The following is a 57129-nucleotide window of genomic DNA, read 5'->3' on the forward strand; positions in this document are numbered from 1 at the left end:
GCCTCGCCGACGTCCGCCCGCCAGGTGTCCACGCTGATCACCACGTCCGGGTGGCGCCGCCGCACCTCGGCCACGAAACCGACCGTGCGCCGCGCCTCCTCCTCGGCCGTGACCTCCTCGCCGGGACCCGCCTTCACCCCGCCGATGTCGATGATCGCCGCGCCCTCGGCCACCGCCTGCTCGACCCGGGCCAGCGCCGGCTCGTCCCGGAAGGTGGCCCCCTGGTCGTAGAAGGAGTCCGGGGTCCGGTTCACGATCGCCATGATCACCGGCTCGTGCGGCCCGAATTCACGCCGTCCCAAGCGGAGCATCCCTTTTTGTCCTCCCTCGCGGACCTCGCCTGCATCGTCTGCGACCCTAACCGTCGGTGGCGCATGGCACGATCGGCACCGGACGTTTTCCACGCGGGGAAACACGCTCGGGAGAGGCGCGCAGGTGTTCTGGTTTCTGCTGATCACGATGGTCGTGGTCGTCGCGGCGGTCACCCTGGCGGTGGTCGGCGGCGGCGACAGCGAGGTGCTGCCCGACGTGGCGCCCCAGCAGCTGGTCGATCCGCTGCCCGCGAGCCGCCCGGCCGGCCAGGCCGACGTCGAGGCGCTGCGCCTGCCCGTCGCGCCCCGCGGCTACCGGATGGCGGACGTGGACGACGTCCTCGGCCGGCTCGGCGCCGAGCTCGCCGAGCGCGACGCCCGGATCGCCGAGCGGGACGCCCGCATCGCCCGGCTCGAAGCGGCCCTGGCCGGCGGCCGGGCCGACGGCGACGAGGCGGAGGACGCGTGAGCGGGGGCAGGGCGGTCCCGGGGCCCGACGGCCTGCTGCGCTGCCCCTGGGGCCTGTCCACCGAGGACTACGTGGCCTACCACGACGAGGAGTGGGGCCGCCCGGTGCACGGCGACGACGCGCTCTTCGAGCGCCTGTGCCTGGAGGCCTTCCAGTCCGGCCTTTCGTGGATCACGATCCTGCGCCGCCGGGAGGGCTTCCGGAAGGCCTTCGCGGGCTTCCGGATCGCCGAGGTGGCGCGGTTCACCGACACCGACCGGGAGCGGCTGCTCGCCGACGAGGGCATCATCCGCAACCGCGCCAAGATCGACGCCACCCTGGCCAACGCCAAGCTGCTGGCCGGCTGGGAGCCGGGCGAGCTCGACACGCTGATCTGGTCGCACGCGCCGGACCCGGCGACCCGCCCGGTCCCGGCCACGACCGCCGACGTCCCGGCGGTCACGGACGAGTCCACGGCCCTGTCCAAGGCACTGAAGAAGCGCGGCCTGCGCTTCGTCGGCCCGACCACGGCCTACGCGCTGATGCAGGCCTGCGGCCTGGTCGACGACCACGTCCAGGGCTGCACCGCCCGCGGCGCCGGCCGCCCGGCCGCGGCCGAGAAGGCCAAGAAGGCCGAGAAGACCGGGCCGGCCGGGAAGCCCCGCGGGGTCGTGGACTAGCGGCCGAGGTACGTCGGCTTCTCCTTCGCGATGAAGGCCTGCACCGCGATGGTGTGGTCCGCCGAGGCGCCCGCCCGGGTCTGGAGCTCGTCCTCCTTCTCCAGGGCCTCGGCGAGCGAGTGGTCGGCGCCGTAGGCCAGGGACTCCTTCAGGGCCGCGTAGGCGACCGTCGGGCCCTCGGCCAGCGTGCGGGCCACCTTCGCGGCCTCCTCCGCGAGCGCCTCCGGGGCGACCAGGCGGTTCACGATGCCCAGCTCGTACGCCTCCTGGGCGCTGATCGAGCGCGGGAAGAGCAGCAGGTCGGCGGCCCGGCTCGGGCCGATCAGCCGGGGCAGCGTCCAGGACATGCCCGAGTCGGCGGTGAGCGCCACGCCGGCGAAGGCGGTGTTGAAGGAGGCGGTGTCCGCGACCACCCGGTAGTCCGCCGCGAGCGCGAAGCCGAAGCCCGCGCCGGCCGCGACCCCGTTCACGGCCGCGACCACCGGCTTCGCCATCCCGGTGAGCGCCCGCACGATCGGGTTGTAGTGGTCCCGGACCGTGTTCATGGTGTTCCGGGTGCCGGACTCCTGGTCCTGGAGGAGCAGGCCCACGTGCTCCTTGAGGTCCTGGCCCACGCAGAACGCGCGCTCCCCGGCCGCGGTGAGCAGCACCGCCCGGACGGCCCCGTCGGCGGCCGCCGCCTCGGCCGCGTCGCGCAGCGCCACCTTGGCCGCCACGTTCATCGCGTTCATCGCCTCGGGGCGGTTGATCGTGATGGTGGCGAGCCCGTCGCTCACCTCGTACAGCACGGTGTCGGCCATCGGGATCCCTTCGCGTCTTCGCGTCTCTGACGCAGCTCAGCATGGCGGAGATCACGTGGCGCCCGCCCGGTCCGGGCGTGTGAGCTGCGTCAAAGAATCGTCCCTCGGGCGCCGACCGGCGGCGGCGAAGTATCGCAGGTGGACCGCCGAAATATGTGGCTTTGTGAAAGCGCGTTGCGGAAGCGATGCCACCTGATGTTGGTCATCGGGTCCTCTGATGCGGGATAATGACCGGGAAGCAATCGTGTTCGATGCTTGCGATGAGCTGGTTTCAGGAAGGGGAACGAGCATGGCGGCCATGAAGCCGCGGACGGGTGACGGCCCGCTCGAGGTGACCAAGGAGGGGCGGGGCATCGTCATGCGCGTTCCGCTCGAAGGCGGCGGCCGGCTCGTCGTCGAGCTGACCCCGGACGAGGCGAAGGCTCTCGGTGACGCCCTGAAGGACGTCGTCGGCTGACGCCCCCGTAGCGTTTTTCCCGCTTCTGCCCCGGTACGGTACCCACCGCACCGGGGCAGCGGTGTACCGGGGGTCGGTACGAGCCGGGCGGGGGCGCGGACCGGGTGGCGGGCACCCCGGGAGCGGGCCCCGGGCGCGGCGGCTCAGGCGCCGCGGCGGACCGCGCACAGCAGGCCGTCGCCCACCGGCAGCAGGGTCGGCAGCAGCTCGCGGCTCTCGCGCACGGTCCGCAGCAGCTCCCGTATCCGCTGCACCTCGGCCGGCTGGGCCGCCGAGTCCACCGTGCGCCCGTCGGCGAAGACGCCCTCGAAGCAGACCAGACCGCCCGGGCGCAGCAGGCGCAACGATTCAGCGAGGTAGTCCAGCAGCTCCAGTCGGTCGCCGTCGCAGAAGACGAGGTCGTATCCGCCGTCCGCGAGTCGCGGCAGCACGTCCAGCGCGCGGCCGGGGATGAACCGCGCCCGGTTGCCGGCGAAGCCCGCCGCGCGGAACGCCGCCTTCGCGTGCGCCTGCCGCTCCGGCTCCACGTCCACCGTGGTCAGCACCCCGTCCGGACGCATCCCGAGGAGCAGGTAGATCCCGGAGACCCCGGTGCCCGTGCCGATCTCCGCCACCGCCTTGGCGTCCGCCGTCGCGGCCAGCAGGCGCAGGGCGGCGCCGGTGCCCGAAGACACCGAGGGCAGCCCTGCCTCCCGGGCCCGGTCACGGGCCCAGCGCAGTGCTTCGTCCTCGGCGACATAGGCGTCGGCGAACGCCAAACTCGTCTGCCGGTTGGCGGTAATGGCCCTCTCCTGTCCCCGTCTTGGACGCCGTAGTCGACGATGGCGTCGACTGTATCCGCTGTGTGCGGGAACCCGCAGATGGGACCGCGCGTTCCTCCTGACGGGAAGCACGCGGGACGGCGACACGAGCCCGCCCCAAATTCGCGTAAAGATTCTTATCCGGAGCTAACGGGCGAGGTGGCTATGGTAGGGGCTCCACTGGACACCACCAGAGCCGACAGGGGAGGTGCGGCTGCGCCTGTGGATCGGAGAGGGGTGCTGCGGCGCCTCCTCGGGTCGGCGGGTGAGCCGAAATCCGTGACCGACACCGCTGACCGTTCCCGCACCGCCGACTCCGCACCCACCACCGCGACCTTCGCCCCGGATGCGGAATCGCAGGCGTGGACTCCGCCCTCCTGGGAGGAGATCGTCAGCACGCACAGCGCACGGGTCTACCGCCTCGCCTACCGTCTGACCGGCAATCAGCACGACGCCGAGGACCTCACGCAGGAGGTCTTCGTCCGGGTCTTCCGCTCCCTGTCCTCCTACACGCCGGGGACCTTCGAGGGCTGGCTGCACCGGATCACCACCAACCTCTTCCTGGACATGGTCCGCCGCAAGCAGCGGATCCGCTTCGACGCGCTCGCCGACGACGCCGCCGAGCGGCTGCCGAGCCGCGAGCCGTCCCCGCAGCAGGCGTTCAACGACACGCACTTCGACGCCGACGTGCAGCAGGCCCTGGACACCCTCGCGCCCGAGTTCCGCGCCGCCGTCGTGCTGTGCGACATCGAGGGCCTGTCGTACGAGGAGATCGCCGCGACCCTCGGCGTGAAGCTCGGCACCGTCCGCAGCCGCATCCACCGCGGCCGCAGCCACCTGCGCAAGGCGCTCAAGCACCGCTCGCCCGAGGCGCGCCAGGAGCGTGCCCTGGCCTCGGTCGGCTGGGAGGGCGGAACAGCGTGAGCGGCACCGGTCCGTCCGCGACCCCCGAGGAACAGCGACTCGCGGAACACCATCTCGGGGACCGGCTCGCCGCGCTCGTCGACGGCGAGCTCGGTCATGACGCCCGGGAGCGGGTCCTCGCCCACCTCGCCACCTGCGCGCGCTGCAAGGCCGAGGCCGACGCCCAGCGCTCCCTGAAGAACGTCTTCGCCTCCTCCGCGCCCCCGGCCCCCTCCGAGGGGCTGCTCGCGCGGCTCCAGGGGCTGCCGGGGGGGCCGCCTGACCAGGGGGGACCCTTCGACGAGCTGTTGCGGGGCGGCGGCGTCCGCGCCGACGGCTTCGCGACCGCCCGGCCGCTCGCCGTCGACACCGGATTCCCCATCCACCAGGTCGGCGACCGCACCGCGGGACGGGGCCGGCGCTTCGCCTTCGCGGCGGCCAGCGCGGTCTCCTTCGCGGCCATCGCGCTGAGCAGCACCCTGTCGATCGACGCCCCGCGCGGCGGCCAGGGCACCGGCAGCAACGTCACGCCGCTGCGGGCGCCCGCGACCTTCGCGTCCGGCTCGCGCCGCGAGGAGGCGACCCCGGAGGCCGCGCCCCCGACGGTCATCCCGGCCCGGCTCGAACTGGCCCCGTTCGTCCGCCCGATGAGCCCGGCGCTCCGGCTCTCCTACGCCCCGGCCGTGCCCGGCGCCTCCCCGTCGCCGACCCCGGCCCCCGGGCCCTCCCATCCCTGACCCGCGACCTGGTTGAATCCAACCTGGTTGAATCCAGGGGCAGGGGCGCGCCGCCCGGCGACACGGGCGGCGCGGACAGGGATCCGTTGCGGGGAGAGCATGAAGAACGGGAAGCCGACGTGGTGGAGCCGGCCGTCGACGAGCACGCCGACGGACCCCGTCGCACCGCCCGGGGCAGCGGACGACGCCGACTTCACCCTCGCCGCCCCGGCGGCCCCGCCCGCCGAACCGGCCCCCGCTCCGGAGCCGGCCCCGCCTGCTGAGCCCGTGCCCGCACCTGCCCAGGACGCCCCGCCGGTCCCGGAGCCGGCGCCCGCACCGGAGCCTGTGGCCCCCGCGACCGCGCCCGAGCCGGCCGCCGCCGCGCCCGTGGCGGCCGCCCCGGAACCCGCACCGGTCCCGGCGCCCGCGCCCGAGCCCGTACCGCATCAGGCGCCGCAGCAGCCGCTGCACGCCCCCGACCCGTACCGGACGCCGCCCTACGGCGAGCCGGGCCCCTGGGCGCCCGCGCCCCCGGTCCAGCCGCCCGCGCCCGTGGGGGTGCCCCTGGCCGCCCCGGCCCCCGCTCCGGTCCCGGCCCCAGGGCCGGCCCCGCTGCCCGCGTACGACCCCTGGAGCGCCCAGCCGCTCGCCGTCGAGGACAAGGCGCCCCGCAGGCCCCGGCGCGGTCTCGCGCTGCTCGGCGCGCTCGCCTTCGCGCTGGTCACCGGCGTGGTCGGCGGCGGCGTCGGCGCGTACGTCGAGCGCAACGGCGGCCTCGGCACCGTCGAGCTGCCGCAGGCCGCCCCCGGCGACACCGGCCGCGCGCCCGGCAGCGTCGCCGGGATCGCCGCCAGCGCCCTGCCCAGCGTCGTCACCATCCACGTCAGCGGCGGCGGCTCCTCCGGCACCGGCACCGGCTTCGTCCTCGACACCCGCGGGCACATCCTCACCAACAACCACGTGGTGGACGCGGCGGCCTCCTCCGGCGAGATCTCCGTCACCTTCAGCAACGGCGAGTCGGCCCGCGCCAAGCTGATCGGCCGCGACACCGGCTACGACCTGGCCGTGATCCAGGTGCGCGGGGTCTCCGGCCTCAAGCCGCTCGCGCTCGGCAACTCCGACAGCGTCCGGGTCGGCGACCCGGTCGTCGCCATCGGCGCCCCCTTCGACCTGTCCAACACGGTCACCTCCGGCATCATCAGCGCCAAGGAGCGGCCCATCACCGCCGGCGGCGAGAAGGGCGACGGCAGCGACGTCAGCTACGTCGACGCCCTGCAGACCGACGCGCCGATAAACCCCGGCAACTCCGGCGGCCCGCTGGTCGACTCCAGCGGCCGGGTCATCGGCATCAACAGCGCCATCCGCGCCGCGGGCAACGGCTCCGGCGGCGAGGGCGGCGGCCAGTCCGGCTCCATCGGCCTCGGCTTCGCCATCCCCATCAACCAGGGCAAGCGGGTCGCCGAGGAGCTCATCAACACCGGCAAGGCCACCCACCCCGTGATCGGCGTCAGCCTCGACATGGCCTTCGCGGGCGACGGCGCCCGGGTCGGCGACAAGGGCAAGGGCGGCACCGCCTCGGTCACCGCCGGCGGCCCCGCCGACCGGGCCGGCATCCGCCCCGGCGACATCATCACCAAGGTCGACGGCCAGCGCGTCCACAGCGGCGAGGAACTCATCGTGAAGATCCGTTCCCACCGCCCCGGCGACACGCTGCGGCTGACCCTGACCCGCGACGGCAAAGAGCAGACAAAGACCTTGACCCTGGGCTCCTCCACGGGCACCTGACGGGCCGCCCCGTCGCCATGTGGAGGACACCGCCCGGTACCCGCCGGACAGTTTCGGCGGGTACCGTGGAGCGGGCCGCCCGGGACCGGCGAGAAGGAGCTACAGGGTGTTCAGCGACATAGGCGCACTCGAGCTGGTGACGCTCGTGGTGCTCGCCGTGCTCATCTTCGGGCCCGACAAGCTGCCCAAGGTGATCCAGGACGTCTCGCGCTTCATCCGCAAGGTCCGCGAGTTCTCGGACAGCGCCAAGGCCGACATCCGCAGCGAGCTGGGCCCGGAGTTCAAGGACTTCGAGTTCGAGGACCTCAACCCCAAGACCTTCATCCGCAAGCAGCTCGCGGAGAACGAGGACCTCAAGGAGCTCCAGGAGCTCCGCTCGACCTTCGACCTCAAGAAGGAGATGAACGAGGTCGCGGACGCCGTCCACGGCCGCGAGTCCGCTCCCGCCGCGGTCAACGGCAGCAAGCCCGACCTGCTCAAGAAGCAGGACAAGCCGGACGGTCCCGAGCGTCCTCCGTACGACTACGACGCCACCTGACCGGAGCTGACGCGCCGTTCCCACCGGCCGTGACGACGCCCTGTCACCGGACCGGTGCGTCCCGGTGGCTATCCTCCCTCTGTTGACAGAACGAGGAGGCGGCCGAGATGAAGACGACGAGTCGGGTGGAAGCCGACGGCTTTCTGCGCGCACCCTTCGCCTGGTACGGGCTCGACGAGGCGTTCACCGGACCGCGCCGGCTGATGCAGATCGGCACGGCGGCGGACGGCACCGTGCAGCACGGCTCCCTGGGCCACGGCGACGAGCCGTCGATAAAGTCCGAGGCCGGTGGCGCGGAGAAGGAGCGCTTCGCGGTCGTCGTGACCGTCGCCGCCCACCCCGTGCGCCGCACCGGCGACGGCACCGGCGTCCTGGACGCCACCACGGTCTCCTCGGCGGCCTGGCTGGCCGGCTCCGGCCTGCTCGCCCACACCTGGCCCGCCCAGTTGGACCACGCGCTGCGCGACAACTGGCTGGACCAGCAGACGGAGACCGCCTTCGAGCTCGCCGACGACCTCGAAGGACCCGCCTGGGCCACCCTCTCGCTGCCCGTGGACGGCGTCCCGGTGCCCTTCCACTACCGCGAGTCCGAGTTCGGCTGGGTGCTCGCCGGCTCGGCGGAGGGCGTCCACATCGGCGCGTACGGGCGGGGCATGAGCGCCTACGGGCTCGGCTTCGCGCGGGTCAAGGACCTGGGCGCGTACGCCTGACGGAGCCGTACGCCGGGGCCGAGACGGATACGACGCCCAGGCTGGTACGACGAAGGGCGCCCCGCGGCTCGCGGGGCGCCCTTCCCGGTGTCCTGGCGCGGGACCCGGGGGTCAGAACTTGTTGCGCGGGGTGATGCCCAGGCTCATGCCGGACAGGCCGCGCTGCCGGCCGCCCAGCTTGCCCGCGATGGTGCGCAGGGCCGAGCCGGCCGGGGAGTCCGGGTCGGCCAGGACGACCGGCTTGCCGTCGTCGCCGCCCTCGCGCAGGCGCACGTCGATCGGGATCGAGCCGAGCACCGGGACGGTCGCGCCGGTGGTCTTGGTCAGGCCGTCGGCGACCAGCTGGCCGCCGCCCGTGCCGAACACGTCGACCATCTCGTCGCAGTGCGGACACGGCAGGCCCGCCATGTTCTCGACCACGCCGACGATCTTCTGGTGGGTCTGCACGGCGATCGCGCCGGCCCGCTCGGCGACCTCGGCCGCCGCCTGCTGCGGGGTGGTGACGACCAGGATCTCCGCGTTCGGCACCAGCTGGGCCACGGAGATCGCGATGTCGCCGGTGCCCGGCGGCAGGTCGAGCAGCAGGACGTCCAGGTCGCCCCAGTACACGTCCGCGAGGAACTGCTGGAGCGCGCGGTGCAGCATCGGGCCGCGCCACACCACCGGCGCGTTGCCCGGGGTGAACATGCCGATCGAGATGACCTTCACGCCGTTCGCCGACGGCGGCATGATCATGTTCTCGACCTGGGTCGGGCTGCCGTCCACGCCCAGCATGCGGGGCACGCTGTGGCCGTAGATGTCGGCGTCCACGACACCGACCTTGAGCCCGTCGGCGGCCATCGCCGCGGCCAGGTTGACCGTCACCGAGGACTTGCCGACGCCGCCCTTGCCGGACGCCACCGCGTAGACCCGGGTCAGCGAGCCCGGCTTGGCGAACGGGACCTCGCGCTCGGCCGTCGTGCCGCGCAGCGCCGCCGCCAGCTCCTTGCGCTGGGCGTCGCTCATCACGTCCAGGGAGACGTCGACGCCGCTGACGCCTTCGACCCGGGAGACCGCGTCCGTGACGCGCTGGACGATCGTCTCGCGCATCGGGCAGCCGGAGACGGTGAGGTAGACCGTGACGGCGACCCTGCCGTCCGCACCGATCTCCACCGACTTGACCATGCCGAGCTCAGTGATCGGCTTGTTGATCTCCGGGTCGTTCACCGTCGCCAGTGCTTCGCGCACCGCGTCTTCCGTAGCCATAGAAGAGATGGTACGGCGCCGACCACCGGCTCATGAAAGGCCTGTCAACGGTCGGGAACGTCACTTCCCCGCGGGCCGCCGTCCGGGAATAGATCGCGCCGCTCCCCGTCCCGGTGCTCCAGCTCCTTCAGCAGGTCCTGGAGCTCCGAGCGCATCCAGTCGCGGGTGGCGACCTCGCCGAGGCCCATCCGCAGCGCCGCGATCTCCCGGGTCAGGTACTCGGTGTCGGCGATCGAGCGCTCGTTCTGCTTGCGGTCCTGCTCCAGGTTGACCCGGTCCCGGTCGTCCTGCCGGTTCTGCGCGAGCAGGATCAGCGGCGCCGCGTACGAGGCCTGCAGCGACAGCATCAGGGTGAGGAAGATGAACGGGTACTTGTCGAAGCGCAGCCCCTCCGGCGCCGACACGTTCCACACCACCCAAGCGATGATGATCACCGTCATCCAGACGATGAACCGCCCCGTCCCCAGGAACCGCGCGATCCGCTCCGACAGGCGCCCGAAGGCCTCGGGGTCGTACTCCGGAAGCAGCCGGGCGCGCCGCAGCCGCGGCTGGTCGAGCCGGATCCGGGGCAGCGCCCGCTCCCGGTCCCGGTCCCGCTCGCGGTCCCGCTCCTGCGCGCGGTCAGCCACCGGACACCCCCTCCTCGTGGAACTCGGTCTCCCGCCAGTCGTCCGGCAGCAGGTGGTCGAGCACGTCGTCCACGGTCACCGCGCCGAGCAGCGAGCCGCTCTCGTCCACCACCGGCGCGGCCACCAGGTTGTACGCGGCGAAGTAGCTGGTCATCGCGGGCAGCTGGGTGTCCGGGCCGAGCGGCGGCAGGTCGCTGTCCACCAGCGAGCCGACCAGCGTGAACGGCGGGTCCCGCAGCAGCCGCTGGAAGTGCACGGTGCCCAGGTACTTGCCGGTCGGGGTCTCGTCCGGCGGCCGGCACACGTACACCTGCGCGGCGAGCGCGGGGGAGAGGTCCTGCTGGCGCACCCGGGCGAGCGCGTCGGCGACCGTCGCGTCCGGCCGCAGCACGATCGGCTCGGTGGTCATCAGACCGCCCGCGGTCCGCTCCTCGTACGCCATCAGCCGGCGCACGTCCGCGGCGTCGTCCGGCTGCATCAGGGTGAGCAGGCGTTCCTTCTCGTCCTCCGGCAGCTCGTTGAGCAGGTCGGCCGCGTCGTCCGGGTCCATCGCCTCCAGGACGTCGGCGGCCCGCTCGTCCTTCAGCTTGCCCAGGATCTCGATCTGGTCGTCCTCCGGCAGCTCCTCCAGGACGTCGGCGAGCCGGTCGTCGTCGAGCGCCGCGGCCACCTCGGCGCGCCGCTTGGGGGAGAGGTGGTGCAGCGCGTTGGCGAGGTCGGCGGGGCGCAGCTTCTCGAAGGTGGCGACCAGGTTCTCGGCGCCCTGTCCGTGCTCCTCCAGGGAGAAGCCGGTGACCGCGGACCAGTCGAGGGTGAGCGTCTCGCCCCTGCGGCGCAGCGCCCCGCCCTTGCCGCGGCGCACGAAGACCTTGTCGATCTCCCAGTCTCGGCGGGCCGGCAGCTGCTGGATCGCCACGTCGAGGACGGTGACCTCCTCGCCGGTCTCCACCAGCGTCACCCGCCGGTCGAGCAGCTCGCCGAGGACCAGGCGCTCGGTGGGCCGCTGCTCGAAGCGCCGCATGTTGACCACGCCGGTGGTGATGACCTGACCGGACTCGACGCCGGTGATCCGGGTCATCGGCACGAAGACCCGGCGCCGGGACAGCACCTCGACGACCATGCCGAGCAGCCGGGGCGGCCGGCGGCCCACCCGCAGCATCGCCACCAGATCGCTGACCCGCCCCACCTGGTCGCCCACGGGGTCGAAGACCGGGACTCCGGCCAGATGGGAGACGAAGACCCGGGGGGCGCCTGCCGCCATGCCACGCGCCTCCTCGGTGCCGCACGATTCGGGTCGGTCCGTGACCGCTCGTCCCGCTTGCCGGGTTCAGGCTAGCCCGTGCCGGACGGTGCCGCTTCGGCAGGGCGGCCGTCCGGCTGCCTGCGGGGCGGGTGCCCGGCCCGGGTACGCTGCGGGTCTGCCGTCCCCACCGGCTCCGGATCCCACCGCCCGTCCCCCACCCTCACGAGAGGTGCCCAGGTGACCGTGCTCCGTCCGACCTCGCGCGTCCGCGGGGCCGCCCTTCCGCTCGCGCTCTCCGTGGGCCTGATGACGGCGCTCGGCGCCTGCGCGGCCGACCCGGACGAGGGCACCAACGGCGTCGGGCGGCTCGACGCCACGGCGATCGAGCAGAAGGCCCGGACGGCGGCCGACGGGGCCAGGGCGGTGCGCCTGTCCGGCACGCTGGTGAGCAAGGGCGGCACGTACAAGCTGAACATGCGCCTCAAGCAGAACGGCGCGACCGGCTCGGTGACCACGAAGAACAGCACCTTCGAGCTGCTGCGGGTCGGCGACGCGCTCTATCTGAAGGCGGACGCCGGCTTCTGGGAGCACGAGGACGACGGGGAGGGCGGCAAGGACGGCGCCTCCTCCGCCCCGTCGGGCTCCGGGGACGACGCCGGTTCGGAGGCCGCCGACACGCTTGAGGACAAGTACGTGAAGGTGCCCGAGGACGACCCCTCGTACAAGCAGCTGCGCGGCTTCACCGACATGAACCTGCTGCTCGACGGTCTGATCGGGCTGCACGGCGAGCTCGTCAAGGGCGACCACGACAAGATCGGCGGCACGCGCACCATCAACGTGCGCGGCGGCGAGGACGCCGTGGGCGGCTCCCTCGACGTGTCCCTGGAGGGCACCCCGTTCCCGCTGCGCTTCGCCCGCGGCGGCGGCGCGGGCGTGGTGATCCTCTCCGAATGGGACAAGGACTTCCCGCTGGCCGAACCGGAGAAGGGCCAGACCCTCGACTACGGCAAGCAGCTGCCCCGCACCTAGCCGGGACTGCCCGGACGGTCAGGCCCGGCGGCGCTTGCGCTTCAGGAGCAGCTTCGGCAGGCCCGCCGGGACCGGCCGGCGGGTGATGCCCGGGGACGGCAGCGGTACGGCGGCCAGCGAGCCGTCCGGCAGCTCGGTGGTCGCGGTGCACGGTTCGAGCCGGACCACCCGGCACTCGCGGGCCCAGCGCTCCGGCATCGCCTCGCCGTCGGGCGCGTTCAGGCGCTTGCCCTTCAGCTCGGCGACGGCCGCGTCCCACTCCTCCGTACCGGCCGGCAGCTCGCGCACGGCGGCGGTCCAGGCGACGATCCGGCCGCCCTTGTCCTTGCTGCGCACGGTGACCTCGGCGGTGCCGCCGTCGGCCAGGCCCGGCAGCGGCTGCTCGCCCGGCCCGTCGCCGACGACGAGCGCGGCGCCCTCGTGCCACACGTGCCACAGCGCGCGGGCCGCCGGGGCCGCGCCCCGCACCCAGACGAGGCCGGACTTCTTGGTGGCCTCCTCGACGAGGAACAACTCTTCGGTCATGGGCCGAAGCCTATCGAGCGGCCGGACGGCTACAGCCAGCCGTTCCGCTTGAGGGTGCGGTGGATGGCGAAGCAGATGACGGCGATGCCGCCGAGCACCATCGGGTAGCCGTACCTCCAGTGCAGCTCCGGCATGTGGTCGAAGTTCATGCCGTAGACCCCGCAGACCGCCGTCGGGACGGCGACGATCGCCGCCCACGAGGTGATCTTGCGCATGTCCTCGTTCTGCGCGACGGTCGCCTGCGCCAGATTGGCCTGGAGGATCGAGTTGAGCAGCTCGTCGAAGCCGACGACCTGCTCCTGGACCCGGGCCAGGTGGTCGGCCACGTCCCGGAAGTACTTCTGGATGTCGGGGTCCACGAGCCGCATCGGGCGCTCGCTCAGCAGCTGCAGCGGGCGCAGCAGCGGGGTGACGGCCCGCTTGAACTCCAGCACCTCGCGCTTGAGCTGGTAGATCCGCCCGGTGTCGGCGCCCCGGGTGGAGCCCTTGGCGGCCGGCGAGAAGACGTCGATCTCCAGCTGGTCGATGTCCAGCTCGACGGCGTCGGCGACCGCGATGTAGCCGTCGACCACGTGGTCGGCGATGGCGTGCAGCACCGAGGACGGGCCCTTGGCGAGCAGCTCCGGCTCGCCCTGGAGGCGGTGCCGGAGGTTGCGCAGGGAGCCCTGGCCGCCGTGCCGGACGGTGATGACGAAGTCGGGGCCGGTGAAGACCATCACCTCGCCGGTCTCCACGACCTCGCTGGTGGCGGTGAGTTCGGCGTGCTCGACGTAGTGGATCGTCTTGAAGACGGTGAAGAGCGTGTCGTCGTACCGCTCCAGCTTGGGCCGCTGGTGGGCGTGCACGGCGTCCTCGACGGCCAGCGGGTGCAGCCCGAACTCCGCGGCGATACCGGCGAATTCGGCCTCGGTCGGCTCGTGCAGGCCGATCCACGCGAAGCCGCCGCTCTCCCGCACCTGGCGCATCGCGCCGCGCGGGGTGAGGCAGTCGCTGTCGTCGATCCGCCGCCCCTCGCGGTAGACGGCGCAGTCCACGACGGCGCTCGCGGCCGTGGGGTCGCGCGTGGCGTCGTAGTTGGCGTACGGCGATGCGGTGGCCGTGGCGGTCTTGCGCAGCGGGTGCAGCAGGGACGGACGGACGGCGGCGCGCAGGTCACGGATCATCGACATGGGCGTGCTCCTTCACGGAGAGGCCGTCGGCGAACGTGGCACAGCCCGGAATGAGGACGTGGAGCTACGTCGTCCACAAAGCGGGCGGCACCGGCGGATCGCGGTGACGGCGTTCGCTACAGACAGGGAGGCAAGGGGTGCTCTTCCGTCGTGCGCGCTGCCGGAGAGGAGGGATCCGTCACGGCCGGGAGGCTCGGAGGGATCCGTGGGTCACCGGGAGGAGGACCGCACCGGGCGGGGGTGCGGGGCGGCGGAAGAGCGGCTGGTACTGCCCGATCGACTTCGGTCCATCGCAGTCCCACCTCCTCCGGCCGGTCCCTCGTGAGGGATGACGTGTGACGAGCAGTCGGGTCATCAAGCCCGACCAGTGGTCAACACTATCAGCCGACCGAGGGTCAATCCCTTACTTTGCCCGTTCCATACGCGCTTTATGCTCGCGGCATGTCAGAAATTCTCGTTCTGGTCGAGGCCCGGTTGCGCACCGCCCTCGGTGAGCCGGACGCGCGGGCGGCGATCACCTTCCTCGGCACCGACCGGATCGAGGTGCTCCGGTTCATCGACGCCGAGGCGGGACTGGTCCGTTACGCGACCCTCGGCATGTCCGCCCAGCCGATGACCGACCCCACCTCCGCGCTCGCCGACCCGGTGAAGGGCCCGCGCGCCGAACTGCTGCTCACCGTGCGCGCCGGCCGCGCCGACACCGACCAGGTGCTCCGCCCGCTCGCGGTGCTCGCTGCCACCCCGCAGGTCGAGGGCGTCGTCGTGGCCCCCGGCGCCTCGCTCGACGTGGGCGACCCGCTGTGGCCCGGTGCGCCCTTCAGCTCGGTCCTGGTCGGCGAGTCGGGCGGCCTGGTCGAGGACCTGGTGCTCGACGCCCCGCTCGACCCGGTGCGCTTCCTGCCGCTGCTGCCGATGACCTCGAACGAGGCCGCCTGGAAGCGGGTGCACGGCGCGCAGGCCCTGGAGGAGCGCTGGCTGGCCGAGGGCACCGACCTGCGCGACCCGCAGCGCCGGTCCGTGCGCCTGGACTGACGCCGTCCGCGTGCCCGGACCGACGCCGGTCCGCGCGCCCGGACCGGCCCCCGGGTGAAGCGCTCCGGCCGGACGGGTGATCATCGGTGATCGTCCTTGACGCGGGGCCGCGACGGTAGGACCGTTGAGCCCTATGAGGGGCGAACCCAGTTGCCCGAAGTGCGGTGGCCGGGTCAGGGCGCCCGGTCTCTTCGCCGACTCCTGGCAGTGCGACGTGCACGGCTCGGTGCACCCGCTACAGCCCGTGATCCCGCCCAGCGTCGAGGGCCTCGGTGTGGTCGTGCACCGGGCCCAGGTGCCGGTGTGGATGCCGTGGCCCCTGCCCGTCGGATGGCTCTTCACCGGGGTGGCGTACGCCGGTGACGACCGCAGCGGCGGACGCGCGACCGCCGTGGCCTGCTCAGGACCCGGACCGCTCGGCGGCATCGGCGAGCTGCTGCTGGTCGCGGAGGAGCTCGGCGTCGGGCTCGGCGCCCGGTTCGCGGGCGTGGACGGACCCGATCCCGGCCCCGGCATGGCCATCGACAAGGCGCCCCCCGTCAAGGTGCTCGCCGCCGGCCGGCCCACCCCGCTCTGGCACGTGAACGGCACCCCGCACGACCGGGCCGTCTTCGCCGGCGAGGCGCGCGGCCTGTGGCTGTGGGCGATCGTCTGGCCCGAGCAGTCCGGCCTGCTGATGTACGACGAGCTGGTCCTCACCGACCTGCGCGACGCCGGCTCCGAGGTCGAGCTGCTGCCCTGCGGGGCGCTCACGCCGAGACTGCTCACCTGACAGCGGGCCGCCGGGTCCGGGGCGGGGTGCGGCGAAGGGGCGGGGTGTGACGAAGTAAGGGGTGGCGGCTTCGGTGGATCCGTACCGGGCCGCTTGATTCGCCCGTTATGCTGGAGCGGTCCCTTCAGTCCGCCCCGAGCCCCCGGAGTCCCGCGTCGTGCGCATCGACCTGCACACCCACTCCACGGCCTCGGACGGCACGGACACCCCCGCCGAACTGGTGCGCAAGGCCGCCGCCGCGGGGCTCGACGTGGTCGCGCTGACCGACCACGACACCACCCGGGGTTACAGAGAGGCCATCGCGGCCCTGCCCGAGGGGCTCACCCTCGTCACCGGCGCCGAACTCTCCTGCCGCTACGGGGGCGTGAGCCTGCACATGCTCGCGTACCTCTTCGACCCCGAGGAGCCCGCCCTGCTCGCCGAGCGCGAGCTGGTCCGGGACGACCGGGTGCCGCGCGCCCGCGCCATGGTCACCAAGCTCCAGGAGCTCGGCGTGCCCGTCACCTGGGAGCAGGTCGCCCGGATCGCCGGCGACGGCTCCGTGGGCCGCCCGCACGTGGCCGAGGCCCTGGTCGAGCTCGGCGTCGTGCCCGACGTCTCCGGCGCCTTCACGCCCGAGTGGATCGCCGACGGCGGCCGGGCCCACGTGCAGAAGCACGAGCTCGACCCGATCGACGCGATCCGGCTGGTCAAGGCGGCCGGCGGCGTCACCGTCTTCGCCCACCCGCTGGCCGTCAAGCGCGGCGAGTGCGTGCCCGAGTCCGCCATCGCCGAGCTCGCCGAGGCCGGTCTCGACGGCATCGAGGTGGACCACATGGACCACGACGAGCCGACCCGCGCCCGGCTGCGCGGCCTCGCCAAGGAGCTGGGCCTGCTGACCACCGGCTCCAGCGACTACCACGGCAGCCGCAAGACCGTCGGCCTCGGCGAGTTCACCACCGACCCGGAGATCTACGGCGAGATCACCCGCCGCGCCGCCGGTGCCTTCCCGGTGCCGGGCGCGGGCGGACGCCCGTAACCCCTCCGCCACCGCCACACCCCTCCGACCGCTCGCCGGCCGGCCGCCCCGCGCGGCCCGGCCGCCGTGCCGTGGCGTCCGCGCGCTTCTCCCTCCGGGCGGGCCGAGGCCTGCCCACGCGCCGGAATCCCCTGTTCCGGCCCTTCGTGTACACCCCTTTCCACGCAAGGCACCACCGTGTTCGACGTCGCCGTCTTCGGCTCGCTGTTCCTGACCCTCTTCGTGATCATGGACCCCCCGGGGATCACCCCGATCTTCCTCGCGCTCACCTCCGGCCGCGCCGCCAAGGTGCAGCGCCGCATGGCCTGGCAGGCCGTGGCCGTGGCCTTCAGTGTCATCGCCGTCTTCGGCGTGCTCGGCCAGCAGATCCTCGACTACCTGCACGTCTCCGTCCCCGCGCTGATGATCGCCGGCGGACTGCTCCTGCTGCTCATCGCGCTCAGCCTGCTCACCGGCAAGAACGACGAACCCCAGCAGACCAAGGACGTCAACGTCGCCCTCGTCCCGCTCGGCATGCCGCTGCTCGCCGGGCCCGGCGCGATCGTCTCGGTCATCCTCGCCGTGCAGCACGCCGACGGCGCCGGCGCCCAGGTCTCCGTCTGGGCCGCCATCGTCGCCATGCACGTCGTGCTCTGGCTGACCATGCGCTACTCGCTGCTGATCATCCGCGTCATCAAGGACGGCGGCGTCGTCCTGGTGACCCGGCTGGCCGGCATGATGCTCGCCGCCATCGCCGTGCAGCAGATCATCAACGGCGTCACCCAGGTCGTCCAGGGCGTCTGACGCCCGGCGCGCACACCACTGCGCCCCCGTACGGATTCCGTTGCGACGGAGTCCGTGCGGGGGCGCGGTGCGTGAGTGGAGTGACCGTTACGACGCCGTGGCGTCGGCCGGACGGATCCAGATGCGCTGACCGATCGCGGCGGCCTGCTGCACGATCCCGTTGACGGAGGCGGCGTCCACGACCGTGGAGTCGACGGGCGTGCCGTCGATGTCGTCGAGGCGCAGGATTTCGAAGCGCATGGGCTTCTCCCTTCGTCTGAGTTGATCCTCCTGGGCGGAGAACTGCGTTACGTAGGGGTACAACGACATGCATCCGGCAAACATTCCCTACGCTAAGGAAATTTTTCGGATGACTAACTAGTCCCAGGAGGATCCTCGCAGAGCGGGGTTACGAGGACGCTTCCGCCGCGTTGCGACCGGCGCCCGACCGCACCGTGCCCGGAACCGGGTCGGCGCCCGCCCAGAACGCGGTCAGCCGCTCCGCCAGCTCCCGCGGGTGCGACACGTTGGGGGAGTGGCCGGCCCCCACGACCACCGAGTGGTGCGCGCCGGTCAGCGCGGCCACCGCGGCCAGGTCCGGCACGGGCCAGACCGTCTCCTCGTCCCCGTACGCCAGGTGCAGCGGCATCGGCAGGGCCCGCAGCGCCGCCGTGCCGTCCGGGTCGCTCAGCAGCAGCCGGCCCGCGCCGGAGAGCTGGGCGATCCGGGTCAGCATCCAGCGCCGGCGCAGGAAGTCCACGATCTCCTGCGGATCCCCGGCGCCCGGCTCCTCGCCGCGGCTGTCCAGCCAGCGGGTCGCCCGCCACACCCGCTCCTTCGGCAGCAGCGCGAACGCGCCGCGCAGGGCCCGGACCCGGATCCGCTGCGGCCGGGCCACCCGGCCCGGTCCCGAGGAGAGCAGGGTCAGCGAGCGGAAGGCGTCCGGCGCGAGCGCCGCCGCCGCGCGGGCCACCAGGCCGCCGAAGGAGTGCCCGAGCAGATGCACCGGCCCGTCGCCGAGCGCCGACGCCTGGGCCACCACGTCGAGCGCCAGCGCCTTCCGCCGGTACGCGGCCCGGCCGCGCGGCCCCGGCGTCTCGTGCTGCCCGCGCCCGTCGACGGCCACCGCGCGGTAACCGGCCTCGGCGATCGGCCCGAGCAGCTCGATGAAGTCCTCCTTGCTGCCGGTGTACCCGGGCAGCAGCAACACCGTCCCGTGCCGGGCCCCCTCGGGCACGCTGTCGAGAACGGCGAAGGAGCCGCGCGCGGTCGTCAGCCGGTAACGACGGGTGCGGGGCGGCAGCGCCAGGGACCGGGGCTTGCTCATACAGGGACTGTAACCGGAACCGGAGCAGGGGCTCCCGCCGCGAACGCGCCGAGGAGGGCGGGCCGGCGCGACCCCTGCCCCGGGGGCGGGCGGAGGAGCCGCCGGCTCCTGCCGCGACGCCGGCTGTGGGGCCGGCCGAAGGCGTGGCCCCGGCGTCCCCGGGGGACGCGGGCGGGATCGGTCGTGGAGCCGCCCGGTCCCGCGCGGCTCCCGCCGGGGATCGGCGGGGCCGACGTATCGGGCTCGGGTGCGGTGGTGGAGTCGTCGGCTGTTGCCGCGACGCCGGCTGTGGGGCCGGCCGAAGGCGCGGGCCCGGCGGTCCCGGGGGACGCGGGCGGGATCGGTCGTGGAGCCGCCCGGTCCCGCGCGGCTCCCGCCGGGGATCGGCGGGGCCGACGTATCGGGCTCGGGTGCGGTGGTGGAGTCGTCGGCTGTTGCCGCGACGCCGGCTGTGGGGCCGGCCGAAGGCGCGGGCCCGGCGGTCCCGGGGGACGCGGGCGGGATCGGTCGTGGAGCCGTCCGGCTCCCGCCTGCGGGACCCGTACCACGCACCGCGGCCCGGCGCCCCGGAGAACCGGGGGCCGGGCCGTGGAGGCGCTGTGGCGGATCAGGCCTCCGGCTGGGCGGCGGCCTTCTTGGCGACGCGCTTGCGCGGGGCCGCCTTCTTGGGAGCCTCGGCCTCGACCGGGGTCTCGGCAGCGGCCTTCTTCGTCGTACGACGACGGGCCGGCGTCTTCGGCTCCGAGGCGTCCGGCGCCTCGGCGGCGACGGCCTTCTTGACGGTCCGCTTGCGCGGGGCGGCCTTCTTCGGCTCCTCGGTCACCGTGTCGACCGCCTCGGCCACGGCCTCGGCGACCTTCTTGGCGACCCGCTTGCGAGGCGCCGCCTTCTTCGGGGCCTCGACCGGGGCCTCGGCGGCCTCGACCGGAGCGGCCTCGGTGGCCACCGCCTTCTTGACCGTGCGCTTGCGCGGGGCGGCCTTCTTCGGCTCCTCGGCCACGGTCTCGACCGTCTCGGCCGTCTCGACCGGGGCCTCGGCGGCGACGGCCTTCTTGGCGACCCGCTTGCGCGGGGCCGCGGCCTTCTTCGGCTCCTCGACGACCGGCTCGGCGACCGGTGCCGCCTCGACGATCACCACGGCACCGGTGGCCGGGGTGGACGTCACCGGGCTGGAGGCCCGACGCGTGGCGCGGCGGCGCGGCCGGGGCTCCTGGGCGACCGGCGCGGGGGCCGGCTCCGGGGCGGCCACCGGGGCCGGGGCGTCCGCGGTCGTGCTGGTCACCGGGCGGGTGGCGCGGCGGCGCGGCCGGGACCCGGACGGGGCCGACTCGGCGGCCTGCGCCGGGACGGTGGCCTTGGGCTCCGCGGCCTTGACCTCGACGGCCTTCGGCTCGACGGCCTTCGGCTCGACGGCCTTCGGCTCGACGGCCTTCGGCTCGGCGACGGCCTGGGCCGGCACCGTACGGGCGGAGGCGGCGGCCAGCGCGGCGGCGGCCGTCTCGACCGTCTGGAAAGTCACGGTCTCCTCGGCCGGACGCGGCCGGACCCGGCGCTTGCGCGGGGCCGGAGCGGCGGCCGGGGCCGGGGCGGCCACGGGAGCGGCGGTCACCGGCTCGGCGCCCTCCGGACGCGCACCGCGGGAACGGCGGCGACGCGGACGGGACTCCTCGGCAGGGGCCTCGGCCACCGGGGCCGCCTCGGCCGGAGCCTCAGCGGTCTCCGCGGCCTCGGCCGCCGGGGTCACCTCGGCCGGGGCCTCGGTGGTCTCCGCGGCGCGGGTCCGGGTGCGGGTACGGCGGCGGCGGGGCTCCTCGGCCGGGGCCTCGGCGGCCGGGGCTTCCGCGACGGCGGTGGTCACGGCCGCGCCGGCGACCGGGATGCCCGGGGTCGACGGGCCCGTGCCGCGGGTGCGGCGGCGGCGCGGGCGGCGCGGACCGGCGGGCGCCTCGGCGGCGTCCGCCGCCTCGGGCGCGGGGGTGCCGGCGTGCTGCTCGGCCGGGGCGGCGTCACCGAGCTCGGCACCGCCACGGGTGCGGCGGCGCTGGCGCGGCGTACGCGTGCGGGCCGGGCGCTCCTCGGTCTTCTCCTGGCGCGGGCCGCGGCCACGGCGGCCGCCGGGCTCGCCCAGGTCCTCCAGCTCCTCCGCGTCGAGACCGGCGCGGGTGCGCTCGGCGCGCGGCAGGATGCCCTTGGTGCCCTCGGGGATGTCCAGCTGCTCGTAGAGGTGCGGCGAGCTGGAGTAGGTCTCGACCGGGTCGTTGAAGTCCAGTTCGAGCGCCTTGTTGATGAGCTGCCAGCGCGGGATGTCGTCCCAGTCGACCAGCGTGATCGCGGTGCCGCTCGCGCCCGCGCGGCCGGTGCGGCCGATGCGGTGCAGATAGGTCTTCTCGTCCTCGGGGGACTGGTAGTTGATGACGTGCGTGACGCCCTCGACGTCGATGCCGCGGGCGGCGACGTCGGTGCAGACGAGCACGTCCACCTTGCCGTTGCGGAAGGCGCGCAGCGCCTGCTCGCGGGCGCCCTGGCCGAGGTCGCCGTGGACCGCGCCGGAGGCGAAGCCGCGGCGCTGCAGCTGCTCGGCGATGTCGGCGGCGGTGCGCTTGGTGCGGCAGAAGATCATCGCGAGGCCGCGGCCGCGCGCCTGCAGGATGCGGGCGACCATCTCGGGCTTGTCCATCGAGTGCGCGCGGAAGACGTGCTGCTTGATGTTGGCGACGGTCACGCCCTCGCCGTCGGGCGAGGTGGCCCGGATGTGGGTGGGCTGCGACATGTAGCGGCGGGCCAGGCCGATGACGGCGCCCGGCATGGTCGCCGAGAACAGCATGCTCTGGCGCTTCGCCGGCAGCATGCTCATGATCTTCTCGACGTCGGGCAGGAAGCCCAGGTCGAGCATCTCGTCGGCCTCGTCCAGGACGAGCGCCTTGACGTGCGACAGGTCGAGCTTGCGCTGGCCGGCCAGGTCGAGCAGGCGGCCGGGGGTGCCGACGACGATGTCGACGCCCTTCTTCAGGGCCTCGACCTGCGGCTCGTAGGCGCGGCCGCCGTAGATGGCGAGGACGCGCACGTTGCGCACCTTGCCGGCGGTGAGCAGGTCGTTGGTGACCTGCTGGCACAGCTCGCGGGTGGGCACGACGACGAGCGCCTGCGGGGCGTCGGTCAGCTGCTCGGGCTGGGCGCGGCCGGCCTCGACGTCGGCCGGGACGATGACGCGCTCCAGGAGGGGGAGGCCGAAGCCGAGGGTCTTGCCCGTACCGGTCTTGGCCTGGCCGATGACGTCGGTGCCGGAAAGGGCGACCGGAAGGGTCATCTCCTGGATGGGGAAGGGGGTGACGATGCCGACGGCCTCCAGGGCCTCGGCCGTCTCGGGAAGGATCCCGAGGTCTCGGAACGTAGTCAGGGTGCTGCCTCTTCTGTGAGACGCGGCGCGAGGCGAACGAAGGGGGTCTCACCGTGCCGGGGACCACTGGGGGGATCGGGAGATCACCGTCTGGTCGGGCGCGGGACCACTGCCGTCGCTCGAGCGTCGTGCCGCTGAGGGACCCTTCGGCGGGTCCGCCGGAAGGGCTGTCGGGCCGGAGCCGATCGGGCCACCGACCGGGCATCCTCATTCATCAGTCGGCCCACCGGATACGTCCGTACGTGCGAAAGCACGTCCGCATACTCGGCAGGCGCATTACCACTGTACCCCGGAATCGCGCATGTGTGTCGGGAGAATTCCCGGCGAGGCCACGGTCACAGCGGTCGACCGGGCCCCCGGGCGGCGTGGCGAGCGGGCTATTGTGCGCTTCATGGAGACGCCTGACAACGCCACACCCACCGGAATCGCCGCCCAGGACTGGGCCACCGCTTCCGCCGTGCCGCAGTACCGCGCCGCCGTGATCGACCTGCTGGGCGCGCTGGCCTACGGCGAGCTCGCGGCCTTCGAGCGGCTCGCGGAGGACGCCAAGCTGGCGCCGAGCCTCGCGGACAAGGCGGAGCTGGCGAAGATGGCCTCCGCCGAGTTCCACCACTTCGAGCAGTTGCGCGACCGGCTCGCCGCCGTGGACGCCGAGCCGACCGAGGCGATGGAGCCCTTCGCCAAGGCGCTGGACGACTTCCACAAGCAGACCGCGCCGTCCGACTGGCTGGAGGGCCTGGTCAAGGCGTACGTGGGCGACTCGATCGCCAGTGACTTCTACCGCGAGGTCGCGGCCCGGCTCGACTCCGACACCCGCGCGCTGGTGCTGTCCGTGCTCGACGACACCGGGCACGGCAACTTCGCCGTGGAGAAGGTGCGCGCCGCGATCGACACCGACCCGAGGGTCGGCGGCCGGCTCGCGCTGTGGGCCCGCCGGCTGATGGGCGAGGCCCTGTCGCAGGCCCAGCGGGTGGTCGCCGAGCGCGACGCGCTCTCGACGATGCTGGTGGGCGGCGTGGACGGGATGGCGGCGGGCTTCGACCTCGCGGAGGTCGGCCGGATGTTCTCCCGGATCACCGAGGCGCACACCAAGCGGATGGCGGCGCTGGGCCTGGCCGCCTGAGCAACCGCGCCGCACCTCCCGCGTCACTCTCCCGGGGCGCCCGCACGGGGCGCCCGTACGGGACGGTCAGCCCGCGGCGGCTGATCGGCGCAGGCGCCGCGAGGCCGGGCGGACCAGCAGCGACAGCAGCACGGCGGCGATCGCGACGGCACCGACCAGGGTCGCCAGGAAGTGGCCCGGGCCGAGCGCGCCGTGGGTCACCAGGGCGCCGAAGACGCCGCCGAGCGCACCCGTCAGGAGGACGGCGGCCCGCCCGGGGAGGCGATCGGGGAGCCGGTGCGCGGCGGCCCAGGCCAGGGCGAATCCGAGCAGGGCGGAACCGAGGGCTTCCAGGAACACGGCGGATCACCTCGCGTGCGGTGCGGGGCGGGCAGTTCGGTCACACCCGTCCTACCCGGTCACTCCGGATGACAATCCTCCCGATACCCCCTGACGTGCGAAGACGAAGGGCCCGGCGGACAGTGCGTCCGCCGGGCCCTTCCCCGTCTCGTACGTCTCAGAGGGCGCCGAAGCCCACCCGGCGCACGGCCTGCTCGCCGATCTCGATGTACGCGATCTTGTCCGACGGGACCAGGACCTTGCGGCCCTTCTCGTCCGTCAGGCTGAGCAGCTGCGACGTGCCGGCCAGCGCGTCGGCCACCGCGCGCTCGACCTCCTCGGCGGACTGCCCGCTCTCCAGAACGATCTCCCGGGGCGCGTACTGCACGCCGATCTTGACCTCCACGGCTATGTCCCTCCGAACGGTCAGCCTTGCGCGTGGATCCCGCGCCCTACCTGCCACACATTAGCCCGGTGAGGGGACGGACACGGTGCGCACGGGGCACGCCAAGAGCGAACAGCGGAGGGGAACAAGCGGCCGGGGACGTCCCCGGCGGACCGGGGCCCGCCCGGGCTCAGTGGCCCTCGGCGGCGAGCTGGCCCTCCGTGCCGTGCAGCGGGAAGCCCGCGATGCCCCGCCAGGCGAGCGAGGTCAGCAGCGCCACCGCCTTGTCGCGGGGGATCGGCGACTCGCTGGACAGCCAGTAGCGGGCCACCACCTGCGACACGCCGCCGAGGCCCACGGCGAGCAGCATCGACTCGTCCTTCGACAGACCGGTGTCCTCCGCGATGACCTCGGAGATCGCCTCGGCGCACTGCAGCGAGACCCGGTCGACCCGCTCGCGCACGGCCGGCTCGTTGGTGAGGTCCGACTCGAAGACCAGGCGGAAGGCGCCGCCCTCGTCCTCCACGTACGCGAAGTAGGCGTCCATGGTCGCCGCGACCCGCAGCTTGTTGTCGGTGGTGGAGCCCAGCGCCGTGCGCACCGACTGGAGCAGCGCCTCGCAGTGCTGGTCCAGGAGCGCCAGGTAGAGCTCCAGCTTCCCGGGGAAGTGCTGGTAGAGCACCGGCTTGCTGACGCCGGCCCGCTCGGCGATGTCGTCCATGGCGGCCGAGTGGTAACCCTGGGCGACGAACACCTCCTGGGCCGCGCCGAGCAGCTGGTTCCTTCGGGCACGGCGCGGCAGGCGCGTGCCCCGGGGGCGTGCTGCCTCTGTCTGCTCGATGGCGCTCACGCCGCCTCCAAAGTTCGATCCATGCGCGCATTGGCGTCGCGCCGCCATCGTACTTTTGGGTAACGCGGCTGTGCGCGGTGCGAACGCAGAATTTCACGGACCGGACGCCCGGGGCGAGAGGCGGCGGACAACAAGATGGTCATGCCGGTGAGCGCGCCCACCGGCGACCATGCGGCTACTCAGCGGTAGTCGTCCTCGTCCAGCGCCACCACGCGCGCCTGTTCGACGGCGTCCGCGTCGTTCGCGGCGTCGTGCGGGAGCCGGCTGATCGGATCGTCCTCGCGCTGCTGCAGTTCGGTGTGCTGCTCGGCCGCGTCGGCCTCGGGGATCTCCTCGTCGAGCACGACGTCCTCTTCCTCGGCGAATGTGTCCGGCTCGTTCGGGTCGGCAGTCATGCGGCTCCTTCCCGGTGACGGTCGCACGGGTCCTGTCCGGCGGCCCTTGTCGGGCACCTACCCTTCGAGCGTAGGAGCAGGCGTTCCGCGCCGCACCCGATCCTGTGACGCCACCCACACGCGCCCGGGCGTGATCGTCTCGTAATATCGCTGCCATGTCCTCGACCGAGCTGCCGGAAACCCGGACCGCCGCACCGCCCGCGACCCGGCCGCGCGCCGTGCGGGTCGCCGAGGGCGAGCGACTGCGCTCCGTCGCGCTGCCCGGGCTCACCCTGACGGTGCGCTCCCGGCCCGGCGACCGGCCCGGTCTGCCGCCCGCGCTGTACGTGCACGGGCTCGGCGGCTCCTCGCAGAACTGGTCGGACCTGATGCCCCGGCTCGCCGACGTGGTCGACGGCGAGGCGGTCGACCTCCCCGGCTTCGGCGACTCGCCGCCGCCGGACGACGGCAACTACTCGGTGACCGGGCACGCCCGCGCCGTCATCCGGCTGCTCGACGCCTCCGGCCGCGGCCCGGTGCACCTCTTCGGCAACTCGATGGGCGGCGCCGTCGCCACCCGGGTCGCCGCCGTGCGCCCCGACCTGGTGCGCACCCTCACCCTGATCTCCCCGGCCCTGCCCGAGCTGCGCGCCCAGCGGTCCGCCTGGCCGACCGCGCTGCTCGCGCTGCCCGGCGTCGCGCCGCTGTTCGCACGGCTCAGCCGGGACTGGACGCCCGAGCAGCGGGTCCGCGGAGTGCTGGCGCTCTGCTACGGCGACCCCGCCCGGGTCAGCGAGGAGGGCTTCCGGCACGCCGTCGAGGAGATGGAACGGCGCCTGGAGCTGCCCTACTTCTGGGACGCCATGGCCCGCTCCTCCCGTGGCATCGTCGACGCCTACACCCTGGGCGGGCAGCACGGGCTGTGGCGGCAGGCGGAGCGGGTGCTCGCGCCGACGCTGCTGATCTACGGCGGACGCGACCGCCTGGTGGGCTTCCGGATGGCGCGCCGGGCCGCCGCGGCCTTCCGCGGCTCGCGGCTGCTCACCCTCCCGGAGGCGGGACACGTGGCCATGATGGAGTATCCGGAGGCCGTCGCCGCCGCGGTCCGGGAGCTGATCACCGATGCCGCGCGGCACGCGGCCGAGGGCGGGAGCTGAGCCGGACCGTGGGACGACATAGTCGCAAGGGGCCCGCGACGCCGGTGGCCGACACCGGACAGCGGGAGGCCGCGAGGCCGGGGCCGGGCACGGGGCGACGCCGCCGCGGCGAGACACCGGCACCCCAGCAGCAGCCCCCGGCCGCCGGCCCCCGGCAGGCCGACCGGGCCCCGGCCCCCCAGCGGCCGCCCTACCCGGGCGGCGCCCGGCCGCAGGGCGCGCCGCAGTACCCGCAGCCCCCGCGCCCCCAGGGCGCCCGCCCCGCGAACCCCGGACCCGGCACCCCGCCGCGGGGCGTCCCCGCCTACGGCGCGCCGGGCCGCGGCCCCGCGCCCCTCTTCGACACGCCGGTGCACGGCACCCCGCGCCCCCAGGGGCCGCACGACCCGTACGCCGCCGACCCCTTCGTACGCGGCGGGCATCCCGTCCACGAGGAGCCCGGGCGCCCCGCGGCCCCCTATGTGCCGGGACCGCGCCGCGAGGGCACGGCCCGGCCCGCCGCCGGGCGGCCGGACCCGACCGGCCCCGAGACCGGCACCGGTCCCGAGCCGGAGGCCGACGCGCGGCGCCCCGGGCGGTCCGGCGGACTCGGCCGCACCCTGACCGGTGTCGCCGCCGCCGCGATCACCACCGTGCTCGCCGTGGTCGTGGCCGGACAGGTCGCGGAGCGGGGGAGCGGCGACGCGCCCCAGTCCCGGGCGGCCGACCGGCCCGCCGACCGGGCCGGCGCCGAGAACCCGGCCTCCCGCTCGGACGACCGCCCGGCCAGGACGCCCACCGCGCCCGTCACCCCGCCCTCGTACGAGGAACTGATGGCGCGGCAGTTCCCGGTCGACCCCAAGCTGCACGGCTCCGGGAAGTTCGACGCCGTGCCCGGCTTCGACAAGGCGCCCGGCAAGGGCCGCAAGATCCGCTACCGGATCGACGTGGAGCAGGGCCTCGGGCTCGACGGCGCCCTGTTCGCGCAGGCCGTGCAGAAGACCCTCAACGACCCGCGCAGCTGGGCCGGCCGGGGCGAGATGACCTTCGAGCGGATCTCCAGCGGGGACCCGGACTTCGTCATCACCCTCGCCAGCCCCGGCACCACCGGCGACTGGTGCCGCAAGTCCGGCCTGGACACCACCGTCGACAACGTGTCCTGCGACTCCGCCTCCACCGAGCGCGTGATGATCAACGCCTTCCGCTGGGCGCAGGGTTCGGAGACCTTCGGCCCGCAGGCCATGCACGCCTACCGGCAGATGCTCATCAACCACGAGGTCGGGCACCGGCTCGGCCACAACCACGTGAGCTGCCGCACGCCCGGCGCGCTCGCCCCGGTGATGCAGCAGCAGACCAAGTCGCTCGACATCGACGGCGTCAAGTGCCGCCCCAACCCCTGGGTGCATCCCGGGAGTTGATCCCGCGGGCCCGACCCGGGACCGCTGCCCCGGCCCGTTCCCGGCCCGCCCCCGGGCCTGACGGAGCGTGACCGAACCGATCCGTAGCGCCACGGAACGCGACCGGTCCGGGAAAGTTACGTGCATTCACCCCTTCCGGTGGTGCGACGGACAACCGTCCATCATCCCCCCGTGATGTCCGCTTACGTTCTTCCCGCTGCGGGTCGCCGGACGAACGGCGGCCGCCGTCACGGGAGAACGGGGGTGTGCTCATGCGGATCGGACTGCTCACGGAGGGCGGCTATCCGTTCGCCGCCGGCGAGTCCGGACTCTGGTGCGACCGGCTGGTGCGTGGGCTCGCCCCGCACGAGTTCGACCTCTACGCGCTGAGCCGCGACGCCGCCCAGGAAGCGGCCGGCCGGGTGCCGCTGCCGCCCAACGTGCGCGGTGTGCACACCGCCCCGCTGTGGACGCCCGAGGACGACACCCGCGGCCCCGGCCGGGCCCGCGGCCGCGGCTACGGACGACGCGACCGGCGCCGCTTCGAGGACGCCGTCCGCGAGCTCGCCGCCGGCATCTGCGCCGCCGACGCCCCCGAGGCCGGGGACGAGGGCACCGCCCGCCCCGGCACCGAGGGCGCCGAGCGCTTCGCCGCCGGGCTCTACGCCCTCGCCGAACTCGCCCGCGAGAGCGCCGGACTGGCCACCGCACTGCGCTCCGAGTCCGTCGTGCGGATCCTGGAGGCCGCCTGCCGCGCCCCCGGCGCCCGCCGCAGCCTCGCCGCCGCCACCGTCCCCGACCAGCTCGCCTTCGCCGAACAGCTGGAGCGCGCCCTGCGTCCGCTCTCGCTCGGCTGGTACGGCGAGGACGACGGTCCCGGCGGCACGGCCGGCGGCCTCGGGCTCGTCGACCTCTGCCACGCCGCCTCCGCCGGCGCCGCCGCCCTCCCGGGCCTGCTGGCCAAACGCTTCTTCGGCACCCCGCTGCTCGTCACCGAGTACGGCGTCCAGCTGCGCGCCCACTACCTCGCCGCCACCGGCGCCCCCCTCGCCACCCCCGTCCGCGCCCTGCTCGCCGCCTTCCACGGGCGGCTCGCCGGCGAGGTCTACCGGCAGGCCGCGCTGCTCACCCCCGGCAACGCGCACGCCCGCCGCTGGCAGGAGAAGTGCGGCGCCGACCGGTCCCGGCTGCGCACCGTCCACCCCGGCATGGACGCCGAGCGCTTCGCCGAGGTCGGCGAGGACGAGGAGAGCGGCGACCCCACCACCCTCGCCTGGATCGGCCGGGTCGAACCCGCCAAGGACCTCGTCGCCCTGCTGCACGCCTTCGCCGAGGTGCGCCGGCAGCAGCCCGACGCCCGGCTGCGGATCATCGCGGCGCCCGTCCACGAGGCCGGGGCCGCCGCGTACCTCGCGCACTGCCGGGGCCTGGCCGAGCAGCTGTTCCCCGACGAGGCGGCCGGCGCGCACGCCATCGGCGAGAACCCGGTCTCCTTCGAGGAGCTCGGCGGACCCGAGGCCCCCAGCCTGGAGGAGGCCTACGCGGCCAGCGCCGTCGTCGTCCTCTCCAGCGTCGTCGAGGGCTTCCCGGTCGGCCTCGTCGAGGCCATGTTCTGCGCCCGCGCCACCGTCTCCACGGACGTCGGCGCCGTCGTCGAGGTCATCGGCGGCACCGGACTCGTGGTCCCGCCGCGCAACCCCAAGGCCCTCGCCGACGCCTGCCTCGCGCTGCTGCGCGACCCGGACCGGCGGCACCGGCTCGGCGCCGCCGCCCGCGCCCGCGCCCTGGAGCTGTTCACCGTGGAACAGAACCTGGCGGCGTTCCGCGGCATCTACCTCGAACTCCTCTCCCACTCGCCGGTCCGCCGCCGCACCACCAGCGGCGTGCCCTTCGCCCACCCGGCCGAGGCCCACGTGCCGGGCAGCTGGGCGGACCAGCCGGTCACCGCGGCGGCCGGCGCGGGAGACCCCGATGCATGAAGGAGGCACACCCATGCGCGGCCCCGCCGCACCGACCAGCCCCGGCCCCTGGGACTCCCGCTCCGAGGCGCTCCTCAGCAGCGCGGCGCTCACCACCGGGACCGCCCGGAGCGCCGTCCCGGCGCCGCCGCACGCCGGACTCGACCTGTCGGCCGCGCCCGCCCCGGCCACCGCCCCCGTCCCGGCACCTGCCGCCGCGCCCGCCGTCACGACCCCGGCCGTCGAGCCGAAGCCGCTCCCGGCCGGGACTGCCGAAGCGATTCAGCGGGCCGGCACCGCCGCACCGCGGACCCCAGCGACCCCGAGGGCCCCCCAGAGTCCCCAGGCCCCGCAGCCGGCCGCGCGGCCCCGGCGCGGCCCCGCCGACCCGGTCAAGGCGCTGATGCACCGCCACCGCGAGCTGTGCGAACGGGCCGTCGACCCGCTGGAGATCGCCGCCGGCCTGGAGGCGCACGGCGTCACCGACCGCACCGCCGCACGCTTCCGCCACCGGGACGTCTTCTCGCTCGCCGAGGAGCTGTACGCCCGCGTCCCGCGCGGGGAGGCCGCCGTGCCCCGTACCGACACCGGCCGCACGCCCGGACCCGGCCCCGCGAGCTGGGCGCTCACCGTCTGCGCGCCCGGCGCCGTCGCCGGACTCGCCACCCTCGGACTGGCCCTCGGCACCGGCGGGCTCCGGCTCGCCGCCGGAGCGCTCGGCGCCCTCGGCCTCTTCGCCGCCCTCCTCCTCGCCGTGCGCCGCGGCCCCCTGCGGGTCACCGCCGGCCCGCCGACCGCCGCACCGCTGTGGATCCTCGGCCTGCTCGCCTACGCGGCGGCCGGCGACGGACTGCTCGACCAGCTGCTGCGCGGCGGGCCCGACACCGGACCGGTCGTCACCACCGTCCTGGACGGCACGGCAGGACGCCCGGACGACTGGACCCTCGACACCGCGCCGCTGCTCGCCCTCGCCCTGTCCGTCGCCCCCGCCGCCTGGTGCGCCCACCTCTTCGCCGTACGGGCCCGCCGCCGGCTCGCCGCCAGCCGCGGCCTCGCCGACTTCGCGGCCGGCGCCCGCCCCCTCCTCCTCGGCACCGTCGCCCTGCACCTCGCCGGGCTCGCCGGACTCCTCGTCCTCACCGGCTTCCACCCCGGTGCCCTCGCGCTCGGCGCGCTGCTCCTGACCGCCCGGCTGCTCGCCGTCCACGGCTTCGCCGAGAGCGCCGCCCGCGGCCTCGGCGCCGCCTGCGCCGCCGAGGCCCTCGCCCTGGCGAGCGTCCTCGCCGCCCGGCTCCCCGGACTCGACGTCCTCGGCGCCCCGGTCCGCGCGCTCGTCGCGCACGGCGGCCCCGCCGCCCTGCCCGCCCTGGTCTGCGGCTGCGCCGCACTCGTCCTGCTCACCCATGCCACCGAGGCCCTCTCGCGCGCCTCGGCCCACGCGTGAACCGCGCGCACACCCCACCCCCCCACTCCCGCCCGTGCACCCGCGGAGCCGACGCCGCGGGCGCACCCCCTCCCCGTGACACCTCCGAAGGAGAAGCAAGAGACATGACACCCCGATCCCGCACCACGGCCGGTCGGCACGAAGGGGCCGCACGATGAGGGTGCTGCTGCTCGGAGCCAACGGATTCATCGGACGGTTCGTCGCCGACCGGCTGCTCGCCGACCCGGCGGTGCACCTCACCGCCCTGGGCCGCGGCGACGACGCCGACGTCCGGTTCGACCTCGCGACCGGCAGCCCCGGCGCGCTCACCCGCTTCCTCGACGCCGTCCACCCCGGAGTCGTCGTGAACTGCGCGGGCGCCACCCGCGGCGGCGCCCGCGACCTCACCCGGCACAACACCGTCGCCGTCGCCACCGTCTGCGAGGCCCTGCGCCGCAGCGGCTGCGGCGCCCGCCTGGTCCAGGTCGGCTGCGCCTCCGAGTACGGGCCCAGCCAGCCCGGCTCCTCGACCGCCGAGGACGCGGTGCCGCGGCCCGGCGGCCCGTACGGCGTGTCCAAGCTCGCCGCCACCGAACTCGTCCTCGGCTCCGGCCTGGACGCGGTCGTGCTGCGGGTCTTCTCGCCGGTCGGCCCCGGCACCCCGGCCGGCTCCCCGCTGGGCCGGCTCGCCGAGGCGATGCGCCGGGCGATCCAGGCCGGGGACGGCGAGCTCAAGCTCAGCGGCCTCGGCGTGCAGCGCGACTTCGTGGACGTGCGCGACGTGGCCCGGGCCGTGCACGCGGCCTCGCTCTCCGCCGCCCAGGGCGTGGTCAACATCGGCACCGGCCGCGCGGTCAAGCTGCGCGACGCCGCCGCCGTGCTCGCCCGGGTCGCCGGCTACGCGGGCCAGCTGCACGAGGTCGACGGACCGCCGCCGCGCCCGGTGATCGGCGCCCCCCGCACCGAGGCGACCATCGCCGAGCAGCTCGCCGCCGCCCCCTACCCGTACCCCGACGGCTGCGGGCCCTGGCAGCAGGCGGACGTGCGCACCGCCCGCGACCGGCTCGGCTGGCGGCCCCGGATCAATCTGGAGGAGTCGCTCGCCGACATCTGGATGGAGGCGGCATGTCGCATCTGACCGCCCCCGGCACCGGGACGGTCACCGAGATGGGGGTGGGCGTCCCCGGCTACGCCCACCCCCTCCTCGCGCCCGTCGAGTGGGCCGAGCTGACCCGCCCCGGCACCCCCGTCCACTGGGCCGTGCTCAACGTCGCGGAGGGGCCCGGCGAGCGGCCCGACCCGCACTGCCTGGAGGCCGCCGGGAAGCTGCGCAACGCCGGGGTCCGGGTGCTCGGGCACCTGGACCTGGCGCACGGCTCGCGGCCCTTCGGCGACCTGGTCGCGGACGCGCAGCGGTTCCTCGACTGGTACAAGGCGGACGGCTTCTACCTGGACCGGGCGCCCGCCGACCGGGCCGACCTGCCGGGCGTGCGCCGGATCTCGGCCACCCTGGAGGCGCTGCGGGACGGCGAGGCGCACCTCGTCCTGGGGCACGGCACCCATCCGTACCCGGGCTACGCGGAGGCCGCCGACCAGCTGGTCACCTTCTCCGGTGCCTGGACCGACTACCGCTGGTCGCAGGTGGCGGAGTGGACCGCCGACTATCCGGCGGGGAAGTTCGTCCACCTGGTGCACGGGGTGCCCCGCACCCATCTGGACGAGGCGCTGCGGATCGCCCGCTGGCAGGGGGCGGGCACGGTCTTCATGACCGACCGCCGGGGCGGCCCCGGACAAACCGGTCCATTCCACTCCCTGCCCGGCTACTGGGACGAAATCGTCTCGCGTATCGGACGGGGTGTCTCGGAATGAGAAGGGGCGTGGCAGTGTTGTGCGGAGAAGAAAAGTCGTACTGACATCCCGACCAGCTGTATTGATGAGGTCTCCGTGTCGCTGCCACCCCTGGTCGAGCCGGCTGCCGAGCTCACCGTTGACGAGGTCCGCAGGTACTCCCGTCACCTGATCATCCCGGATGTCGGGATGGACGGACAGAAGCGGCTGAAGAACGCCAAGGTGCTCTGTGTGGGCGCCGGCGGTCTAGGCTCCCCCGCGCTCATGTACCTGGCCGCGGCCGGTGTCGGCACCCTCGGCATCGTGGAGTTCGACGAGGTCGACGAGTCGAACCTGCAGCGCCAGATCATCCACAGCCAGGCCGACATCGGCCGCTCCAAGGCCGAGTCGGCGCGCGACAGCGTCCTCGGCATCAACCCGTACGTGAACGTGGTCCTGCACGAGGAGCGGCTCGAGGCCGACAACGTGATGGACATCTTCGGTCAGTACGACCTGATCGTCGACGGCACGGACAACTTCGCCACCCGCTACCTGGTCAACGACGCCTGCGTGCTGCTGAACAAGCCGTACGTGTGGGGCTCGATCTACCGCTTCGACGGCCAGGCCTCGGTCTTCTGGTCCGAGCACGGTCCCTGCTACCGCTGCCTCTACCCGGAGCCGCCGCCGCCGGGCATGGTCCCGTCCTGCGCCGAGGGCGGCGTCCTGGGCGTGCTCTGCGCGTCCATCGGCTCCATCCAGGTCAACGAGGCCATCAAGCTCCTCGCGGGCATCGGCGAGCCGCTGGTCGGCCGTCTGATGATCTACGACGCCCTGGAGATGCAGTACCGCCAGGTGAAGGTCCGCAAGGACCCGAACTGCGCGGTCTGCGGCGAGAACCCGACCGTCACCGAGCTCATCGACTACGAGGCCTTCTGCGGCGTCGTGTCCGAGGAGGCCCAGGAGGCGGCGCTCGGCTCCACGATCACTCCGAAGCAGCTCAAGGAGTGGATCGACGACGGCGAGAACATCGACATCATCGACGTCCGCGAGCCGAACGAGTACGAGATCGTCTCCATCCCGGGCGCCCGTCTGATCCCGAAGAACGAGTTCCTGATGGGCAACGCCCTCCAGGACCTCCCGCAGGACAAGAAGATCGTCTTGCATTGCAAGACGGGTGTCCGCAGTGCGGAAGTCCTCGCCGTGCTCAAGTCCGCGGGCTTCGCGGACGCGGTGCACGTCGGCGGCGGCGTGATCGGCTGGGTCAACCAGATCGAGCCGGAGAAGCCCGTCTACTAGGCCGTCGGCACACGCGCCGCGCGGCCGGCGCACACGCGTGAGGGCCCCCGGACCTGCCCGTCAGGTCCGGGGGCCCTCGTGCGTGCCGGGCCGGCCCCCGCTATCCGCAGGTCTTGCCGTACGCCGGCACCGTGCCCTGGAGCAGATACGCGTCGATCGTCCTGGTCGCGCAGGCCGCCGAGCCGTAGGCGCCGTGGCCCTCGCCCTTGTTGGTGACCAGCACGCCCACGCCCGGGCCGAGCGCCTTCGCCATCCGCTCGGCGCCCTCGTACGGGGTGGCCGGGTCGCCCGTGGTGCCGACGACCAGCACCGGGGCCGCGCCCGGGGCGCTCACCGAGGGCCGGTCGGCCTCGCCCTCGACCGGCCAGTCGGCGCACCAGCCGGCCGTGTCCCAGGCCAGGAAGGGGCCGAACACGGGGGAGAGGCGTCGGAATTCGGGCAGCAGCGCCCGCGCCTGGTCGAGGGTGGGCCGCTCGGCGGAGTCGGCGCAGGAGATCGCCCGCTGCGCGTGGGACTGCGTCGCGTAGTGGCCGTTCGCGTCCCGGTCGTTGTACCAGTCGGCGAGCGAGAGGAGCTCGGCGCCGGAGCCGTTCTCCGCCTTGGCGAGCGCCGAGGTGAGCAGCGGCCAGTTCTGCTGCGAGTAGAGCGGCATGACCACGCCGGTGAGCGCGAGCGAGTCGTTGAGCCTGCGGTCGCCGACGGCGAGGGGCTTGCGGTCGAGCCGCTCCAGGAGCCGGACGATCCGCCGCGTGCCCTCCTTGGGGTCCTGCCCGGTGGAGGTCAGATAGTTGTCGAGCGCGCGCTGGAAGCCGACGGTCTGGTTGCGGGCGTGGCCCACGGAGTCCGCGGTCGGGTCGACGACCGCGTCGAGCACCATCCGGCCCACGTTCTTCGGGAACAGGTGCGCGTAGGCGGCGCCCAGCTGGGTGCCGTACGAGATGCCGAAGTAGTTCAGCTTCCGGTCGCCGAGGACCTGCCGGATGAGGTCCATGTCCCGGGCGGTGTTGCTGGTCGTGGTGTACGGCAGGACGGTGCCGGAGCGGCGCTCGCAGCCCTCCCCGAAGGCGACCGCGTCGGCGCGGAAGGCCTTCTCCTCGGCCGCCGTCTCGGGCGTGTAGTCGACGGTCCGCTCGGCCTTCGCCTGCTCCTCGTCGTCCCGGCACACGACGCCGGAACTGCGCTGGACCCCGCGCGGGTCGAAGGAGACCAGGTCGTAGCGGGTGCCGAGGGCGGTGTACTCGGCGGCGCCGCGCGGCAGGATGTCGACGCCCGATCCGCCGGGGCCGCCGAAGTTGAAGAGCAGCGAGCCGAGCCGGGCGTCCTTGGCGCCGGCCTCCTTGCGGATGAGTGCGATCGGCAGGGTGGGCCCGTCCGGCTTCGCGTAGTCGAGCGGCACCTTCACCGTGGCGCAGCGCCAGGCGGAGCCCGGGGCCTCGCCGCCCTCCGGGGCGGTGCAGCGCCGCCAGTCGGGGCGCTGCCCGGTGAGCGCCGCCGGCAGCCGCGGCCCGTCGGGCGAGGCGGTGGCGGTCGGCGCGGAAGCGGAGGGCTTGGCGTCACCGGCCGCCGGGGCGGAGCTCGGCGCGCCGCCCGGCCCGGTCCCGCCCGGGGCCGTACACCCCGTGGCGAGCACTGCGGCGAGGCCGACGGCGGCCCCCGTACGTATCACTGAGCGCACCGGGCGCCTCCCCCTGATCCGGACCGGACCGCCATCCTATGGCGGACGGTCGGGGGCGAGGGGGCAGGTGCCGATGGGCAGGTGCCGTGTGGTCGGGCGCCGTGTGGTCAGGGGCAGACGGTTCCGGAGGCGGGGACCTTGCCGTTCAGGAGGTACGCGTCGGTCGCGGCCTTCACGCACCGGTCGCCGCTGCTGTAGGCGCCGTGTCCCTGCCCCCGGTACGTGAGTTCCACGCCGACGCCCTTGCCGAGGGCGTCCACCATGGCGCGGGCGCCCTCGTACGGGGTCGCCGGGTCGCCGGTGTTGCCGATGACCAGGATGGGCGCGGAGCCGGGAGCCGAGACGTCGGGGTGCTCCCAGCCGCCGGGCACCGGCCACTGGCCGCAACTGGCCAGCGCCCAGCCCATGAAGTCGCCGAAGACAGGGGAGGCCTTGCGGAACTCCGGGAGGTGCTCCTTGGCCTGGCCCAGGGTGTAGCGCTCCTTGAAGTCCACGCAGTTGATGGCGGCGTTCGCGGACTGGATGTTGCTGTAACTGCCGTTCTGGTTCCGCCCGTTCATGGAGTCCGACAGGGCGAGGAGCAGGGCGCCGTTGCCGCCGTCGGCCTCGTCGAGGCCCTGTTCGAGATAGGGCCAGAACTCCTTGGAGTACAGCGCCTGCGCGATGCCGTTGGTGGCCTGGGTCTGGGTGAGCTTGCGGTCCCCGATGCCCGCGATGGGCTCGGCGTCCAGCTCGGCCAGCAGATCGGTGATGAAGCCCTCGATCCCGGCGACGCTCGACCCGGGCAGCCGGCACGCGTCGCCCCGCTTCACGCAGTCCTGGGCGAAGTTGTCCAGGGCGAGCTGGAAGCCCTTGGTCTGCCCGAGTGCGCCGGCGACCACGCCCGCGCTCGGGTCGACGACGGCGTCGAAGACCGCCCGGCCCACGTTCTTCGGGAACAAGTGGGCGTAGACCCCGCCGAGTTCGGTGCCGTACGAGATGCCGAAGTAGTGCAGCTTGTCGTCGCCGAGGACCCGGCGCATCAGGTCCATGTCGCGGGCCGCGTTCTCGGTGCCGACGTGCGGGAGCCGGCTGCCGGCGTTCTGCTCGCAGCCGTCCGCGTAGCCCTGCTGCGCCTCGGAGAGGGTCTTCTCCTCGGCGGCGTCGTCGGGCGTGAAGTCGAGGGCGTAGTAGGCGTCGAGCTCCTTGTCGTCCTCGCACTCGACGGGCACGCTGCGACCGACCCCGCGCGGGTCGAAGGAGACCAGGTCGTAGCGGGAGCGCAGGGACTCGAAGTCGCCGGCGAAGCCGGGCAGTCCGGTGACGCCGGAGCCGCCGGGGCCGCCGAAGTTGAAGATCAGGGAGCCGATGCGCTTGTCGGGGGCGGCGGCCTTGGCGCGGATCAGGGCCAGGTCGACGGTCTCGCCGTCGGGCTTGGCGTAGTCGAGCGGCGCCGTCATGAAGGCGCACTCCCAGGGCGTCCCGCCGGGCAGCGGAGTCGGCGCGGGACCGCCGCCCTCGGCCGGGGACGGCGGCAGGCACGCGGACCACTCCAGCTTCTGCGCCGCGAGCCCGTCGAGCCCGGTGGCCCTGGCCCCGCTCGACTCGGGGGCCGAGGCCTTCCCCCCGTCGTCGGAGCACCCGGCGGTCGCGGTGAGCAGGGCGGTCGCGGTCAGCAGGGCGGCGCGCCGGGCGGTGCGCTGGGCGACGGAGATCGGCATGATCCCATCGTGTGCCGCCCGCCGTGGGCCCGCGCGGGAGGTGGGCCAAGCGGGTGGCGGGGCGGTGGCGTTACGGGCCCGGGGTGGGGCCGGGCCTTGGGGTTCGATGACCCCGGGGGCTCGGCGTACGACGGACGGCCGGGGCCCGGTGGCGGCGCCCCCGCCCCGTACCGCGGGAGCGCATCCCGCTCCCGCTCCCGCTTACAGCGCTTCCCGTTTCGTCAGCCAGTTGAAGCAGATCCAGCCCGGCAGCACCGGCAGCCACAGCGTCAGCAGACGGAACAGCAGCACCGCCGGCGTGGCCACCTCGATCGGCAGGCCGACCGCCACCAGACCGAAGGTCAGCGCGCCCTCCACCGCCCCGACACCGCCCGGCGTCGGCGCCGCCGACCCCAGCGCGTTGCCCGCGAGGAAGACCACGGCCACGCTCGCGTAGCTGATGGTGACGTCCCCGTGCCCGAAGGCGCGCACCGACGCGTCCAGGCAGAAGACGAAGGCGCCGGTGAGCAGCAGCATGCCGCCGATGCCGGTGAGCAGCTTCAGCGGGCGCTGGAGCACGTCCAGCATGCGCGGCACCACGCCCGCGAACAGCGAGCGCAGCCGGGTCGAGACGAACTTGCGCATGAACGGGATGGCCGTGACCACCAGGACCAGCACCGCGACCGTCAGGAGCCCCGCGATCACCGTCCTGGACGGGGTGAAGGACTGCGACTTCTCCGTCCCCGTCAGATAGCCGAAGGCCAGCAGGAGCAGGATGTGCGCGCCGAGACCGAAGAGCTGCGAGGCGCCGACGCTCGCCACCGCGAGCCCCGGGCGCACGCCCGAGCGCTGGAGGAAGCGCGTGTTCAGGGCGACGCCGCCGACCGCCGCCGGGGCGACGATCTTCACGAACGAACCGGCGACCTGCGCCACCACCGTCCGCCAGAACCCGACCCGCTCCGGCACGAAGCCGAGCAGGCTCATCGCCGCCGCCACGTAGCTGAGCGCGGAGAAGAACACCGCCGCCGCCACCCAGCGCCAGTCCGCCTCGCTGATCGTGGACAGCGGGGTCCGGGCGATCTGAGAGAGCAGGAAGTACGCGGCGACCGCGCCCGCGATCAGCGAGACCAGGGTGCGCGGCTTGATGCGCTCCAGACGGACCGGCTCCACCGGCGCCTGCGGCCGGATCAGCAGCACCTGCTGGCGGATCTGCGCCAGCAGGTCCTCCTCGCGGGCCTCGTCCAGGGCCTCGTCGAGCGCCCGCTTCTCCGCCTTCTTGTCGGCCTGCTTCTCGGCCCGGGCCGCCTTCCGGTCGGTCTCCAGATTGGCCTGGGCCCGCGCCTCCGCCCGGGCCTGCTTGGCCGCCTCGGAGGCCGCGAGCACCGCCTCGCGCTCCCGCTTGGAGCGCTCGCGGGCCAGCCGGCGCAGCTCGGCGCGGGTCGAGCGGCTCAGCGCGATCGGCTGGAGCAGCGGCAGACAGTCGGCGATCGCGTCCGGCCCGAGCACCTCCACGGCCGCCGCGACCGCCCGCTCCGCGCCGACCCGCAGACCGAGGGTGGTGAGCAGCTGGGCGATGTCCATCCGCAGCACGAGATCGCCCGCGGCGATCTCGCCGCCGCGCAGATCGGTGAGGATCACCCTGCCGGAACGATCCACCAGAATCGCGTCCCCCGCCAGCCTCCGGTGCGCGATCCGGCGCGACTGGAGCGCCTTCACCTGGCGCCACGCGCTGCGCACCAGCTCGTCGGTGATCTCGTCGTCGTCCAGCGAGTCCAGGGTCCGGCCGCCCAGGTGCTCGTACACGAGCATCACCGCGTCCGGCCCGAGCTCGGAGGTGGCGATCAGCTTCGGCGCGTTCGCGCCCGCCGCGATCGCCGCGTAGGCGAGCAGCGCCTCCTGCTCCAGGGCCTGGCGCAGCGAGACGATCGAACGGCGGGTGGTGATCGTGCGCAGGGTGAGCCGGCGCCAGGCGCGGTAGAAGAAGCCGTGCGCCTGCTGCTCGCGGTCGACGACGGTGACGTCGAGCGGCGGCCCGTCCTCCAGGGTCACGATGTAGCGCCGGCCCCGGTCCCCGCTGTCGGCCGACTCCGGCACGCCCTCGGCGCGCAGCGCCGTGACCGGCCGGAAGCCGACCCGGCGCAGGCCGGCGAGCAGGGTCTGCCCGGTCGGCCGGACGTTCGGCGAGCCGACCGCGTACAGCGTGCCGTAGGCCACGGTCCAGCCGATCAGCACGGTGAGGATGATCGAGAAGGCGGTGGTGTAGCCCGCGACGAGCATGGTGAAGGCGTCGAGCAGCAGCACCACCCACAGCACCACCCGCCAACGCGGGCGCCGGGCCATGCCGACGGCGGTCATGTACGCGATGACGGGCGCGAGGTAGTTGTGCACCGGGTCGGTGAGCCCGCCGCCGGACTGCGGCTGGGTCAGCGCGTCCTGGATGGTGCCGGGCGCGGCCTGCGCCACCCACAGGTCCGTGGCCAGCGTCACGCCGTGCGCGAGCACGGCCGCGAGCACGCCGTCGGCGATGCGCAGCCCGTCCCGCTTCACCAGGCGCTCGATGGCGAAGGCGACGGGGACGAGGAGGACGGCGATCGAGGACACCAGGCCGGCGATCTTGACGAAGACGTCGGGGGCGCCGCCGGCGCCCTTGTTGATGTCCTGTTCGAGACCGGAGGTGGTGCCGTGGGCGAAGGCGGCGATGCCGAGGACGAGGGCGATGGCGAGCACGCCGATGAGCAGCCGCATCAGGTCGGACGGCCGGTGCACGCGCGCGGCGAGCAGCGGCTCGTCGCCGGACACGCGCTCGGGAGCGTGCTCGGGAGCACGCTCCGGTGGCCTGTCGTGCGCCATCACCATGTCCGTCTCTGCATGCCGGGTCGCCGTCGGATCCGTGGTCGGGTCTGTCGTCGCGTGGGTCGCGTGGGTCGCGGGGTCTGTCGCCGGGTTTGTCGCCGGGTCCGTCGTCGGGTCTGTCGTCGTCGTTTGTTCTTGATCTCGTATCACCAGTCACCGCCCGCACGATGGTGGCACGAAGAGGGCCCGTTCGGAGGCATCAGGGGGTTGTCGGTGGGGTGAGGCAGGATGGGCCGAATGGAGACGCAGGAGCTGCCCGAGCTGCCGGAGTACGCGGAACGGGTCCTTCAGGTCGCCGAGGAGATCCCGCCCGGCCGGGTGATGACCTACGGCGACGTCGCCGAGTGGCTGGGCGAGGGAGGCCCCCGTCAGGTGGGCCGCGCGATGGCGCTGTACGGCAGCGCGGTGCCGTGGTGGCGCGTGGTGCGGGCGGACGGGGTGCCGCTGCCGGGTCACGAGCGGCGTGCGCTCGGTCACTACCGCGCGGAGGGCACGCCGCTGCGCAGCCCGGCGGGCGGCGGCCCGCCACGCCTCGACATGCGGCGCGCCCGCTGGGACGGCGGGGCGGAGGGCGGGCCGGCGGAGGAATGAGGGTGCGGCGAGGCGCGGGTTCCGCGCCGCCCATCGCGTAACGTCGAGGGTCGCACTCCTCACGCGAGCACTCCTCGCTCGGTACGGGCTCCGGGGCGGGCCCCCCGGCGGAACCCGGCGCGAGGCAGTGCGCGCACACGCACCCGACAGACCGAGCAGCAGCAGGACCGGCGACCCACGTGACTTCCTCCTCCACCCTTCGGCACACGCGGGGCCCCGGTGCGTACCGGCTGGTGCGGGCCGTGCCGGCACCGGTGCGGCCCCCTGTGCTTGACGCAAGCCAGCGGGCGGTGGTTGAGCACACGGACGGAGCACTTCTGGTCCTCGCCGGGCCGGGCACCGGCAAGACGACGACGCTGGTCGAGGCGGTCGCGGCGCGGGTGGAGGCCGGGGCGGACCCGGAGCGGCTGCTCGTGCTCACCTTCAGCCGCAAGGCGGCGGTGGAACTCCGCGACCGGATGGCGGCCCGGCTGGGCGGGCGGCGCCCGCCGCAGGCCACCACCTTCCACTCGTACTGCTACGCGCTGGTCCGCGCCCACCAGGACGCCGACCTGTTCGCGGAACCGCTGCGGCTGCTGTCCGGTCCCGAGCAGGACCTGGCGGTACGGGAGCTGCTGGCCGGCCAGATCGACCTGGCGAAACTGGGGCTCGGGCACGTCCGCTGGCCCGACGAGCTGCGGGCCTGCCTGACGACGCGCGGGTTCGCCGACGAGGTCCGCGCGGTCATCGCGCGCTCCCGCGAGCTGGGCCTGGGGCCCGAGGCGCTCGGTGCCTTCGCCCGCAGGGTCGGCCGGCCCGACTGGGGCGCGGCGGCGGGCTTCCTCGCCGAGTACCTCGACGTGATGGACCTCCAGGGCGTCCTGGACTACACCGAGCTGGTCCACCGGGCCGTGCTGCTCACGGAGTCCGCCGCGCCCGGGACCCTGCCCGGGTACGACGCGGTCTTCGTCGACGAGTACCAGGACACCGACCCGGCGCAGGTCCGGCTGCTGCGCGGGCTCACGGCCGGCACCGCCGCGACGGTGGTCGCCTTCGGCGACCCGGACCAGTCCATCTACGCCTTCCGCGGCGCCGACGTGAACGGCATCCTCGACTTCCCGGCGACCTTCGGCGCCGCGGTGCGCGTCCTGGACACCTCCCGCCGCTCCGGCGCCGCGCTCCTCGCCTCCACCCGCCTGCTCACCCAGCGCATGCCCCTGCCGCGCCTCCCCGCGGACCGCGTCCGCGCCCACCGCGCCCTGGCCCCGGTCCGGGAGGGCGGCCGCGTCGAGGTCCACACGTACCCGACGCCCTCCACGGAGACCGACAACATCGCCGACCTCCTCCGCCGCGCCCACCTCGAAGACGGCGTCCCCTGGCACGACATGGCCGTCCTCACCCGCTCCGCCGCCCCCCTCCCCGCCCTCCGCCGCGCCCTCACCTCCGCCGGCGTCCCGGTCGAAACCGACGCCGCCGACACCCCCCTCCGCCACGAACCCGCCGTCGCCCCCCTCCTCCTCGCCCTCCGCGCGGCAGCGACCGCGGCGGGCGAGGGGACGTCCGGCGCGGCGCCGGCCGCGGGCGAGGACCCCGCGGGCCCGCTGCCGGACGCGGGCGAGGGCCCGGGGGCCGAGCGTGCGGCGCATGGCGGGGCTGCGCCCGCCGGAGGCGTGGCGGGTGCGGCGGACGGCAGCGTCTTCGACGCACCGACCAGCCAGGACGAGGGCCCCACGCCCGGTGTCTCCCAGGCGCTCGCTGACGCGGCGCCGGGCGCGGGGCAGGGCCTGGAGGCCCCTGCCCTCGGCGGGGCTGCGTCCGCCCATGGTGGCGTTGAGGGTGACGTCGGCGTCACCTCCCCCGCCGGGGCCGGGACCGTCGCCGCGGGGGACGGCGGCGGCGAGGGCGACGCAGGTGTCGCCGCGCCTGCCGACGGAGAGGCGGGCCCGGGCCAGGGGCCCGGAACTGCCCCCGCTGGGGACGGTCGCGTCCCCGACGCGTCTTCCGCCGCCGACGCGGGCCGCGGGCCCGACGTCCCCGCCGGCGACGTGCCGCAGACAGGCCCCGCGCCCGACGCCCCCGCCGCCGGCGGGCCCGGCACCGACCCCGACTTCAGTGCGCCCGGCACCGCCCCCGCCGCCGCGCCCGGCACCGACCTCGCCGCTGACCCCACCCCCTGGCTCGACACCGAGACCGCCGTCGCGCTGCTCGCCTCGCCGCTCGGGGGGATGGACCCGGCCGATCTGCGGCGGCTCGGGCGGGCCCTGCGGGATGAGGAGCGGGCCGGGGGGAACCGGGTGCCGGCGCCGTCGGACGTGTTGCTGGCGCGGGCGGTGGCGGAGCCGGAGCGGTTGGTCGCGCATGATCAGACGTACGCGCGGGGGGCGCGGCGGCTCGGGGAGTTGCTGCGGGCGGCGCGGAACAAGCTGGCCGCCGGGGGGACCGCGGAAGAGGCGCTGTGGCTGCTGTGGACCGGGACGCCGTGGCCCGGGCGGCTGGAGCGGGCCTCGCTCCGGGGCGGCCCCGCCGGGCGGAACGCGGACCGGGACCTGGACGCGGTGTGCGCGCTGTTCGAGACGGCGGCGCGCGCCGAGGACCGGGTCGGCGGGCGCGGCGCGCTGAACTTCCTGGAGGAACTCGACGCGCAGGACATCGCCGCCGACACCCTCACCCGCCGCCACACCCGCCCCGACGCCGTACGCCTGATGACCGCGCACCGCTCCAAGGGACTGGAGTGGGGCCTCGTCGTCGTCGCCGGCGTGCAGGAGGGCCTCTGGCCCGACCTGCGCCGGCGCGGTTCCCTTCTGGAGGCGGACCGGATCGGCCGGGACGGCCTCGCCGAGCCGCTCACCCCCGGCGCGCTGCTCGCCGAGGAGCGCCGGCTCTTCTACGTCGCCGCCACCCGCGCCCGCGACCGCCTCGTCGTCACCGCCGTCAAGGCCCCCGCCGAGGACGGCGACCAGCCCTCCCGCTTCCTCACCGAGCTCGGCGTCGAGCCGAAGGAGGTGACCGGCCGCCCCCGCCGCCCCCTCGCCGTCGCCGCGCTCGTCGCCGAGCTGCGCGCCACCACCGTCGACCCGGCCGCCTCGCCCGAGCTGCGCGCCGCCGCCGCCGAACGCCTCGCGACCCTCGCCGCCCTCACCGACGAGGACGGCAACCCGCTCGTCCCGGCCGCCCACCCCGACCGCTGGTGGGGCCTGGCCGAGCCGACCCGCAGCGAGGTGCCGCTGCGCGACCGGGACCGCCCCGTCGCGCTCTCCGGCTCCGCCCTCGACCAGCTCGCCCACACCTGCGCCCTGCAGTGGTTCCTGGGCCGCGAGGTCAAGGCGGACGCCCCGGCGACCGCCGCCCAGGGCTTCGGCAACGTCGTGCACGTCCTCGCCGACGAGGTCGCCTCCGGCCGCACCCCGGCCGACCTCGACGTCCTCATGGCCCGGCTCGACTCCGTCTGGGACGCGCTCGCCTTCGACGCGCCCTGGAAGTCGGCGCAGGAGAAGCGGAACGCCCGGATCGCCCTGGAGCGCTTCCTGCGCTGGCACGTGATGGACCGGGGCGCGGGCCGCACGCCCGCCGCGACCGAGCACGAGTTCGACGTGACCCTGGGCGCCGGCCCGTACCAGGTGCGCATCCGCGGCTCCATGGACCGCGTCGAGGCCGACGAGCAGGGCCGCGCCTACGTCGTCGACTTCAAGACCGGCAAGTCCGCGCCCACCAGGGACGAGGTCGCCCACCACCCGCAGCTCGCCGTCTACCAGCTCGCCGTCCGCGAGGGCGCGGTCGACGAGGTCTTCGGGGGGCGCACTCCCGAACCCGGCGGCGCCGAGCTCGTCCACCTGCGCCAGGCCGCGCCCAAGAAGGAGGGCGGTGACGCCCTGCCGAAGGTGCAGGCGCAGGAGCCGCCGGACGGCGAGTGGATCGGCGACCTCCTCGCCACCGCGGCCGGCCGCGTCCTCGACGAGCGCTTCACGCCCACCGCCGGGCAGCACTGCACGACCTGCTCCTTCCGCGCCTCGTGCAGCGCCCGCCCGGAGGGCCGCCAGGTCGTGGAGTAGCGGGGCCCCGGCCCCTCCGGCACGCTGGAACTTCGGGGAGAAGCCCGCGAGGAGGCCCGCATGGCGTCCCAGACCACCCGGCTCCGCACCGCCACCGCCGTCCTGTGCACCGCGCTGGTCGGTGCCGCGCCCGTCGCCCTGGCCCCCGCCGCCCACGCGAGCCCGGCCGCCCCCGCGTTCGCCGCCGCGCCCCCACCCGCCTCCGTACGGGCTCCGAGCCCCTCGCCGACCCCGACCCCGCCCACGCCCGACCCCTTCAAGGGCCTGTCCGCCGACGAGATCGCCGAGAAGGCCGTCGCCGCCACACGGTCCGCGCACTCGCTGCGCATGACCGGCCGGGTCTCCTCGGGCGGGCAGCCGCTGGACGTGGACTTCCGGGTCAGCGACAAGAGCGAGTGCACCGGCACGATCAAGCTCCGGCACGGCGCCGCCGAACTCCGCCGGACCGGCGACCTCACCTACATGAAGGGCGACGAGGCCTTCTGGCGCGCCTCGATGACCTCCCAGGGCATGCCGCCCGCGCAGATCGACGCGACGATCGAGCTCCTCAAGGGCCGCTGGCTGAAGATCGCCCAGGGGCAGCCCGGCACCGAGGACCTCGGCAGCGTCTGCGACCTGAAGTCCCTCCTCGCCGACCTCGGCCGGAACAAGGAACAGCGCACCGGCCTGGTCCGCGGCCCGGACGGCGAGGTGCGGGGCACCCCCGTCGCCACCCTGGTGAAGCGGAAGACGACCGGCGCCGGCGCGGAGCAGACCACCGTCTCCGTCTCCGAGCGCGGCAAGCCCTACATCCTGAGGACGGTGAGGACGGGCGGCGCCGACCCCGGCAACGTGGTCCTCTCCGAGTACGACAAGCCCGTGAGGGTCGTCACTCCGCCGCCCGACCAGACCGTGGACCTCACCAAGCTCGACCAGGGCACCCCCGCCTGACCAGGCACGTACCGGGGGCGTAACCTCCCCGCGCCCCACCCGGGCCCCCGCCCGGCGGTCACCGCACCCGGCCCGGACTGTCGGTGCGCCCCGTTAGCCTCTTCCGGGTGACCGCACGCATCACCGACCCCGAGCAGCTCAAGGAGCTGCTCGGCATCCCGTTCACCCCGGAGCAGACGGCCTGCATCACCGCGCCGCCCGCCCCGCAGGTCATCGTGGCCGGAGCCGGTTCCGGCAAGACCACGGTGATGGCCGCCCGGGTGGTCTGGCTGGTCGGCACGGGTCAGGTCGCCCCCGAGCAGGTCCTCGGCCTCACCTTCACCAACAAGGCCGCCGGCGAGCTCGCCGAGCGCGTCCGCACCGCCCTCGTCCGCGCCGGCGTCACCGACCCGGACGTCCTCGACCCCGACGAGCCGCCGGGCGAGCCCCGCATCTCCACGTACCACGCCTTCGCCGGGCAGCTCCTGACCGACCACGGCCTGCGCATCGGCCTGGAGCCCACCTCCCGGCTGCTCGCCGACGCCACCCGCTACCAGCTCGCCGCGCGCGTGCTGCGCGAGGCCCCCGGCCCGTACCCGGCGCTCACCCGTTCCTTCCCCACCCTCGTCGGCGACCTCCTCGCGCTCGACGCCGAGCTCGCCGAGCACCTCGTCCCGCCCGAGCGCCTCCTCGGCTACGACACCGAGCTGCTCGCCGAGCTGGCCGGCGCCAAGCTCACCAACGCCGACCTGCGCAAACTCCCCGAGGCGGCGAGCGCGCGGCGCGAGCTCCTCGACCTTGTCGTGCGCTACCGCGCAGCCAAGCGCTCCCGCGACCTGCTCGACTTCGGCGACCAGATCGCGCTCTCCGCCGAGCTCGCCACCACCCGGCCCGAGGTCGGCGCGATCCTGCGCGAGGAGTTCCGGGTGGTGCTCCTCGACGAGTACCAGGACACCTCCGTCGCCCAGCGGCTGCTGCTCTCCTGCCTCTTCGGGCAGGGCACCGGGCACGCCGTCACCGCCGTCGGCGACCCCTGCCAGGCCATCTACGGCTGGCGCGGCGCGTCCGTCGCCAACCTGGACGACTTCCCCGAGCACTTCCCGCACGCCGACGGCACCCCCGCCACCCGCTTCGCGCTCTCCGAGAACCGGCGCAGCGGCGGGCGCCTGCTCGACCTCGCCAACGGCCTCGCCGCCCCGCTGCGCGCGATGCACGCGGGCGTGGAGGCGCTGCGGCCCGCGCCCGGCGCCGAGCGGGACGGCGGCGTGCGGATCGCGCTGCTGCCGACCCACGCCGAGGAGATCGACTGGATCGCCGACTCCCTCGCCCACCTCGTCCGCACCGGCACCCCGCCCGGCGAGATCGCCGTCCTGTGCCGCACCGCCACCGACTTCCCCGCCCTCCAGGCCGCCCTGGTCGCCCGTGACGTGCCGGTCGAGGTCGTCGGCCTGTCCGGGCTGCTCCACCTGCCCGAGGTCGCCGACCTGGTCGCCGTCTGCGAGGTCCTCCAGGACCCCGGGGCCAACGCCTCGCTCGTCCGGCTCCTCACCGGCCCCCGCTGGCGGATCGGCCCCCGCGACCTGGCCCTGCTCGGCCGCCGCGCCCGGCTGCTCGTGCACCGCCCGGGGGAGGAGAGCGCGGACGCCGACCAGCGGCTCGCCGCCGCCGTCGAGGGCGTCGACCCGGCCGAGGTGATCTCGCTGGCCGACGCCCTCGACACCTTCCTCGACCCCGGCGGCACCGGCGCCGAGGACGACGGGCTGCCCTTCTCCGCCGAGGCCCGGGTCCGCTTCGCCCGCCTCGCCGCCGAGCTGCGCGCGCTGCGCACCTCGCTCGCCGACCCGCTGATGGACGTGCTGCACCGGGTGCTCGCCGCCACCGGCCTGGAGGTCGAGCTCTCGGCCTCCCCGCACGCCCTGGCCGCCCGCCGCCGCGAGACCCTCGGCAACTTCCTGGACATCGCCGCCGGTTTCGCCGCCCTCGACGGCGAGGCCACGCTGCTCGCCTTCCTCGGCTTCCTGCGCACGGCCGCGCAGTACGAGAAGGGCCTGGACAACGCGCTGCCGGGCGGCGAGAACACGGTCAAGGTGATGACCGCGCACAAGTCCAAGGGCCTGGAGTGGGACGTCGTCGCGGTGCCCGGCCTGGTCACCGGCCAGTTCCCGTCCGCCCGCGCCCGCGAGTCCTGGACCGCGCAGCCGCAGGTCCTGCCGCACGCGCTGCGCGGCGACGCGGCCACCCTGCCCGCGCTCGACACCTGGGACGCCAAGGCGCTCACCGCCTTCAAGAACGCGATGCGCGAGCACCAGCACACCGAGGAGCTGCGCCTCGGCTACGTGACCTTCACCCGCCCGCGCTCCCTGCTGCTCGGCTCCGCCCACTGGTGGGGCCCGGCGCAGAAGAAGCCGCGCGGCCCCTCGGACTTCCTCCTCGCGCTGTACGAGCACTGCGCCGCCGGCCACGGCGAGATCGAGGCCTGGGCGGACCCGCCGGAGGAGGGCGCGGAGAACCCGGTCCTCGCCGCCGAGCTCCGCGACCAGGCCTGGCCGCTGCCGCTGGACAAGGAGGGCCTGGCCCGGCGCCGCGAGGCGGCCCAGGCGGTCCTGAACCGCCTGTGGGCCCGGGAGGTGCCCACCTCCGCGCCCGCCGCCCCGCCCACCCCCGCCCCCGCCTCCGCCGGGGACGAGCCGGACGACCTCTGGCTCCCGGAGGACCTGGAAGAGCCTTCGGACGCGCCGGAGGACGCGCCGGAGGACGCGCCTCCGTACGCGCCCGGGGACGAGCCCCCGTACGCCCCCGGGGACGACCCTGCGTACGCGCCGGAGTGGCACGAGCCCCACGTGCCCGCGCCCCGCGAGGAGCCGAGCCCGCTCACCCCCGAGGAGCGCCGCACCATCGCCTCCTGGGACCGCGACCTGACCGCCCTCACCGACGAGCTGCGGCGGGCCCGCGCCACCACACGGGACGTCCTGCTGCCCGCGTACCTGTCCGCCTCCCAGGTGCTGCGGCTCGCCGCCGACCCCGAGGGCTTCGCCAAGGAGCTGGCCCGGCCGATGCCCAAGCCGCCGCAGCCCGCCGCCCGGCGCGGCACCCGCTTCCACGCCTGGGTGGAGTCCCGCTTCGACGAGCTGCCGCTGCCCTTCCTCGGGCCCGACGAGCTGCCCGGCGGCGAGGAGTTCGCGGGCGAGCCGGAGATCCGGGACGAGCGGGACCTGGAGGCCCTCAAGGAGGCCTTCGACCGCACCCCGTACGCCCGCCGCACCCCGTACCGGGTCGAGGTCCCCGTCCACCTCTCCCTCGCGGGCCGGGTGGTCCGGGGCAGGATCGACGCCGTCTACCGGGACCCGGACACCGGCGCGTACGAGATCGTCGACTGGAAGACCAGCCACCTGCGCAACGCCGATCCGCTCCAGCTGGCGATCTACCGCCTCGCCTGGGCCGAGCAGCACGGCCTCGACCCGGAGGAGGTGGCGGCGGCCTTCGTGTACGTGCGGACCGGCGAGGTCGTCCGGCCCCGGCGGCTGCCGGGACGGGCCGAGCTGGAAACTGTGCTGCTCGGCACTCCCACCGGGGACGGGGCGGCTTCCGGCGCCGGATAGGCTCGGTGGCATGAGCGAGACCCCGGACAACGCCGTCCACGCCGGACAGACCGCTGCCGTACGCGCGTACGTCGAGCAGCACCGCACCGCCTTCCTCGACGACCTCGCCGAGTGGCTGCGGATCCCCTCGGTGTCGGCGCAGCCCGAGCGGGCCGGGGACGTGCGACGCAGCGCCGACTGGCTCGCCGCCAAGCTCCGCGAGACCGGCTTCCCGGTCGTGGAGGTCTGGGAGACCGACGGCGCGCCCGCCGTCTTCGCCGAGTGGCCGTCCGACGCGCCGGACGCGCCGACCGCGCTCGTCTACGGGCACCACGACGTGCAGCCCGCCGCCCGCGAGGACGGCTGGCACACCGACCCGTTCGAGCCGGTCGTGACCGACGGCCGGATGTACGCGCGGGGCGCCGCCGACGACAAGGGCCAGGTCTTCTTCCACACCCTCGGCGTCCGCGCGCACCTCGCCGCGACCGGCCGCACCGCGCCCGCCGTCCATCTGAAGTTGCTGGTGGAGGGCGAGGAGGAGTCGGGCTCGCCGCACTTCCGCGCCCTGGTGGAGAAGCACGCCGACCGGCTCGCCGCCGACGTGGTGATCGTGTCCGACACCGGCATGTGGTCCGAGACCACCCCGACCGTGTGCACCGGCATGCGCGGGGTCGCCGACTGCGAGATCGACCTGTACGGGCCGGACCAGGACATCCACTCCGGTTCCTTCGGCGGCGCCGTGCCCAACCCGGCCACCGTCGCCGGCCGGATCGTCGCCGCCCTGCACGACGCCGACGAGCGGGTCGCGATCCCCGGCTTCTACGAGGGCGTCACCGAGCTCACCGAGGCCGAGCGCGCGCTCATCGCCGAGCTGCCCTTCGACGAGGCCGGCTGGCTGGCCACGGCCCGGTCGCACGGCACCCTCGGCGAGGCCGGCCACTCCACCCTGGAGCGGGTCTGGGCCCGCCCGACCGCCGAGGTCAACGGCATCGGCGGCGGCTACCAGGGCCCCGGCGGCAAGACGATCGTGCCCGCCACCGCCCATCTGAAGCTGTCCTTCCGGCTGGTCGCGGGCCAGGACCCGGCGCGGATCGAGACCGCCGTACGGGACTGGCTGGCCGGCCTGGTCCCGGCGGGCGTCCGCCACGAGGTCGTCTTCGGCGCCCCGACCCGGCCCTGCCTCACCCCGCTCGACCACCCCGCCCTCAAGGCCGTGGCCGGCGCGATGAGCCGCGCCTTCGACGGCGCCAAGGTGCGCTACACCCGCGAGGGCGGCTCGGGCCCGGCGGCCGACCTCCAGGACGTGCTCGGCGCGCCCGTGCTCTTCCTCGGCGTCTCGGTGCCCTCGGACGGCTGGCACGCGCCGAACGAGAAGATCGAGCTCGACCTCCTCATGAAGGGTGTCGAGGCCTCCGCCCACCTGTGGGGCGAGCTGCCCGCCGCCGTCCGCTGACCTTCGCATTCACTGACACCGATCCGGGGGAGTTGGAAGCACCTGTGAGCACCCTGAACAACGCGTTCGCGGACCGCCCGATCTCGCTGACCGCCCCGAGCGGGATCGACCGGGCCGCGCACCACCGCCTGGACGAGGCGTGGCTGGCGGCCGCCTGGAGCCACCCGACGACCCGGGTCTTCGTGGTCTCGGGCGGCCAGGTGCTGATCGACGACACGCCCGACGGCCGGACCGAGCTGGTCATGACCCCGGCCTTCGAGGCCCCGGTCACCGAGACCCACCGCTACTTCCTGGGCACCGACGAGGACGGCGTGTCCTACTTCGCGCTGCAGAAGGACAGCCTGCCGGGCCGGATGGACCAGTCGGCCCGCCCGGCCGGGCTGCGCGAGGCGGGGCTGCTGCTCTCGCCGCGGGACGCCGGGCTGATGACGCACGCGGTGGCCCTGGAGAACTGGCAGCGGCTGCACCGCTTCTGCTCGCGCTGCGGCGAGCGCACGGTCATCGCGGCGGCCGGGCACATCCGCCGCTGCCAGGCCTGCGGCGCCGAGCACTACCCGCGCACCGACCCCGCCGTGATCATGCTGGTCACCGACGACCGGGACCGGGCGCTGCTGGGCCGCCAGGTGCACTGGCCGGAGGGCCGCTTCTCGACCCTCGCGGGCTTCGTGGAGCCGGGCGAGTCGATCGAGCAGGCGGTGGTCCGCGAGGTCTTCGAGGAGGCCGGCGTCACCATCGGCGAGGTCGAGTACGTGGCCAGCCAGCCGTGGCCCTTCCCGTCCAGCCTGATGCTGGGCTTCATGGCCCGGGCGACCTCCGCCGAGATCCACGTGGACGGCGAGGAGATCCACGAGGCCCGCTGGTTCTCCCGCGACGAGCTGGCCGCCGCCTTCGAGTGCGGCGAGGTGCTCCCGCCGTACGGGATCTCGATCGCCTCGCGCCTGATCGAGCTCTGGTACGGCAAGCCGCTGCCGAAGCCCGGCGAGGCGCAGCCGGCCGCCCCGCGCGCCTGAGCCGTCCGGCGCGCCTGAGCCGCCCCGCGCACAAGCGGAAGCGGAACAGCCCCCTCCCGGTCTGCCGGGAGGGGGCTGCTTTCAGCCACGGTGCGGGCGGGTCAGGCGGCGAGGGCCTGCTTGACCTGGGCCAGGCTCGGGTTGGTCATGACGACCTCGGAGCCGCCGGCCTCGGGAACCACGCGGACGGTGGGAACGGTCTGGTTGCCCCCGTTGGCCTGCTCGACGAACTTCGCCGACTCGGGGTCCTGCTCGATGTTGATCTCCGTGTACGCGATGCCCTCGCGGTCCAGCTGGCTCTTCAGCCGGCGGCAGTAGCCGCACCACGTCGTGCTGTACATCGTCACAGTGCCCTGCATGGCCTGGCTCTCCTTCGGTGCTTCGGACGGCCCGGGGTCGGTGCCGAGAGGTAAGAACGTACGCGGTCACCCGGCCATTCCCGGAAATCGCACGGCGTGACGAGGGCGACCCCGGCGGTGATACGAGGGCGACCCCGGCGGTGATTCGTATGACCGCGGCCGCCCGCCTGTGGACAACCCGCCGCACCGACCCCGCCGGACCTGGCAGCATGGCGGGGTGACAGCAGCAACGCACTCCACTCTCTTCCCGCAGGTCCCCGAGTCGGCCGACGCGGTGCTCGACGGGCTCGACCCCGAGCAGCGCGAGGTCGCCCTCGCCCTGCACGGCCCGGTGTGCGTGCTCGCCGGTGCCGGCACGGGCAAGACGCGGGCCATCACCCACCGCATCGCCTACGGGGTGCGCGCGGGCATACTCCCGCCCGCGAGCGTGCTCGCCGTCACCTTCACCAACCGGGCCGCCGGCGAGATGCGCGGCCGGCTGCGCCAGCTCGGCGCGGGCGGCGTCCAGGCCCGCACCTTCCACTCCGCGGCCCTCCGCCAGCTCCAGTACTTCTGGCCGAAAGCCGTCGGTGGCGAGCTGCCCCGGCTGCTTGAGCGGAAGATCCAGCTGGTCGCCGAAGCCGCCGCGCGCTGCCGGGTCCGGCTCGACCGCAACGAGCTGCGGGACGTCACCGGCGAGATCGAGTGGGCCAAGGTCACCCAGACCGTGCCCGCCGACTATCCGGCGGCCGTCGCCAAGTCGGTCCGCGAGGCCCCCCGCGACCCGGCGGAGATCGGCCAGATCTACGCGATGTACGAGCAGCTGAAGCGCGACCGCGACGTGATCGACTTCGAGGACGTGCTGCTGCTCACCGTCGGCATCCTCCAGGACCGGCACGACATCGCCGACCAGATCCGCCGGCAGTACCAGCACTTCGTGGTCGACGAGTACCAGGACGTCTCGCCGCTCCAGCAGCGCCTGCTCGACCTGTGGCTCGGCGACCGGGACAACCTGTGCGTGGTCGGCGACGCCAGCCAGACGATCTACTCCTTCACCGGCGCCACCCCCGACCACCTGCTGAACTTCCGCACCCGCCACCCGAACGCGACGGTGGTCAAGCTGGTCCGGGACTACCGCTCCACCCCCCAGGTGGTCCACCTGGCCAACGGGCTGCTCAGCCAGGCCCGCGGCCGGGCCGCCGAGCACCGCCTGGAGCTGGTCTCCCAGCGCGACCCCGGCCCCGAGCCCGCCTACACCGAGTACGCGGACGAACCCTCCGAGGCCGAGGGCACCGCCCGCCGCATCCGCGACCTGATCGCCGCCGGCGTCCCGGCCGGCGAGATCGCCGTGCTCTACCGGATCAACGCCCAGTCGGAGGTCTACGAGCAGGCACTCGCCGACGCCGGAGTGCCCTACCAGCTGCGCGGCGCCGAGCGCTTCTTCGAGCGCCAGGAGGTCCGCGAGGCGGGCGTCGCCCTGCGCGGCGCCGCCCGCGCCGGGGGGAACGACGCCCTGCTCGACGACGCCGGGGACCTGCCGTCGCAGGTGCGGGCCGTGCTCTCCACCAAGGGCTGGACGAGCGAGCCGCCGGCCGGCTCCGGCGCGGTCCGGGACCGCTGGGAGTCGCTGGCCGCCCTGGTCCGGCTCGCCGAGGACTTCACCCGGGCCAAGCCCGGCGCCACCCTCTCCGACCTGGTCGCCGAGCTCGACGAGCGGGCCGCCGCCCAGCACGCCCCCACCGTCCAGGGCGTCACCCTGGCCTCGCTGCACGCGGCGAAGGGCCTGGAGTGGGACGCCGTGTTCCTGGTCGGCCTCACCGAGGGCATGATGCCGATCACCTACGCCAAGACCGACGAGCAGGTCGAGGAGGAGCGCCGGCTGCTCTACGTGGGCGTCACCCGGGCCCGGCTCCACCTGTCGCTGTCCTGGGCGCTCTCGCGCTCCCCGGGCGGCCGGGCCTCCCGGCGCCCCACCCGCTTCCTCAAGGGCCTGCGGCCCGGCTCCGGACCGCTCGGCGGGACCGGCGCGGGCGGCGGCGGGGGCATCGAGCGGGGCGCCGGCTCCGGCGGCCGCCGCAAGCGGCGCGGACCGGTGCTCTGCCGGGTCTGCGGCGCCACCCTCACCGAGGCCGGCGCGATGAAGCTGATGCGCTGCGAGGACTGCCCCTCCGACATGGACGAGGGGCTGTACGAGCGCCTGCGCGAGTGGCGCTCGGTCCAGGCCCGCGAGCTCGGCCAGCCCGCCTACTGCGTCTTCACCGACAAGACCCTGATGGCGATCGCCGAGCGCGTCCCGTCCTCCGACGGGGAGCTCTCCTCGATCTCCGGGGTGGGCGCCCGCAAGCTCGACCGCTTCGGCGCCGATGTTCTCGCCATCTGCGCAGGTGAGGAGCCCGGAGGAAGCGACGAGGAGGTCTGATGAAAACTCGTGGGAAAAATAGTTTGCGCCCGCCCCGTCAAGCCCCATAGGTTCTTAACCACGAGCCAGCGGCTTCTTTGAAGCCCTGTCTTCGTGCTGTACTTGTCCAAATGAACATGAGGGTCCGGCTCACACCGAACCCTCCGAGACGCCGAGAGGAGGCGATTGAAGTGATCAGCATCAAGAACGTCAAGACCAGCACCGCCAAAATGACCGATCTCTCGGTCGTCGCCTCCGCCTGCCCGCTCGGCCTCGTCGCCTTTGCGTCCGCTCCCTCCTTCGGCACCGGTCTGTCCGGAGCCGGTCTGTCCCTCGGCATGCCCGCCAGCCTGCTGATGGATCGCCTTGAGGAGAACGCGGAGCGACCGACCAAGGCACTGGAAGCAGGAGTGGTGGGCAAGGCCGAGGCCGCTGCCTATGGCTTCGTGGCGACCGGTGCCGGCATTCAGCGGACGACGACGCAGCACCACCACACGATGTGGGCCTTCCGTGGGCTCGAACCCTGGAGCGATCCAGCCTGATCGACGATCAGGCCGGCGCCTTCAGGGCCGCGGAACCCCATCAGGGATCCGCGGCCCTTCTGTTTGTCCCCGAACGGGGACGACGGAGCGAGGGGGCCTCGGGACCAGCAGTGACCGGTACCAGCCGAAACCCCGGCCCACCAGGCCGGAACGACCAGACGAGGAAACAAGACCCGTGCAACTCGAAGCGCACGCCCCGTCCGTACCGCCTTCCGAAACGATCCCCCCGCCCGGCCTCACGAAGGACTCCGCCTTGACCCCCCTCACCGCGCTCACCGCGCTCGACGACGCCATCGAGAACCTCGGGGTGCCCGTCCCCTGCCGCTCCTACGACCCCGAGGTCTTCTTCGCCGAGTCCCCGGCCGACGTCGAGTACGCCAAGTCCCTGTGCCGGACCTGCCCGCTCATGGAGGCCTGCCTGGCGGGTGCCAAGGAGCGCCGTGAGCCCTGGGGCGTCTGGGGTGGCGAGCTCTTCGTCCAGGGTGTGGTCGTCGCCCGCAAGCGGCCCCGTGGCCGCCCGCGCAAGAACCCGGTCGCGGCATGAACGTCTCCGGAACCATCGACCGACCCCTCACGCACGATCCCCAGAAGCAGGCCCCGATGACCTCGTCCGCCCACGAGCCCTCCGGCTCCGCGACCCCAGACGTTTCGATCAGCGGCGCGAACCGCTCGCGCCAGAACAGGACCCGTGAGATGCAACTCATCCCAGAAGCCCTGGCCCGTGCCCATATGCACGACAGGCGGCGTGAAGCCGAGGCGGAACGCCAGGCCGCGCGCCTGGTCGCCGCCCGGCGGATGCAGCGGCGCGCCGAGCGCGTCTCGCTGCGCGCCCGCCGCGCGCTCGCCATGGCCGTCATGCACTGAGCCAGGCAGACCCTGACCACGCGGGGGCCGGTCCGAACGGACCGGCCCCCGCGGTGCGTTGCCCGGTCGGCGGGGCCGCTTCGGGTTATCGTCACCAAGGTGAACGACGCCCCCGCCGCCGAACCCCCCATCGTCTGCGCCCGCTGCGGCAAGACCGCCCCGCGGCTGCCCGTCACCTGGACCTGCTCGGTGGAGAACGGCACCCGCCACTACTTCTGCGAGGACTGCGCCCGCGCCAACATCAGGGCCATCGAGGGCCGCCTCGACTCCTCCTGGTGGTGAGCCGCCGGCTGACCGACGGGGGCTACGCCTCCGGGTCGACGAAGCCCGGCAGCCACGCGGCGAGTTCGTCCCGCAGCCGCACCGTCGCGCCCAGCTGGCACAGCACCCCGATGGTGCTCAGGGTCACCCGGTGTATCAGCAGGTACGAGGGCGGCAGGTTCAGCTGCTTGCCCAACTGGTGGGCGGGGGAGCGCGGGTCGGCGATCCGGGCGGCCTGCGCGCGCATCCAGCCGCGGGTGAAGCCGAAGGCCTCCACCTCGGCCGGCTCGATGATCGGCAGCAGGTACTCCAGGACCGCGTCCGGGTCCAGGACCACCGACTCCTTCACGAAGCCCTCCGCCCGCAGCAGCTCGTAGACCCCGTCCGCCTCGCCCGCCAGCGCCATCCGCAGACAGGTGCCGATGGTCTTTGGCAGTCCGCCCGGCAGCCGGTCCACCGTGCCGAAGTCGAGCACCCCGAGCCGCCAGGACCCGGCGTCCCCGCCCGGCTCACCGTCCGCGTCCGGGTCCGCGCCGGCCGGGCCGGGCAGCAGCCGGAAGTTCC

Annotated in this window: 52 protein-coding genes (2 of these 52 cut by a window edge); 32 read left to right on the forward strand and 20 right to left on the reverse strand. The window is 74.4% G+C overall.

Features of this window, described 5'->3' with window-relative positions:
• Positions 1-311 carry the beginning of a dihydropteroate synthase gene (folP, locus tag ACIGW2_RS04385; protein WP_356074849.1) on the reverse strand. 550 nt of this gene lie to the left of the window's left edge, so the window shows 311 of its 861 coding nt (coding positions 1-311); the start codon lies at positions 309-311; the stop codon falls past the left edge of the window.
• Positions 312-435: 124 nt separating this feature from the next.
• Between folP and ACIGW2_RS04390 the strand changes: the two genes are divergently transcribed.
• Together ACIGW2_RS04390 and tag are read left to right on the forward strand one after the other, a co-directional pair.
• Positions 436-780 (forward strand): DivIVA domain-containing protein, encoded by a 345-nt coding sequence (locus tag ACIGW2_RS04390; RefSeq protein ID WP_391656248.1) that lies wholly within the window; start codon positions 436-438, stop codon positions 778-780.
• Complete coding sequence (gene tag / locus ACIGW2_RS04395; RefSeq protein ID WP_391656247.1) at positions 777-1439, forward strand: DNA-3-methyladenine glycosylase I; 663 nt, start codon at positions 777-779, stop codon at positions 1437-1439. Before ACIGW2_RS04390 ends, tag begins: the two co-directional genes overlap by 4 nt.
• On the opposite strand, the gene ACIGW2_RS04400 is transcribed toward tag, so the two are convergent.
• Positions 1436-2239: an enoyl-CoA hydratase/isomerase family protein gene (locus ACIGW2_RS04400; protein ID WP_391656246.1), complete on the reverse strand. Its 804-nt coding sequence runs from the start codon at positions 2237-2239 to the stop codon at positions 1436-1438. The genes tag and ACIGW2_RS04400 overlap by 4 nt on opposite strands.
• A gap of 289 nt (positions 2240-2528) precedes the next feature.
• Between ACIGW2_RS04400 and ACIGW2_RS04405 the strand changes: the two genes are divergently transcribed.
• Positions 2529-2696, forward strand: a complete 168-nt coding sequence (locus ACIGW2_RS04405; RefSeq protein ID WP_205628308.1) for a DUF3117 domain-containing protein — start codon at positions 2529-2531, stop codon at positions 2694-2696.
• Positions 2697-2839: 143 nt separating this feature from the next.
• On the opposite strand, the gene ACIGW2_RS04410 is transcribed toward ACIGW2_RS04405, so the two are convergent.
• Positions 2840-3454, reverse strand: a complete 615-nt coding sequence (locus ACIGW2_RS04410; protein ID WP_265866657.1) for a class I SAM-dependent methyltransferase — start codon at positions 3452-3454, stop codon at positions 2840-2842.
• Positions 3455-3661: 207 nt separating this feature from the next.
• Between ACIGW2_RS04410 and sigE the strand changes: the two genes are divergently transcribed.
• The 5 genes from sigE (at position 3662) to ACIGW2_RS04435 (ending at position 8151) form a co-directional block, all read left to right on the forward strand.
• On the forward strand, positions 3662-4420 hold the full coding sequence (gene sigE / locus ACIGW2_RS04415) for an RNA polymerase sigma factor SigE (RefSeq protein WP_399841008.1): 759 nt from the start codon (positions 3662-3664) through the stop codon (positions 4418-4420).
• Complete coding sequence (locus tag ACIGW2_RS04420) at positions 4417-5136, forward strand: anti-sigma factor family protein (protein ID WP_391656244.1); 720 nt, start codon at positions 4417-4419, stop codon at positions 5134-5136. The genes sigE and ACIGW2_RS04420 overlap by 4 nt, the downstream gene beginning before the upstream one ends.
• Positions 5137-5235: 99 nt before the next feature.
• A complete protein-coding gene (locus ACIGW2_RS04425) occupies positions 5236-6903 on the forward strand; it encodes a S1C family serine protease (RefSeq protein WP_391656243.1) in 1668 nt (555 codons plus the stop codon).
• Between the two features lie 106 nt (positions 6904-7009).
• Positions 7010-7441: a sec-independent translocase gene (locus ACIGW2_RS04430; RefSeq protein WP_361579177.1), complete on the forward strand. Its 432-nt coding sequence runs from the start codon at positions 7010-7012 to the stop codon at positions 7439-7441.
• A gap of 107 nt (positions 7442-7548) precedes the next feature.
• Positions 7549-8151 carry a hypothetical protein gene (locus ACIGW2_RS04435; protein WP_361579179.1) on the forward strand — a complete coding sequence of 201 codons (603 nt, stop codon included), beginning with the start codon at positions 7549-7551 and terminating at the stop codon, positions 8149-8151.
• Between the two features lie 111 nt (positions 8152-8262).
• Here the strand turns inward: ACIGW2_RS04435 and ACIGW2_RS04440 are convergent, their stop codons facing one another.
• The 3 genes from ACIGW2_RS04440 to ACIGW2_RS04450 are packed head-to-tail and all read right to left on the reverse strand — an operon-like array spanning position 8263 to position 11286.
• A complete protein-coding gene (locus ACIGW2_RS04440; RefSeq protein ID WP_361579181.1) occupies positions 8263-9396 on the reverse strand; it encodes an Mrp/NBP35 family ATP-binding protein in 1134 nt (377 codons plus the stop codon).
• A 44-nt stretch (positions 9397-9440) separates the two neighbouring features.
• Positions 9441-10025, reverse strand: coding sequence for a DUF1003 domain-containing protein (locus ACIGW2_RS04445; RefSeq protein WP_399841012.1), 585 nt, complete (start codon positions 10023-10025; stop codon positions 9441-9443).
• Complete coding sequence (locus ACIGW2_RS04450; RefSeq protein ID WP_361579183.1) at positions 10018-11286, reverse strand: magnesium transporter MgtE N-terminal domain-containing protein; 1269 nt, start codon at positions 11284-11286, stop codon at positions 10018-10020. The genes ACIGW2_RS04445 and ACIGW2_RS04450 overlap by 8 nt, the downstream gene beginning before the upstream one ends.
• A 219-nt stretch (positions 11287-11505) precedes the next feature.
• Here ACIGW2_RS04450 and ACIGW2_RS04455 point away from each other — a divergent pair, with 219 nt between their 5' ends.
• The gene (locus ACIGW2_RS04455; protein ID WP_361579185.1) at positions 11506-12297 is read left to right on the forward strand and encodes a hypothetical protein; all 792 of its coding nucleotides are present in this window, start codon (positions 11506-11508) and stop codon (positions 12295-12297) included.
• An 18-nt stretch (positions 12298-12315) separates the two neighbouring features.
• On the opposite strand, the gene ACIGW2_RS04460 is transcribed toward ACIGW2_RS04455, so the two are convergent.
• Both ACIGW2_RS04460 and ACIGW2_RS04465 read right to left on the reverse strand, forming a co-directional pair.
• Positions 12316-12822 (reverse strand): hypothetical protein, encoded by a 507-nt coding sequence (locus tag ACIGW2_RS04460; RefSeq protein WP_399841016.1) that lies wholly within the window; start codon positions 12820-12822, stop codon positions 12316-12318.
• Positions 12823-12851: 29 nt separating this feature from the next.
• A complete protein-coding gene (locus tag ACIGW2_RS04465; protein WP_391656241.1) occupies positions 12852-13991 on the reverse strand; it encodes a magnesium and cobalt transport protein CorA in 1140 nt (379 codons plus the stop codon).
• A gap of 441 nt (positions 13992-14432) precedes the next feature.
• Between ACIGW2_RS04465 and ACIGW2_RS04470 the strand changes: the two genes are divergently transcribed.
• The 4 genes from ACIGW2_RS04470 to ACIGW2_RS04485 all read left to right on the forward strand — a co-directional run bounded on the left by ACIGW2_RS04470 (position 14433) and on the right by ACIGW2_RS04485 (position 17596).
• On the forward strand, positions 14433-15023 hold the full coding sequence (locus tag ACIGW2_RS04470) for a suppressor of fused domain protein (protein WP_399841019.1): 591 nt from the start codon (positions 14433-14435) through the stop codon (positions 15021-15023).
• Positions 15024-15156: 133 nt separating this feature from the next.
• Entirely contained in the window at positions 15157-15795 is a 639-nt protein-coding gene (locus ACIGW2_RS04475; protein ID WP_356074810.1) for a DUF6758 family protein, read from the forward strand.
• A 157-nt stretch (positions 15796-15952) separates the two neighbouring features.
• On the forward strand, positions 15953-16813 hold the full coding sequence (locus ACIGW2_RS04480) for a PHP domain-containing protein (protein WP_399841021.1): 861 nt from the start codon (positions 15953-15955) through the stop codon (positions 16811-16813).
• Positions 16814-16990: 177 nt separating this feature from the next.
• Positions 16991-17596: a MarC family protein gene (locus ACIGW2_RS04485; protein WP_361579193.1), complete on the forward strand. Its 606-nt coding sequence runs from the start codon at positions 16991-16993 to the stop codon at positions 17594-17596.
• 87 nt (positions 17597-17683) lie between these two features.
• On the opposite strand, the gene ACIGW2_RS04490 is transcribed toward ACIGW2_RS04485, so the two are convergent.
• The 3 genes from ACIGW2_RS04490 to ACIGW2_RS04500 all read right to left on the reverse strand — a co-directional run bounded on the left by ACIGW2_RS04490 (position 17684) and on the right by ACIGW2_RS04500 (position 22209).
• Positions 17684-17836, reverse strand: a complete 153-nt coding sequence (locus ACIGW2_RS04490) for a hypothetical protein (RefSeq protein WP_356074803.1) — start codon at positions 17834-17836, stop codon at positions 17684-17686.
• A gap of 148 nt (positions 17837-17984) precedes the next feature.
• Complete coding sequence (locus ACIGW2_RS04495; protein ID WP_391656240.1) at positions 17985-18902, reverse strand: alpha/beta fold hydrolase; 918 nt, start codon at positions 18900-18902, stop codon at positions 17985-17987.
• 607 nt (positions 18903-19509) lie between these two features.
• Positions 19510-22209 (reverse strand): DEAD/DEAH box helicase, encoded by a 2700-nt coding sequence (locus ACIGW2_RS04500; protein ID WP_399841027.1) that lies wholly within the window; start codon positions 22207-22209, stop codon positions 19510-19512.
• A gap of 481 nt (positions 22210-22690) precedes the next feature.
• On the opposite strand from ACIGW2_RS04500, the gene ACIGW2_RS04505 reads away from it, so the two are divergent.
• Positions 22691-23422 (forward strand): ferritin-like fold-containing protein, encoded by a 732-nt coding sequence (locus ACIGW2_RS04505; RefSeq protein WP_356071291.1) that lies wholly within the window; start codon positions 22691-22693, stop codon positions 23420-23422.
• Between the two features lie 66 nt (positions 23423-23488).
• Here ACIGW2_RS04505 and ACIGW2_RS04510 read toward each other — a convergent pair whose 3' ends face one another.
• The 4 genes from ACIGW2_RS04510 to ACIGW2_RS04525 all read right to left on the reverse strand — a co-directional run bounded on the left by ACIGW2_RS04510 (position 23489) and on the right by ACIGW2_RS04525 (position 25370).
• Positions 23489-23761, reverse strand: coding sequence for a hypothetical protein (locus tag ACIGW2_RS04510; protein WP_361579199.1), 273 nt, complete (start codon positions 23759-23761; stop codon positions 23489-23491).
• Between the two features lie 157 nt (positions 23762-23918).
• A complete protein-coding gene (locus ACIGW2_RS04515; protein WP_356071287.1) occupies positions 23919-24146 on the reverse strand; it encodes a DUF3107 domain-containing protein in 228 nt (75 codons plus the stop codon).
• A gap of 169 nt (positions 24147-24315) precedes the next feature.
• Positions 24316-24975, reverse strand: a complete 660-nt coding sequence (locus ACIGW2_RS04520) for a TetR/AcrR family transcriptional regulator (protein WP_391656238.1) — start codon at positions 24973-24975, stop codon at positions 24316-24318.
• A 179-nt stretch (positions 24976-25154) separates the two neighbouring features.
• Positions 25155-25370, reverse strand: coding sequence for a hypothetical protein (locus ACIGW2_RS04525; protein ID WP_361579203.1), 216 nt, complete (start codon positions 25368-25370; stop codon positions 25155-25157).
• A 155-nt stretch (positions 25371-25525) separates the two neighbouring features.
• Between ACIGW2_RS04525 and ACIGW2_RS04530 the strand changes: the two genes are divergently transcribed.
• From ACIGW2_RS04530 to moeZ, 7 genes are all read left to right on the forward strand, one after another.
• Entirely contained in the window at positions 25526-26506 is a 981-nt protein-coding gene (locus ACIGW2_RS04530; protein ID WP_399841033.1) for an alpha/beta fold hydrolase, read from the forward strand.
• Between the two features lie 44 nt (positions 26507-26550).
• Complete coding sequence (locus tag ACIGW2_RS04535; RefSeq protein WP_399841036.1) at positions 26551-27903, forward strand: DUF3152 domain-containing protein; 1353 nt, start codon at positions 26551-26553, stop codon at positions 27901-27903.
• Positions 27904-28154: 251 nt separating this feature from the next.
• Entirely contained in the window at positions 28155-29861 is a 1707-nt protein-coding gene (locus tag ACIGW2_RS04540) for a DUF3492 domain-containing protein (RefSeq protein ID WP_391656235.1), read from the forward strand.
• A gap of 13 nt (positions 29862-29874) precedes the next feature.
• Positions 29875-31284, forward strand: a complete 1410-nt coding sequence (locus tag ACIGW2_RS04545) for a hypothetical protein (RefSeq protein WP_399841039.1) — start codon at positions 29875-29877, stop codon at positions 31282-31284.
• A 154-nt stretch (positions 31285-31438) separates the two neighbouring features.
• Complete coding sequence (locus ACIGW2_RS04550) at positions 31439-32401, forward strand: NAD-dependent epimerase/dehydratase family protein (protein ID WP_356071267.1); 963 nt, start codon at positions 31439-31441, stop codon at positions 32399-32401.
• Positions 32389-33132: a spherulation-specific family 4 protein gene (locus ACIGW2_RS04555; protein ID WP_391656233.1), complete on the forward strand. Its 744-nt coding sequence runs from the start codon at positions 32389-32391 to the stop codon at positions 33130-33132. Before ACIGW2_RS04550 ends, ACIGW2_RS04555 begins: the two co-directional genes overlap by 13 nt.
• A gap of 75 nt (positions 33133-33207) precedes the next feature.
• Positions 33208-34386 carry an adenylyltransferase/sulfurtransferase MoeZ gene (gene moeZ, locus ACIGW2_RS04560; RefSeq protein ID WP_356071262.1) on the forward strand — a complete coding sequence of 393 codons (1179 nt, stop codon included), beginning with the start codon at positions 33208-33210 and terminating at the stop codon, positions 34384-34386.
• A gap of 100 nt (positions 34387-34486) precedes the next feature.
• Here moeZ and ACIGW2_RS04565 read toward each other — a convergent pair whose 3' ends face one another.
• From ACIGW2_RS04565 to ACIGW2_RS04575, 3 genes are all read right to left on the reverse strand, one after another.
• Positions 34487-36061, reverse strand: coding sequence for an alpha/beta hydrolase (locus ACIGW2_RS04565; protein ID WP_391656232.1), 1575 nt, complete (start codon positions 36059-36061; stop codon positions 34487-34489).
• Positions 36062-36168: 107 nt separating this feature from the next.
• Complete coding sequence (locus ACIGW2_RS04570; protein ID WP_391656231.1) at positions 36169-37761, reverse strand: alpha/beta hydrolase; 1593 nt, start codon at positions 37759-37761, stop codon at positions 36169-36171.
• A gap of 201 nt (positions 37762-37962) precedes the next feature.
• Positions 37963-40596, reverse strand: a complete 2634-nt coding sequence (locus tag ACIGW2_RS04575; RefSeq protein WP_391656230.1) for a flippase-like domain-containing protein — start codon at positions 40594-40596, stop codon at positions 37963-37965.
• A gap of 225 nt (positions 40597-40821) precedes the next feature.
• On the opposite strand from ACIGW2_RS04575, the gene ACIGW2_RS04580 reads away from it, so the two are divergent.
• The 6 genes from ACIGW2_RS04580 to nudC all read left to right on the forward strand — a co-directional run bounded on the left by ACIGW2_RS04580 (position 40822) and on the right by nudC (position 52162).
• Positions 40822-41184, forward strand: coding sequence for an MGMT family protein (locus tag ACIGW2_RS04580; RefSeq protein ID WP_361579220.1), 363 nt, complete (start codon positions 40822-40824; stop codon positions 41182-41184).
• Between the two features lie 233 nt (positions 41185-41417).
• Positions 41418-45212: a UvrD-helicase domain-containing protein gene (locus ACIGW2_RS04585; protein ID WP_399841679.1), complete on the forward strand. Its 3795-nt coding sequence runs from the start codon at positions 41418-41420 to the stop codon at positions 45210-45212.
• A 60-nt stretch (positions 45213-45272) separates the two neighbouring features.
• Positions 45273-46142 (forward strand): hypothetical protein, encoded by an 870-nt coding sequence (locus tag ACIGW2_RS04590; protein WP_399841046.1) that lies wholly within the window; start codon positions 45273-45275, stop codon positions 46140-46142.
• A 107-nt stretch (positions 46143-46249) separates the two neighbouring features.
• Positions 46250-49720: a UvrD-helicase domain-containing protein gene (locus ACIGW2_RS04595; RefSeq protein WP_399841049.1), complete on the forward strand. Its 3471-nt coding sequence runs from the start codon at positions 46250-46252 to the stop codon at positions 49718-49720.
• A gap of 10 nt (positions 49721-49730) precedes the next feature.
• Positions 49731-51152, forward strand: coding sequence for a dipeptidase (locus ACIGW2_RS04600; protein ID WP_399841052.1), 1422 nt, complete (start codon positions 49731-49733; stop codon positions 51150-51152).
• Between the two features lie 44 nt (positions 51153-51196).
• Entirely contained in the window at positions 51197-52162 is a 966-nt protein-coding gene (nudC, locus tag ACIGW2_RS04605; protein ID WP_356071241.1) for an NAD(+) diphosphatase, read from the forward strand.
• Between the two features lie 101 nt (positions 52163-52263).
• Here the strand turns inward: nudC and ACIGW2_RS04610 are convergent, their stop codons facing one another.
• On the reverse strand, positions 52264-52521 hold the full coding sequence (locus ACIGW2_RS04610; RefSeq protein WP_361579230.1) for a mycoredoxin: 258 nt from the start codon (positions 52519-52521) through the stop codon (positions 52264-52266).
• A 217-nt stretch (positions 52522-52738) separates the two neighbouring features.
• Here ACIGW2_RS04610 and ACIGW2_RS04615 point away from each other — a divergent pair, with 217 nt between their 5' ends.
• From ACIGW2_RS04615 to ACIGW2_RS04635, 5 genes are all read left to right on the forward strand, one after another.
• Complete coding sequence (locus ACIGW2_RS04615) at positions 52739-54919, forward strand: ATP-dependent DNA helicase UvrD2 (RefSeq protein WP_399841055.1); 2181 nt, start codon at positions 52739-52741, stop codon at positions 54917-54919.
• Positions 54920-55089: 170 nt separating this feature from the next.
• A complete protein-coding gene (locus tag ACIGW2_RS04620; RefSeq protein ID WP_356071233.1) occupies positions 55090-55440 on the forward strand; it encodes a hypothetical protein in 351 nt (116 codons plus the stop codon).
• Between the two features lie 175 nt (positions 55441-55615).
• Positions 55616-55984, forward strand: a complete 369-nt coding sequence (locus ACIGW2_RS04625) for a WhiB family transcriptional regulator (RefSeq protein ID WP_356071231.1) — start codon at positions 55616-55618, stop codon at positions 55982-55984.
• Positions 55981-56304: a hypothetical protein gene (locus tag ACIGW2_RS04630; RefSeq protein ID WP_361579236.1), complete on the forward strand. Its 324-nt coding sequence runs from the start codon at positions 55981-55983 to the stop codon at positions 56302-56304. Before ACIGW2_RS04625 ends, ACIGW2_RS04630 begins: the two co-directional genes overlap by 4 nt.
• Before the next feature lie 99 nt (positions 56305-56403).
• A complete protein-coding gene (locus tag ACIGW2_RS04635; protein WP_356071227.1) occupies positions 56404-56586 on the forward strand; it encodes a hypothetical protein in 183 nt (60 codons plus the stop codon).
• 22 nt (positions 56587-56608) lie between these two features.
• Here the strand turns inward: ACIGW2_RS04635 and ACIGW2_RS04640 are convergent, their stop codons facing one another.
• Positions 56609-57129, reverse strand: partial view of an ABC1 kinase family protein gene (locus ACIGW2_RS04640; RefSeq protein WP_391656224.1) — the 3' end only. The gene runs 853 nt beyond the window's last position; only the last 521 of its 1374 coding nucleotides appear in the window; the start codon falls outside the window, past its right edge — the gene reads right to left on this strand; it ends in the stop codon at positions 56609-56611.

The organism is Streptomyces sp. NPDC053541 (genome assembly GCF_044544705.1).
Lineage (GTDB): Bacteria > Actinomycetota > Actinomycetes > Streptomycetales > Streptomycetaceae > Streptomyces.

Bases quoted from the DNA above. Each gene is read 5' to 3' on its own strand.
- ACIGW2_RS04400 (WP_391656246.1), bottom strand. From the start codon at position 2,239: ATGGCCGACACCGTGCTGTACGAGGTGAGCGACGGGCTCGCCACCATC.
- ACIGW2_RS04405 (WP_205628308.1), top strand. From the start codon at position 2,529: ATGGCGGCCATGAAGCCGCGGACGGGTGACGGCCCGCTCGAGGTGACC.
- sigE (WP_399841008.1), top strand. From the start codon at position 3,662: ATGGTAGGGGCTCCACTGGACACCACCAGAGCCGACAGGGGAGGTGCG.
- ACIGW2_RS04425 (WP_391656243.1), top strand. From the start codon at position 5,236: ATGAAGAACGGGAAGCCGACGTGGTGGAGCCGGCCGTCGACGAGCACG.
- ACIGW2_RS04435 (WP_361579179.1), top strand. From the start codon at position 7,549: ATGAAGACGACGAGTCGGGTGGAAGCCGACGGCTTTCTGCGCGCACCC.
- ACIGW2_RS04440 (WP_361579181.1), bottom strand. From the start codon at position 9,396: ATGGCTACGGAAGACGCGGTGCGCGAAGCACTGGCGACGGTGAACGAC.
- ACIGW2_RS04450 (WP_361579183.1), bottom strand. From the start codon at position 11,286: ATGGCGGCAGGCGCCCCCCGGGTCTTCGTCTCCCATCTGGCCGGAGTC.
- ACIGW2_RS04460 (WP_399841016.1), bottom strand. From the start codon at position 12,822: ATGACCGAAGAGTTGTTCCTCGTCGAGGAGGCCACCAAGAAGTCCGGC.
- ACIGW2_RS04465 (WP_391656241.1), bottom strand. From the start codon at position 13,991: ATGTCGATGATCCGTGACCTGCGCGCCGCCGTCCGTCCGTCCCTGCTG.
- ACIGW2_RS04470 (WP_399841019.1), top strand. From the start codon at position 14,433: ATGTCAGAAATTCTCGTTCTGGTCGAGGCCCGGTTGCGCACCGCCCTC.
- ACIGW2_RS04475 (WP_356074810.1), top strand. From the start codon at position 15,157: ATGAGGGGCGAACCCAGTTGCCCGAAGTGCGGTGGCCGGGTCAGGGCG.
- ACIGW2_RS04490 (WP_356074803.1), bottom strand. From the start codon at position 17,836: ATGCGCTTCGAAATCCTGCGCCTCGACGACATCGACGGCACGCCCGTC.
- ACIGW2_RS04495 (WP_391656240.1), bottom strand. From the start codon at position 18,902: ATGAGCAAGCCCCGGTCCCTGGCGCTGCCGCCCCGCACCCGTCGTTAC.
- ACIGW2_RS04500 (WP_399841027.1), bottom strand. From the start codon at position 22,209: ATGACCCTTCCGGTCGCCCTTTCCGGCACCGACGTCATCGGCCAGGCC.
- ACIGW2_RS04505 (WP_356071291.1), top strand. From the start codon at position 22,691: ATGGAGACGCCTGACAACGCCACACCCACCGGAATCGCCGCCCAGGAC.
- ACIGW2_RS04525 (WP_361579203.1), bottom strand. From the start codon at position 25,370: ATGACTGCCGACCCGAACGAGCCGGACACATTCGCCGAGGAAGAGGAC.
- ACIGW2_RS04530 (WP_399841033.1), top strand. From the start codon at position 25,526: ATGTCCTCGACCGAGCTGCCGGAAACCCGGACCGCCGCACCGCCCGCG.
- ACIGW2_RS04540 (WP_391656235.1), top strand. From the start codon at position 28,155: ATGCGGATCGGACTGCTCACGGAGGGCGGCTATCCGTTCGCCGCCGGC.
- ACIGW2_RS04545 (WP_399841039.1), top strand. From the start codon at position 29,875: ATGCGCGGCCCCGCCGCACCGACCAGCCCCGGCCCCTGGGACTCCCGC.
- ACIGW2_RS04550 (WP_356071267.1), top strand. From the start codon at position 31,439: ATGAGGGTGCTGCTGCTCGGAGCCAACGGATTCATCGGACGGTTCGTC.
- ACIGW2_RS04555 (WP_391656233.1), top strand. From the start codon at position 32,389: ATGTCGCATCTGACCGCCCCCGGCACCGGGACGGTCACCGAGATGGGG.
- ACIGW2_RS04570 (WP_391656231.1), bottom strand. From the start codon at position 37,761: ATGCCGATCTCCGTCGCCCAGCGCACCGCCCGGCGCGCCGCCCTGCTG.
- ACIGW2_RS04575 (WP_391656230.1), bottom strand. From the start codon at position 40,596: ATGGTGATGGCGCACGACAGGCCACCGGAGCGTGCTCCCGAGCACGCT.
- ACIGW2_RS04580 (WP_361579220.1), top strand. From the start codon at position 40,822: ATGGGCCGAATGGAGACGCAGGAGCTGCCCGAGCTGCCGGAGTACGCG.
- ACIGW2_RS04590 (WP_399841046.1), top strand. From the start codon at position 45,273: ATGGCGTCCCAGACCACCCGGCTCCGCACCGCCACCGCCGTCCTGTGC.
- ACIGW2_RS04600 (WP_399841052.1), top strand. From the start codon at position 49,731: ATGAGCGAGACCCCGGACAACGCCGTCCACGCCGGACAGACCGCTGCC.
- ACIGW2_RS04610 (WP_361579230.1), bottom strand. From the start codon at position 52,521: ATGCAGGGCACTGTGACGATGTACAGCACGACGTGGTGCGGCTACTGC.
- ACIGW2_RS04630 (WP_361579236.1), top strand. From the start codon at position 55,981: ATGAACGTCTCCGGAACCATCGACCGACCCCTCACGCACGATCCCCAG.